This window comes from Coriobacteriaceae bacterium (genome assembly GCA_025993015.1).
In the GTDB taxonomy this organism is placed as follows: domain Bacteria; phylum Actinomycetota; class Coriobacteriia; order Coriobacteriales; family Coriobacteriaceae; genus Collinsella.
Window position 1 is genome coordinate 57,672 of the sequence record DAJPFV010000001.1, and the last position, 57,671, is coordinate 115,342.

The 57,671-nt window shown below is 61.5% G+C and carries 46 protein-coding genes and 2 tRNA genes (2 of these 48 cut by a window edge); 9 read left to right on the forward strand and 39 right to left on the reverse strand.

Annotated elements, in window-relative coordinates:
• From OIL77_00260 to OIL77_00300, 9 genes are all read right to left on the reverse strand, one after another.
• On the reverse strand, positions 1-652 hold the 5' portion of the coding sequence (locus tag OIL77_00260; protein HJI43862.1) for a glycosyltransferase. 278 nt of this gene lie to the left of the window's left edge; 652 of the gene's 930 nt are visible here — the first part of the coding sequence; its start codon is at positions 650-652; its stop codon lies off the left edge, out of view.
• Between the two features lie 32 nt (positions 653-684).
• Positions 685-1,902, reverse strand: coding sequence for a glycosyltransferase family 4 protein (locus tag OIL77_00265; protein HJI43863.1), 1,218 nt, complete (start codon positions 1,900-1,902; stop codon positions 685-687).
• Entirely contained in the window at positions 1,895-3,100 is a 1,206-nt protein-coding gene (locus tag OIL77_00270) for a Coenzyme F420 hydrogenase/dehydrogenase, beta subunit C-terminal domain (protein HJI43864.1), read from the reverse strand. Before OIL77_00270 ends, OIL77_00265 begins: the two co-directional genes overlap by 8 nt.
• Positions 3,101-3,113: 13 nt before the next feature.
• On the reverse strand, positions 3,114-4,232 hold the full coding sequence (locus OIL77_00275) for a polysaccharide pyruvyl transferase family protein (GenBank protein HJI43865.1): 1,119 nt from the start codon (positions 4,230-4,232) through the stop codon (positions 3,114-3,116).
• Positions 4,232-5,341, reverse strand: a complete 1,110-nt coding sequence (locus tag OIL77_00280) for a glycosyltransferase family 1 protein (protein ID HJI43866.1) — start codon at positions 5,339-5,341, stop codon at positions 4,232-4,234. The genes OIL77_00275 and OIL77_00280 overlap by 1 nt, the downstream gene beginning before the upstream one ends.
• Positions 5,342-5,980: a sugar transferase gene (locus OIL77_00285; protein HJI43867.1), complete on the reverse strand. Its 639-nt coding sequence runs from the start codon at positions 5,978-5,980 to the stop codon at positions 5,342-5,344.
• A gap of 193 nt (positions 5,981-6,173) precedes the next feature.
• On the reverse strand, positions 6,174-6,764 hold the full coding sequence (locus OIL77_00290; GenBank protein ID HJI43868.1) for a hypothetical protein: 591 nt from the start codon (positions 6,762-6,764) through the stop codon (positions 6,174-6,176).
• A gap of 325 nt (positions 6,765-7,089) precedes the next feature.
• A complete protein-coding gene (gene thrS / locus OIL77_00295; protein ID HJI43869.1) occupies positions 7,090-8,853 on the reverse strand; it encodes a threonine--tRNA ligase in 1,764 nt (587 codons plus the stop codon).
• Between the two features lie 238 nt (positions 8,854-9,091).
• Entirely contained in the window at positions 9,092-9,523 is a 432-nt protein-coding gene (locus OIL77_00300) for a zinc ribbon domain-containing protein (GenBank protein HJI43870.1), read from the reverse strand.
• Between the two features lie 968 nt (positions 9,524-10,491).
• Here OIL77_00300 and OIL77_00305 point away from each other — a divergent pair.
• The 6 genes from OIL77_00305 (at position 10,492) to OIL77_00330 (ending at position 18,430) form a co-directional block, all read left to right on the forward strand.
• A complete protein-coding gene (locus OIL77_00305; protein HJI43871.1) occupies positions 10,492-11,946 on the forward strand; it encodes an FAD-dependent oxidoreductase in 1,455 nt (484 codons plus the stop codon).
• Between the two features lies 1 nt (position 11,947).
• On the forward strand, positions 11,948-13,333 hold the full coding sequence (locus tag OIL77_00310; GenBank protein HJI43872.1) for an NAD(P)/FAD-dependent oxidoreductase: 1,386 nt from the start codon (positions 11,948-11,950) through the stop codon (positions 13,331-13,333).
• Positions 13,334-13,337: 4 nt separating this feature from the next.
• The gene (locus tag OIL77_00315) at positions 13,338-13,736 is read left to right on the forward strand and encodes a DUF1667 domain-containing protein (GenBank protein HJI43873.1); all 399 of its coding nucleotides are present in this window, start codon (positions 13,338-13,340) and stop codon (positions 13,734-13,736) included.
• 558 nt (positions 13,737-14,294) lie between these two features.
• Positions 14,295-15,533: an IS110 family transposase gene (locus tag OIL77_00320; GenBank protein HJI43874.1), complete on the forward strand. Its 1,239-nt coding sequence runs from the start codon at positions 14,295-14,297 to the stop codon at positions 15,531-15,533.
• 309 nt (positions 15,534-15,842) lie between these two features.
• Complete coding sequence (locus OIL77_00325; protein ID HJI43875.1) at positions 15,843-16,955, forward strand: IS110 family transposase; 1,113 nt, start codon at positions 15,843-15,845, stop codon at positions 16,953-16,955.
• 386 nt (positions 16,956-17,341) lie between these two features.
• Positions 17,342-18,430, forward strand: a complete 1,089-nt coding sequence (locus OIL77_00330; GenBank protein ID HJI43876.1) for an aminopeptidase P family protein — start codon at positions 17,342-17,344, stop codon at positions 18,428-18,430.
• A 75-nt stretch (positions 18,431-18,505) separates the two neighbouring features.
• Here the strand turns inward: OIL77_00330 and OIL77_00335 are convergent, their stop codons facing one another.
• From OIL77_00335 to OIL77_00480, 30 genes are all read right to left on the reverse strand, one after another.
• Positions 18,506-18,760 (reverse strand): hypothetical protein, encoded by a 255-nt coding sequence (locus OIL77_00335; protein HJI43877.1) that lies wholly within the window; start codon positions 18,758-18,760, stop codon positions 18,506-18,508.
• Between the two features lie 21 nt (positions 18,761-18,781).
• Entirely contained in the window at positions 18,782-20,125 is a 1,344-nt protein-coding gene (locus tag OIL77_00340) for a Mur ligase family protein (protein ID HJI43878.1), read from the reverse strand.
• 280 nt (positions 20,126-20,405) lie between these two features.
• A complete protein-coding gene (locus OIL77_00345; GenBank protein ID HJI43879.1) occupies positions 20,406-23,102 on the reverse strand; it encodes a valine--tRNA ligase in 2,697 nt (898 codons plus the stop codon).
• 211 nt (positions 23,103-23,313) lie between these two features.
• Positions 23,314-24,726: an ATP-dependent Clp protease ATP-binding subunit ClpX gene (gene clpX, locus OIL77_00350; protein ID HJI43880.1), complete on the reverse strand. Its 1,413-nt coding sequence runs from the start codon at positions 24,724-24,726 to the stop codon at positions 23,314-23,316.
• A 1-nt stretch (position 24,727) separates the two neighbouring features.
• Positions 24,728-25,348 carry an ATP-dependent Clp protease proteolytic subunit gene (locus OIL77_00355; protein HJI43881.1) on the reverse strand — a complete coding sequence of 207 codons (621 nt, stop codon included), beginning with the start codon at positions 25,346-25,348 and terminating at the stop codon, positions 24,728-24,730.
• A gap of 163 nt (positions 25,349-25,511) precedes the next feature.
• Positions 25,512-26,813, reverse strand: coding sequence for a trigger factor (gene tig, locus OIL77_00360; protein ID HJI43882.1), 1,302 nt, complete (start codon positions 26,811-26,813; stop codon positions 25,512-25,514).
• A gap of 88 nt (positions 26,814-26,901) precedes the next feature.
• Positions 26,902-26,985, reverse strand: a tRNA-Leu gene (locus OIL77_00365).
• Between the two features lie 140 nt (positions 26,986-27,125).
• On the reverse strand, positions 27,126-29,957 hold the full coding sequence (locus OIL77_00370; GenBank protein ID HJI43883.1) for a molybdopterin-dependent oxidoreductase: 2,832 nt from the start codon (positions 29,955-29,957) through the stop codon (positions 27,126-27,128).
• Positions 29,957-30,871, reverse strand: coding sequence for an FAD binding domain-containing protein (locus OIL77_00375; GenBank protein ID HJI43884.1), 915 nt, complete (start codon positions 30,869-30,871; stop codon positions 29,957-29,959). The genes OIL77_00370 and OIL77_00375 overlap by 1 nt, the downstream gene beginning before the upstream one ends.
• Before the next feature lie 268 nt (positions 30,872-31,139).
• A complete protein-coding gene (gene gdhA / locus OIL77_00380; GenBank protein ID HJI43885.1) occupies positions 31,140-32,495 on the reverse strand; it encodes an NADP-specific glutamate dehydrogenase in 1,356 nt (451 codons plus the stop codon).
• Positions 32,496-32,752: 257 nt separating this feature from the next.
• Positions 32,753-33,148: a DUF3343 domain-containing protein gene (locus tag OIL77_00385; GenBank protein HJI43886.1), complete on the reverse strand. Its 396-nt coding sequence runs from the start codon at positions 33,146-33,148 to the stop codon at positions 32,753-32,755.
• A gap of 15 nt (positions 33,149-33,163) precedes the next feature.
• Positions 33,164-33,796, reverse strand: coding sequence for a molybdenum cofactor guanylyltransferase (locus OIL77_00390; GenBank protein ID HJI43887.1), 633 nt, complete (start codon positions 33,794-33,796; stop codon positions 33,164-33,166).
• A 154-nt stretch (positions 33,797-33,950) separates the two neighbouring features.
• Positions 33,951-34,047: transfer RNA gene (locus tag OIL77_00395), tRNA-Sec, on the reverse strand.
• Between the two features lie 36 nt (positions 34,048-34,083).
• Entirely contained in the window at positions 34,084-36,051 is a 1,968-nt protein-coding gene (selB, locus tag OIL77_00400) for a selenocysteine-specific translation elongation factor (GenBank protein HJI43888.1), read from the reverse strand.
• The gene (gene selA, locus OIL77_00405; GenBank protein HJI43889.1) at positions 36,048-37,505 is read right to left on the reverse strand and encodes an L-seryl-tRNA(Sec) selenium transferase; all 1,458 of its coding nucleotides are present in this window, start codon (positions 37,503-37,505) and stop codon (positions 36,048-36,050) included. Before selA ends, selB begins: the two co-directional genes overlap by 4 nt.
• A 76-nt stretch (positions 37,506-37,581) precedes the next feature.
• Positions 37,582-39,699 (reverse strand): molybdopterin-dependent oxidoreductase, encoded by a 2,118-nt coding sequence (locus OIL77_00410; GenBank protein ID HJI43890.1) that lies wholly within the window; start codon positions 39,697-39,699, stop codon positions 37,582-37,584.
• Between the two features lie 122 nt (positions 39,700-39,821).
• Complete coding sequence (locus tag OIL77_00415) at positions 39,822-40,661, reverse strand: formate/nitrite transporter family protein (protein HJI43891.1); 840 nt, start codon at positions 40,659-40,661, stop codon at positions 39,822-39,824.
• 39 nt (positions 40,662-40,700) lie between these two features.
• On the reverse strand, positions 40,701-41,204 hold the full coding sequence (gene hycI, locus OIL77_00420) for a hydrogenase maturation peptidase HycI (protein HJI43892.1): 504 nt from the start codon (positions 41,202-41,204) through the stop codon (positions 40,701-40,703).
• Positions 41,204-41,785 carry a formate hydrogenlyase maturation HycH family protein gene (locus OIL77_00425; GenBank protein HJI43893.1) on the reverse strand — a complete coding sequence of 194 codons (582 nt, stop codon included), beginning with the start codon at positions 41,783-41,785 and terminating at the stop codon, positions 41,204-41,206. The genes hycI and OIL77_00425 overlap by 1 nt, the downstream gene beginning before the upstream one ends.
• Complete coding sequence (locus tag OIL77_00430; protein ID HJI43894.1) at positions 41,786-42,568, reverse strand: NADH-quinone oxidoreductase subunit B family protein; 783 nt, start codon at positions 42,566-42,568, stop codon at positions 41,786-41,788.
• 2 nt (positions 42,569-42,570) lie between these two features.
• On the reverse strand, positions 42,571-43,287 hold the full coding sequence (locus OIL77_00435; protein ID HJI43895.1) for a formate hydrogenlyase complex iron-sulfur subunit: 717 nt from the start codon (positions 43,285-43,287) through the stop codon (positions 42,571-42,573).
• A 1-nt stretch (position 43,288) separates the two neighbouring features.
• Positions 43,289-45,061, reverse strand: coding sequence for a hydrogenase large subunit (locus tag OIL77_00440; protein ID HJI43896.1), 1,773 nt, complete (start codon positions 45,059-45,061; stop codon positions 43,289-43,291).
• A 3-nt stretch (positions 45,062-45,064) separates the two neighbouring features.
• The gene (locus OIL77_00445) at positions 45,065-46,624 is read right to left on the reverse strand and encodes a hydrogenase 4 subunit F (GenBank protein HJI43897.1); all 1,560 of its coding nucleotides are present in this window, start codon (positions 46,622-46,624) and stop codon (positions 45,065-45,067) included.
• A 3-nt stretch (positions 46,625-46,627) separates the two neighbouring features.
• Complete coding sequence (gene hyfE, locus OIL77_00450; protein ID HJI43898.1) at positions 46,628-47,281, reverse strand: hydrogenase 4 membrane subunit; 654 nt, start codon at positions 47,279-47,281, stop codon at positions 46,628-46,630.
• A gap of 13 nt (positions 47,282-47,294) precedes the next feature.
• A complete protein-coding gene (locus OIL77_00455) occupies positions 47,295-48,752 on the reverse strand; it encodes a hydrogenase 4 subunit D (GenBank protein ID HJI43899.1) in 1,458 nt (485 codons plus the stop codon).
• A gap of 15 nt (positions 48,753-48,767) precedes the next feature.
• Positions 48,768-49,694 carry an NADH-quinone oxidoreductase subunit H gene (locus tag OIL77_00460; protein ID HJI43900.1) on the reverse strand — a complete coding sequence of 309 codons (927 nt, stop codon included), beginning with the start codon at positions 49,692-49,694 and terminating at the stop codon, positions 48,768-48,770.
• Positions 49,695-49,706: 12 nt separating this feature from the next.
• Entirely contained in the window at positions 49,707-51,725 is a 2,019-nt protein-coding gene (gene hyfB / locus OIL77_00465) for a hydrogenase 4 subunit B (GenBank protein ID HJI43901.1), read from the reverse strand.
• On the reverse strand, positions 51,718-52,254 hold the full coding sequence (locus tag OIL77_00470) for a 4Fe-4S dicluster domain-containing protein (GenBank protein HJI43902.1): 537 nt from the start codon (positions 52,252-52,254) through the stop codon (positions 51,718-51,720). The genes hyfB and OIL77_00470 overlap by 8 nt, the downstream gene beginning before the upstream one ends.
• Positions 52,255-52,412: 158 nt before the next feature.
• Positions 52,413-54,635: a formate dehydrogenase subunit alpha gene (gene fdhF / locus OIL77_00475; GenBank protein HJI43903.1), complete on the reverse strand. Its 2,223-nt coding sequence runs from the start codon at positions 54,633-54,635 to the stop codon at positions 52,413-52,415.
• A 76-nt stretch (positions 54,636-54,711) separates the two neighbouring features.
• The gene (locus OIL77_00480; protein ID HJI43904.1) at positions 54,712-55,230 is read right to left on the reverse strand and encodes a 4Fe-4S dicluster domain-containing protein; all 519 of its coding nucleotides are present in this window, start codon (positions 55,228-55,230) and stop codon (positions 54,712-54,714) included.
• A gap of 427 nt (positions 55,231-55,657) precedes the next feature.
• Between OIL77_00480 and OIL77_00485 the strand changes: the two genes are divergently transcribed.
• The 3 genes from OIL77_00485 to OIL77_00495 form a co-directional block, all read left to right on the forward strand.
• Positions 55,658-55,981: a type II toxin-antitoxin system RelB/DinJ family antitoxin gene (locus tag OIL77_00485; protein HJI43905.1), complete on the forward strand. Its 324-nt coding sequence runs from the start codon at positions 55,658-55,660 to the stop codon at positions 55,979-55,981.
• Positions 55,974-56,429, forward strand: coding sequence for a hypothetical protein (locus OIL77_00490; GenBank protein HJI43906.1), 456 nt, complete (start codon positions 55,974-55,976; stop codon positions 56,427-56,429). The genes OIL77_00485 and OIL77_00490 overlap by 8 nt, the downstream gene beginning before the upstream one ends.
• A 299-nt stretch (positions 56,430-56,728) precedes the next feature.
• Positions 56,729-57,671: the 5' portion of a hypothetical protein gene (locus OIL77_00495; protein HJI43907.1), read on the forward strand. The gene runs 53 nt beyond the window's last position; only the first 943 of its 996 coding nucleotides appear in the window; the start codon lies at positions 56,729-56,731; its stop codon lies beyond the right edge, outside the window.

The following is a 57,671-nucleotide window of genomic DNA, read 5'->3' on the forward strand; positions in this document are numbered from 1 at the left end:
GTCGCATCTCAGTTGCATTAGAGTCATGCCTACGGAACCGAATCAAGGGCTGATTTAGAAGTCTGAGGGTCCCCTTCAGTAATGAGAAGCGCCATAACATACCGTCATGAGCAAAATCATCCTGCCAATATGGCATGATTTCCCTTATAAAACTCGATTTTACGGCATACGAACATCCAGGGCGCCGTACCGACATAAACTTGCTATCGAAAACCGGGGCCTCCAAATCGTCCAGAGGTTTGGAATCATCGGCAGCACCATAGACTGTTACTTTTTTACCGCCGCTCTCATAAAACGGCTCGACGGCGCAGCTGAGAACGTCGATAGAGGGGTCCTTCTCGAGGATTGAGGACATCACAGCGATTTTATCGGGTTCCCAGATATCATCCTGGTCGCACGGGAAGACGATTCCATCGTCTATAGATGCAAGGTCGAGAAGCCGCTTAAAGCTCTTGCGCCAGCCGAAATTAGAGCGATTCTTGTTGATGGTCCAATTACCGAGTCCGTGTTCCTCGATATATTTGACAATGAGATCGAACGACCCGTCTGTCGAGCAATCATCCGCAATCAGCACTCGGTCCGGAGACACTGTCTGAAGTCTTAAGCTATCTAGCTGCTCAGTAAGATATCGCGTGCCGTTGTAAACTGACATCACAACCGTAACCATTAAAAACCTTCATCCAATTAAAGCTTAGCCATTAGCTGATCGTAAATACCGATAAGACGTTCTACATACGCGGTCTTTTCGAGGCAGCTGAAGTCCGCCTTCTCAACCGCCCCCCTGTAACGCGAGTAAACATCGGGATCGAGCATATTGACCATTGCGGCGGATAGCGACTCGGCATTGCCCGCGCTGAAGACCTCGCCGAGACCTTTCGACCTCACAAAGGAGGCAGCGTCGCCGACATCAGAGACGATGCACGGCAGACCGGCAGCGATCATGGCCTCATAGGCGACAAGCCCGAACGTCTCTCGACAAACCGAGGGCATAACGATTGCACGTGACCGCGTCATGACGGAAAGCACCTTGTCATGGGGCAGCGCGCCCATGAATTTGATATCCGGATAACTGTCCGACAGCCTCTTCAATTCGGTACCGTCACCGATGACGATAGCGTCCACACCGGCCCTACTGGCGGCTTCGCAAAATAAATCGCAGCCCTTTTCAGGGCTCAGGCGACCAACGAATAGGTAAGCCTCGCAATCTGCATCAAACCCATGCTGGAATTTGTCCGCATCGACGTAATTTAAACAGTCGAATCGCTCGGCATCCCATGTTAGATAGGGCTCAATCAACCGACGACTGGAATCTGAAACGAAGGCGACAGCCGGGCGCAGCGCTCTCAAAACATATCCCTGCACGGAAAAGCGAACGGATCGATACAGTTTTTGGATATATGAGCGCTTGTCACAGTTGTGCAGCAGGCACTTCGGAGAACCGGGGGCAATTCCGCAGTTGCAATGATTAACATAATCGTAGAGTCCACCGTTGGAACAAACGAGGAAGTACTCATGGGCTGTGATCAGGCACTTGAACCCCCGTCGCCCTATGGCCGTGAATATCGAGGGAGAAAGGGAGTGCGTCCAAGAGTGAACGTGGACGACCGTCGTCTTCGGATCGAGCTGCTTCAGTAGATCATCCAGCGCCGTTTCCGAGCGCCTGTTCCAGATACCCTGAGCAGCGCCGGAGACGCCCCCGTTCAGGACGTCGTTCTGCCCGCAATTGAAACAAACAACGCCCGATTCGATTAAGGAGGGATCGGGGTCACCCAACGCTGAAAAGAAATAGCTGTTGACACCTATCCTCGCCAGAGCAGCTGCTGTTTCGATTGCGATTTTTGAAGCTCCGCCCCCGATATGGGGACGGTCGCAAATCGTTATCACTGTGGTGAAGTTACTCATGCACGGTCCTAGGTTTAATAGATCGGACAAACCGCTTTACACGCAGGCGCATCGACGGGGGGAGCAGCATTTTCAGACGGTCGAAAAGAGTCGCATTCGGCGCCAGGACGGAATCAAAGACTTGTAATCCTGTAGCCTCGAACTGCTCGATAACGGCATCGCGCCTCTCCACAAGATCAGAGCGCTTATTAGGATCTTCATGCAGCAGCACATCATCCGGAGCAAGGCCGTTGTTAGAGTAGGCGACGTAATCGCCTATTTCATCGATCAATTTTGCCCCGCGCTCGGTCTTCACGATAACGGCCGAAACACCCTTCTCGGGATGTCCGCAGTCTTGGACAGACTCAGAACGCCAGGAATCACCGAGGATGATGTCGGCAGGACTGTCGCACCCTCTGAAAGGACAGCCGTAGCAAGACGATCTGCTGATCAGGCCTTTGATGTAGGAACCATAAAAGGGATCGAATGCAGCGGGCCTCTTTATAATCCTGCCGTCGGATAACTCGATTTTTATGTTATGGCCCCATCCGAATTTCGATTTATCTCTAAAAGTCAGTGCGGTGACATCGGACTTCTCCCGAAGCTCGAGCCAGCCAACATAGGAACGAAACATGGAAGAGCTTGGTACACCGTGGCAAACAACGCTGACGGTTGTCAGCCCATCCATCGGTTTACCCAAATAGAGACGCAGCGCGGAAACCTGACAAGGAGTACCGCTGAAGAGGACTCGCTTGCCGGATTTGAGATCGCTGAGCACTTCGGGATACGATTCGCTAGCATCGCTCTGGACATATTTGGACTTTTGCAGGAGCGCGATTTCGGCAACCTCGGATATACCGATATGCCTGACGTGATCGACGCCATCCCAGGCGGCGCCGTAAACGCGCCCGCCGTCCGATAGTATACGTTTCGCAAGAAGGGAGAAGACGCCGCCGGACGAACTTTGCGCGAGCTCGTCCGGGTCATCGCTCTGCAAGACAGCGGCGCGAATGGCCTCCGAGTCCGCGTCGACTTGGTTTTCCGCCGGACAGGTACGCAGGCAAAGACCGCAGGAGGTGCATCTCGCTGCGTCCACCACGGGATATTCGAAACCGTCGGGCGAGGTACGCATAGTAATAGCGGAAAAAGGGCATTTGGCCGCGCAAGCTCCGCAACCAAAGCAGGCCCGGTGAGAAACTGTGTCGATGTTCTTGCTCAAGCTAACTTTCCCCCTATTGCTCAAGAGCATCCAAGAGCCATTTTTTCGAAAACGTGATGAGCGACTCCACGTCGGACAGTCGCTTCTCATAGCCCTCGATTTCCGTAGCGTTCATGTGACTGTCATAGCCATCTAGCAGACGATCCTCGGTATTCGAAAGCCTCGAGAGGCTCTCGACTCGAGAGTTTTGAGAGCGCTTGTCGGTCTCCTCAAATCTCTTGAAGCAGTAATAGTCTTTGCGGAAAATTTGAGAAAACAGCGTACCGTGCAGCGAATCGGTTAACACGAACCGCGCGCTCGCCAGATAAGCGAGCCATTCATCGGGACCAAGCCCGTAACGCGGATTGAGCTGCTCGTCGACAGCATTTTTACCTGAACCGACAAGCGTCACGACCTCGCAGCCGAGCTCTTTTGAAATCGAATCGACAGCTTTCCTGTAAAACGGCCTATTCCCAAGGAAATAGCAGACGATTTTCCCGGGCTCAGGACATTTACCGTTGATGAGCGGGGCCCAGTCCTCTTTCGACAGGAGCAGGACAGGGTCCACAACCTGTGAAGGGCGCTCGAGACCGAGGGATTCGACAAAATCCGCGCCCGCATCTTCACGAACAGACACAGAGCTGAACGTTTTAATCAGATCGGTAATGATCTTTTTCTTCCTCTGCGTGGTGCTCGTGACACCGAAGCTGGGTGCATACGCGATTCTCTTATCGCTGTCGCTTAGAAAGGAGAGATAGAAATTCCTATTCAAAAGATAAGGGGACCAGATTTGATCAGATCCGCAGACGTATGCATCGTATTTTCCCCGTAAATCGACCAGTCCGTCTGTATCGACAATCCGATCAGTGGTCTCGATGTTCTGGCTCAAAAAGCGATTGAATACGTCAGCCGTCGAGGAACCGAAGTCATCATGTTCCTTCTTGCGATTGAATAGCTCGCGTGCTTTGCCAGCAAATAAATCGAAGGAGTTCCGGTTGATTGCCCAGTTCAGTAGCTTTTCTTTAACGCAGGGAAGATAGTCGGCGTCGACAACGTCATGCCCTTCTGCCTTCAAAAACTGCTGTAGGGCATAAGCCTGAAGCAACGTACCGAAATTTTGATTATGGAGCCACGTTAAAATACAAATTTTCATTAATTCACCGTTTCAAATAACTTCAGATAGTACTCTTCGAGCTTGGGCGCTGCCCTAAAGATGTCATAAGATTCAAGCCCCAGAGATGCTTGGGGATCGGAACGATTAACGACATCTGTGCGTGTGGTAAGGATCGCATTGGACCAGCCCTCAATGCCCGCACTCAACGGAACGAAGCTGCACCGACCGGATAGCGCGACCTCGTTGGGGACCCTCTCAGAGCAGATGCACGGGAGACCGGAGACCTGGGCCTCAATCGCGACCATTCCGAGGCCCTCGTACAGACTAGGGAGAACGAATAAATCAAGCGCCTGATAGACGTCCTGTACATTGGAAATCTGACCGAGAAAACGCACCGCTGACGCAATTCCCAGCGAGCGCGCCTTTTCCTCCGCCTGCGGTCTCAACTTCCCATCGCCGCAGATAACAAGGATGGAATCAGGATTCTGAGCATAAACCGCCTTGAAAACATCAAGCAAAAACAGCTGATTCTTCTGGGGGATGAACCTACCGATATTCCCCAATACCAGCGTATCGTCCTGCGCTCCAAGCCCAGCACGTTGCTCATCCCTAATCGATCGATTGAAAGAAAAACTGCTCAAATCGATAGCATTATTAAAGACGGTAAAATGGGATGAGCCGAACAGCCATTTACCGGCATACTCAGTACAGGCCGCCAAATCAGTTGGATACCTTGTCGAAAACAGTTTCAAAAAGCCTTTAAGGGCATTTTTTGCAAACTCGCCTTTGCCGCTCGTCGAGTGGCTGTGGGCGATACGCACGGGTACCCCTGCCTTCTTCGCGGCGCGAAGCGGAAAGACGGAAAGCGCGTTGATATGGCTGTGCACTATCTTCCAGCCCTCTTGCGTAAAGAGGCTTTGAAGCTCTCGCTGATATTCAATCGCATGCTGGTAGGGCGGAATCTCAAAGATTCGACCACCAAGCGATTCGATCTCTTCACGTGGCACGAGCGTCGAATCTGAATCGACAAGAAAATCGAACTGGACTTTACTTCGGTCAATATGGCGATAATAGTTCATGACAACGGCCTCGACGCCGCCGCCAACCATCTTGCCAACAATCTGGGCTACCCTAATCGGTTCAGTCATCTAGCAAGCACCGCCACCGGTAAAGACCTCAACGACTGTGAGGAGAACAATCTTTAAATCGGTGACCACGCCGCGTTTGGCGATGTACTCCAGGTCGCGGCGGACCATGCCGTCGAAGTCGGTATCGTTGCGGTCAGTCACCTGCCACCAGCCGGTAATACCTGGCTTCACTGCCAGGCGCTGCAGGTCGAATTCTGTGTACTCGGCCACCTCATTCGGCAACGGTGGGCGCGGGCCGACGACGGACATCTGGCCCAGGAACACGTTGAGGAACTGCGGGAACTCGTCGATAGAGTGTTTGCGGATGAACTTCCCGATCTTGGTAACGCGCGGATCGTTCTTCATCTTGAACATGGCGCCTGCGATCTCGTTCTGCTCCTTGAGCTCAGCGAGGCGCTCGTCGGCATCTCTGTACATGCTGCGGAACTTCCACATGCGAAAAGTGGTTAAACTACCGTCGGAACGGGTGCGGCCCACGCGGATCTGGCTATAGAAGGGGCTCCCCTCGCTCTCCAGGCGGATGGCAGCGGCGAGTACGAGGCCGGGGATCGCGATGAGGACGAGCGCGGCACCGCTGAACACGATGTCGAACGTGCGCTTCACAGCCCTATAGACAAGGCGCGAGCGATCCCAGTCCATGATGGATTGCATGGCCTTGTAGCGGCCGACGCCCTCACGCCGGTCCATCGCCTGAGCAATCAGCGCCGCCCCCACGGGCGCATTGCTCTCTGTTACTTCTTTATCAGTCACAGTCAAACTTACGTCCCCGTTCCCCAGGGATCCCCCAATCGATGAATTCAAAAAGCGGATGAATTGCCGGCGAAACGTCCCCTTACGTTTTGCTGGGCACGTCCAGCGGAAGCAGTTCCCTAATTGCGGAATCACCCTCGCCCACGTCTACCAGGCACCAGCGCTTATGACGGTCGATCTTCTTTACGCGGGCCTCTTGCCCCACCAAAGGCCCTTGTTCTATATGCAGCACGCCGTCTTCTATGCGCGCAACGCTGTTGCGCACCACGCCGTCGTCGTCCAGAACGCTGCGGTACCAATCCTGCGCATCGTCCGGCATGGGCGCATAGGCCCGCTCCCTGCTGCCGGCAATGCGGCAGCCAAAGCTCAACTGGGCCAAAGCCTTGTCGAGCTGGGCGGCATCGCGCGTGGCGACGAAGAAGTATTCCTTGTACATGGGTTTGGTTTGGAGCGACCAGGCGCCGTCCCGCTTAAACCAGAACTCCTTTTGCATCACAAAAGCGTCCTGCATCAGCTCGTGCGGGATAATGCGGCGGACCTTTTCGCAGGTCTCGCGCTCTTTACCGTTGGGGGTGTGGACCAGATACCAGCGGACTCGGCCGCGCTGGCTGTTAGTGATGGCGCCGTTAAAAGCACCGGGCAGCTGCTCTTGGCGCCGCATCGTCTGTTCCATCTCTCGCCCCCTTAAATTGAATCCGCGACGCACGCGGATGCAGGGGCGTTAAGAACAGGCTTCTCGCTCGCAGCTAGGCGCAGTCGCAAAAGTACAGGTTTTTGTCTCTTTCGTCGAAGCTCATTATACAAGCAAACTGTTCGCGTTTTCCCAGATTGCACAAAATGCGCCGCGAATGGGTGCATCTCCATACGCCTCTATAAAAACCTGTACCTTTTTGCACAACAAAAAAGCCGCTCTAACCAGCGGCTTTTCTTCTATAGACAACAAAAAAGGCGACCGCCCGCGAGGACGATCGCCTTTGTTAATTCTTGTATTGTTTGTGCTAGGCGCGAGTCTTAATCTCCTCGAGTACCTTGGCCACAAACTCGTCAACGGTCATCTGAACGGTCTCGTTGGAGCGATCGCGGACGGAGATGTTGCCGGCCTCGACCTCCTTCTCGCCCAGGATGAGCATGTAGGGCACGCGATCGATGCTGCGGGCCTCGCGGATCTTGTAGCCGATCTTCTCGTCGCGGTCGTCGCAGACCACGCGAATGCCGGCCTCCTCCAGCTTGGCGCACACCTCGTGAGCGTAGTCGCGGCTCTTCTCGGAGACGGGAAGCGCCTTGACCTGCACGGGAGCCAGCCAGGTGGGGAACTTGCCCGCAAAGTGCTCAATCAGAATACCGATGAAGCGCTCGATGGAGCCAAAGCATACGCGGTGCAGCATGATGGGGCGCTTCTTGGTGCCGTCGGCGTCCACGTACTCCAGATCAAAGTTGAGCGGCATCTGGAAGTCGAGCTGGACAGTGCCGCACTGCCAGGTACGGCCGAGCGAGTCCTCCAGGTGGAAGTCGATCTTGGGGCCGTAGAAGGCGCCGTCGCCCTCGTTGACCTCGTAGTCCATGCCCAGCTTCTCCAGAGCGGTGCGCAGGCCCTCCTCGGCGCGAGCCCAGTCCTCGTCCGAACCCATGGAGTCCTCGGGGCGGGTGGAAAGCTCAACGTGATACTTAAAGCCAAACTTTTGGTACACGGAGTCGATGAGGTTGACCACGCCCACGATCTCGTCGGTCAGCTGGTCGGGGCGCACAAACAGGTGGGCGTCGTCCTGGTTAAAGCAGCGCACGCGGAACAAGCCGTGCAGGGCGCCGCGCAGCTCGTGGCGGTGCACCAGGCCAATCTCGCCGGCGCGAATGGGCAGCTCGCGATAGGAGTGCGGCTTGGAGGCGTACACCAGCACGCCGCCCGGGCAGTTCATGGGCTTAATGCAGTACTCTTCGTCGTCAATGACGGTGGAGTACATGTTGTCCTTGTAGTGGTCCCAGTGGCCCGAGGTCTTCCACAGCTGCTTGTTCATGATGAGCGGCGTGGAGATCTCCACGTAGCCGGCCTTGCGGTGAATCTCGCGCCAATAGTCCAGCAGCGTGTTCTTAAGGATCATGCCGTTGGGCAGGAAGAACGGGAAACCGGGGGCCTCGTCACGCATCATAAAGAGGTCCATCTCGCGGCCGATCTTGCGGTGGTCGCGCTTCTTGGCCTCCTCCAGCATGTGCATGTGCTCGTCGAGCTCTTCCTTGGTGGCAAAGGCGACGCCGTTGATGCGGGTGAGCATCTTGTTGTCCTTGTCGCCCTTCCAGTAGGCGCCCGAGACGCCGGTGAGCTTAAAGGCCTTGAGGGCCTTGGTGTAGCAGATGTGGGGGCCGACGCACATGTCGATGTAGTCGCCCTGCTGGTAGAAGGTGATGCGGGCGTCGTCGTCCAGGTCGCCGATGTGCTCGACCTTGTACTTCTCGCCGCGCTCCTCCATAAGGGCGATGGCCTCGGCGCGGGGCTTCTCGTACACGGTGAACTTGAGGTTCTCTTTGACGATCTTTTTCATCTCGGCCTCGATCGCGGGGAAGTCGTCCTCGCTGATCTTGACGCCCTCGGGTAGGTCGACGTCGTAGTAAAAACCGTTGTCGGTCGCGGGGCCGTAGGCAAAATCGGCCTCGGGATAGAGACGCTTGATGGCCTGCGCCATGATGTGCGCAGCAGAGTGGCGGATGACGTGCGTGACCTCGTCCTGCGGGAGCTCGGCCACCGAACCGTCATTGTAGAGTGCCTTCATGGGTATGTTTTCTCCTCTCGGATGCCTGATGCAAGTGTGTGCGATGCGCTCGGCGTTTTTGACTTGCATCATTATAGGCAGGTTGCCTTGGTATACAAGCGCCCGCCGCACCTTAATGGCACGGCGGGCGATTTTCTACGCATGCTTCATCGTGTGGGGGCGGGGCTGCGGGGCGCGCGTGCGGCTTGCGCGGGACGCGCGGTGCCCGTGGCCTGCGGCCGGCCCGGCGATGGATGCGTTACTGGATGCGAGTTCGGCAGTAGGGGCAGACCTTCCAGTGCGCATCGAGCGGGCGATGGCAGCTGGGGCACACGTTGCGAACCTGGGTATCGCACACGGGGCAGACCACAAAGTCCCTCTCGATGGGCGCGCCGCACTGCGGGCAGGTGCCGTACTGGGCAAGCTGGCGCTCGCGCAGGGCCATGTCCAGCTCCTGCTCCTCGCGGTCGGCCGCGTAGGAATGCGGACGCAGGACCAGATAGGCGATGAGGCCCACAAACGGGATGAGGGCGATGATGCCCCATGCCACGTAGGCGCTGGCGCCGCGGCGGCGAGCGTCGATGAACACATAAACGACCGACAGCACGTACAGGGCGATGATAAAGCCAACAAAGGCATAGATGACGCCCATAAGCTGCGGCGACATGAGCTCGGAGATGTACTTGGACATTGGGGTGTACCTTTCGGAATATTTACAGTCCGGTCAAGTTTACCACGGGGTTTGTTTATATGGGACTACGGTTGGGTACGGGACTGGTGCAGACACAAACATCTCAATCTGTAACAGATACTCGGCAAATAAGGGTCTAGTTGTTACAGATCGAGACGAACGGAAGGGCCGCCGAGCAAACGTCTCGATCTATAACTAATGGGACCAAATTTCCCATCTTGCTGTTACAGATTGAGACACAGGGCCCCTCCCCGACTTAAATCTCGATCTGTAACATCTTGGGCCCCAAAACCCCTCTTACTGTTACAGAACGAGACATTCAAAATCCGTCGGAAGGTTTGTCTCGATCTGTAACATCTGCAACCCAAATCATCGGCTAACTGTTACAGATTGAGACAAAAGAAAACGTCCAGGCCGAATGTCTCAATCTGTAACAGTTACTCGGCAAAGACAGTCCCAGATGTTACAGATTTAGACAAACTATTCTTTCCCCAACTTAAATCTCGATCTGTAACAACAACTCGGCAAAAACAGGTCTAACCGTTACAGATTTAGACATTCGAAACCGACTGATAGGTTCATCTAAATCTGTAACATCTAGACCCCAAAATGGTCCCTAGATGTTACAGATCAAGACAGAAGAATCTTTCCCTGACTTTACATCTCAATCTGTAACACATAGGACCGATTTCCCCCTCTTACTGTTACAAATCAAGACAAACGGAGGGTCTGTCTGGCAAACGTCTCGATCTGTAACATCTGGAACCCAGTTCTTCTGCTTGCTGTTGCAGAACGAGACAAACCTCTGACACCAGGGGCGGCAGACGAGGTCACCGATGGTCCCGAGTCTCCCCCCGCCTGCCGTTGGCGGATGCAGCGGGGCTGTTCGCCGCATTGCCGCTGCACTGGGGGTGTGCAGACCGTAGGATAGTCCTATTGACAGCCTGTCAACTTGTCTGGGAGGCACCGTGGCAGAAACGTTTGATATCGCAATTGTGGGCGCGGGCATTACCGGGTGCGCCATCGCGCGGCAACTCGCGCGTTTTGACATATCCATTTGTGTGGTCGAGGCGGCCAACGATATCGCGCTGGGCGCGTCGAAGGCCAACGGCGGCCTGGTGCACGCAGGCTACGATCCGGCTCCAGGCACGGTAAAGGCGCAGGTCAACGCCCGCGGTTGCGAGCTATATGGCACGTGGGCCCAGGAGCTGGGATTTTTGTTTTGCCGCACCGGTTCGATGGTGCTGGGTTTCAACGACGAAGACCGCACGCACCTGGAGAAGCTGCGCCAGAATGGCCTGGCCAACGGCGTGCCCGAGCTGTCGATTATCGGCCCCGAGCGCCTCCACGAGCTGGAGCCGCGTGCCAGCGCCGACGCAACGAGCGCGCTGTGGTGCCCTTCGACCGGTTACGTCGACCCGTTTGAAGTGGCCATCGCCGCGCTGGAGAACGCGGTCGCCAACGGCGTGACGTTTATGCACTCCGCACCGGTGGAGGCGATTGAGGTTGCTAGCTCGGGCGACGATGCGCGCTTTACGCTGGTGACGCCTGCCGGCGATGTGCGCTGCCGCTATCTGATCAACGCCGCGGGCAACGGTGCCGCGGACATCTCGCATATGGCCGGCGCCGAAGAGTTTCAGATGGTCTGGCGCCAGGGAAACATCGTGGTGCTGGACAAGGAGCCGCGCGCGCTCATGCCGCTCTACCCCGTGCCCACGCCGGTGTCCAAGGGCGTTATCGTCACAGGTACAGTGCACGGCAACACCGTGATCACCGCGACCGCTGCCGTGCGCGAGCCGGGCGACACGCAGACCTATGCAGGCGATGTGAACGCGCTGCTGACGGGAGCGCGTAAGCTGGTTCCCGATCTGGACACGCGCCGCGTGGTGCGCGCGTTTGCCGGCGGACGTCCGGTCATCAAGGGAACAAACGACTTCTTTATTGGGCAGTCGGCCGTGGTGCCGGGGCTGTTTCAGGCGGCGGGCATTCAGTCGCCAGGCGTGGCGAGCGCACCGGCCATTGCTGAGCGCATGGAGCACGTGATGCGCGAAGCGGGCGTTGCTTTGCGCGAGCGGGCCGACTGGGATCAGATTCGCCGCGCACCGGACGACTTTGACCTCGCACCGCTTGCGCGCAAGGAGGAGCTCATTGAGTCCGACCCTGCATGGAGGCAGATCGTCTGCCGCTGTGAGACAGTGCCCGAGGCCGAGATTGTTGCCGCGATCCGACGCCGCCCGGGTGCGGTTTCGGTCGAGGGCGTCAAACGCCGCTGCCGCGCGGGTATGGGCCGCTGCCAAAGTGGCTTTTGCCAGAGCCGCGTGGTGGCGATTCTGGCCCGTGAGCTGGGGTGTTACCCCAGCGAGGTGCTGCTGGAGGACACTGGCTCGTGGCTCGTTGAGGGACCTTTGAAGGTGGTGCGCTAAGATGGCGAGCTTTGAAGTGAATGCCACAATCGCGGCGGACGGCGCCGACGAGGCAGTGCCAACGCAGGCGTTCGACGTGGTCGTTATCGGCGGTGGACCCGCTGGCATGGCTGCCGCGCTTGCCGCGCATAAGGCCGGCACGCGCGTGGCCATCGTGGAGCGCGAACAGCACCTGGGCGGCATCCTCCGCCAGTGCATCCACCCCGGTTTTGGCCTTTCGCACTTTAAGCAGGAGCTCACCGGACCCGAGTACGCGCAGCGCTTTATCGACCAGGTACACGCAACCGACATTGCGCTGTTCCTGAACAGCATGGTGATTGGGATTGATTCGAGCGAGGGCGAGGCTGTGGGCACGCTGGATACGGACAAGACCGCAGGAGCCGCCGCGGTCCATACCGTCACGCTCATGAGCCCTGCCGGCATGCTGCAGCTCACCGGGCGCGCGATCGTCCTTGCCATGGGCTGCCGCGAGCGCACGCGCAGCGAGATCAAGATTCCCGGCAGTCGTCCCGCCGGCGTGTTTACGGCGGGCCTGGCGCAGCGATACATCAATATCGAGAACCTCAAACCCGGCTCGTGCGCCGTCATTTTGGGTTCGGGCGATATCGGGCTGATCATGGCACGTCGCTGCACGCTCGAGGGGATTTCGGTCGAGGGCGTGTACGAGCTCATGCCGTACGCCAACGGCCTGCGCCGCAACGTCAAGAACTGCCTGGAAGATTTTGGAATTCCGCTGCACCTGTCCACCACCGTCACACGTGTGATTGGGCGCGACCGAGTTGAGGCCGTCGAGGTAAGCCAGGTCGACGAGCACCTGGCGCCCATTCCGGGGACCGAGCGCATTGTTCCGTGCGACACGCTGCTGCTTTCGGTGGGCTTGATTCCCGAGAACGAGCTTTCGGTTGCCGCAGGCGTTGAGCTTGACCCGCGCACGCGCGGCGCCGTGGTGGACCAGAGCCTGCAAACGGGCGTACCGGGCATCTTTGCCTGCGGCAACGTGCTGCACGTACACGACCTGGCCGACAACGTGACGACCGAGTCCGAGAGGGCTGGCACAGCTGCAGCGGCGTGGGCGCTGGGGAACGGCGCGGGCACCGTTCCGGACTGCGAGCTCACCGTCTCCCCTGCCGGCATTGCGGGATACGCGCTGCCGGGACGCATTACGGCTGCGGCGCTCACCAAGCTGAACTTCCGCGTGCGCCGGCCAGTCAATGCCGCCCGCGTGAGGATCTTGGCCGACGGCGAGGAACTGTTCGCTGGCAAGGTCCGTGCATTTAAGCCGAGCGTCATGGAAAGCTTCCCGCTGCCGGCGAAAATCATCCAACAAGCGCTCGATATGGACGCCAGCGAGCTCGTCCTGTCCGTCGACCCCGTTGAGGAGGCATAGAGCCATGAGCACGAACGCGATCGAAACGCTGCAGTTCAACTGCACCACCTGCCCCTCCGAGTGCCTCCTGACCGTGGAGGTGAAGCGCGATGCCAACGGCACCATGGCAGAGGTGCACTCCGTAACCGGCAACAACTGCCCACGCGGCGACAAGTTCGCACACCAGGAACTCACCTGCCCCATGCGCGTACTCACGACGACCGTGGCCGTCTCCGGCGGCGGCGAAGCCCTGCTCCCCGTGCGCACCGCCGAAGCCATCCCGCTAGAACTCCACGCCCAAGCCATGGCCCTCATCCGCGGACTAGTGGTCAAAGCCCCCATCCGCATGGGCGACGTCGTGCTAGAGAACCTCCTAGACACCAACATCAACCTAATCGCCAGCATGGACATCGACCCCGCCTAAGCAGCCAATTTGGGACGAGCCTCTTTTAGCTACCCCGCCATCCACCCCGCCCTCCTCAATTGCGGTGAAATAGTTCCTGATTTCCGCCAAAACCCCGGCATCCAGGAACTATTCCACCGCAACTATCCTTGGAGTTGGTATTTAGCTTGTGCCTACTTTAGTGCCATTTCAAAACTATGCCGGATTACGGGACTGATTCGGAGACCCCCATCCATACCGGCAATTTTCGATTTTTGATAAGCCGTCTACCTGCACTGATAATTGTCCTTGGGGGAAGCGGGCACTGCGGGGGCGCGTCAACAGCGCGCGATTTCCGCGTCGCAGCGCTACCCTGATGCTGAACGCCGGGACGATGACCCACTGACCTGCTGACGCCTCTTCGGCCGTCCTCAAATCCGACCTGTCTCGCCCCGGCATCCGCGTCCCGGAGTCCTGCCATGACCTAATAGGAGCATGAGCGCGGACAATCGGACAAGCCAATTGGATTGTAGCGCTCCCGTCAGTGCAATGTCTGGGAGACCCGGGCGCGGGGCAGGCGGCAGACCGAGGGGAGCGAAAATGGAAGGCGAAACGGTCATCGCGGGCGTCGACACGCACAAGGACGTGCATGTCCTGTGCCTGCTCGACGGCCTCGGGAGGAAGATCTGGAGCGGGAGCTTCGGGGCCGACCCCGAGGGCTACGACAGGCTGGCGGAGGCGATAGGCGACCCGGGGAGCTGCATGGTCGTCGGCGTCGAGGGCACGGCATCGTACGGGGCCGGGCTGACGAGGAGGCTCGTGGAGCTCGGGTACAACGTCGTCGAGGTGCTCAGGCCCAAGAGGGACAAGGCGAGGCCCGGCGAGGGGAAGAGCGACCCGCTGGACGCCGAGCGCGCGGCGCGCAAGGCGGCGTCCGGGAGGGGCTGCTCCGTGCCGAAGTCGCAGGACGGCTGGGTCGAGGCGGTGCGCCAGCTCTACGTCGCGCGCAGGCTGGCCGTCGCGACGTCCACGTCCTGCGTGGCCTGCGCGAAGTCGATGCTCACGACGGCCCCGGGCGCCCTGAGGGAGCGGTTCAGGGGCCGCGAGCGGCCGAAGGACCTCATGCCGCTGCTCGCGCGCGGGAGGAAGGCGGGCGACGCGCTCGAGGAGAGCGTGCTGGCCTCGCTGCGGTCCGTCGCGGCGGTCTGGAAGGAGGCCCGCAGCCAGGTCGAGTCCCTCAACGAGCGCATCCGCGCGCTGCTGGAGGCGAACGCGCCCGCGCTGCTCGGCATCGAGGGCTGCGGCACGACGACCGCCGCCGCCCTGGTCGTGGCCGCCGGCGACAACCCCGGCAGGCTGAAGGGCGAGGCGGCGTTCTCGATGCTGTGCGGCGTCTCCCCGATCCCCGCGTCGAGCGGGAAGACGGAGCGGCACAGGCTCAACCGCGGCGGCAACCGGCAGGCGAACTGGGCGCTCTACGAGATCGCGATCAAGCGCATGACGTACGACGAGAGGACGAGGAGGTACGTGGCGAGGCGGACCTCCGAGGGGAAGTCCCGGCGGGAGGCGGTCCGCTGCCTGAAGCGCTACATAGCGCGGGAGGTGTACCGCGTGCTCATGGACCCGAATCCCGACGGCGCCGCGCCGGAGGGCCCCGAGCTCGCGAAGATGCGCAAGGCGATGCGGGTGACTCAGAAGAAAGCCGCCGCGGAGCTCGGCCTGTCCGCAGCCACACTCGGGCACTTGGAACGGGGGAAACGGCGGTCGACGAAACTGGAGAGGAGGTATTACGAGCTCCTGTGCGAATTGAAGGGAGCGCTCCCGCAAACTGTCTATTGACAACTTATAGGAGCGTCGGTTTTAATTTCGCGATTTTTCCCATGGTCAAGTAATACCGGTCCAGCCCCGTAATCCGCCATACTTTTGAAACCAGCCCATTTGGGACGGGCCTCTTATGACTCCTTTTTTCCCGCACGCTTGCCAGGGTGGCCATGCTAAGGAGTGTCCCGAAGTGCCGGCATAGACGATATGAGCAGGACATAAAAACATTGAGAGCCCCTGCTGCATGAAAGACCGCGGATTAGGCCGACAATGGTGAGTGTCTAATTCAGCCGCGGCGGCCACGCCGCATTCATGGAAGGGGCTCCCATGCTCGATACTACCACCTTCGTCGGCCTCGACGTCCACGCCCGCTCGATAAAGGCAGTCTCCCTCGACGTCATGACCGGGGAGGTGCGCTGCGCGACCTTCGGCTACGACGCCGGGGCAGTCGCGGGGTGGGTGCGGTCCGCGGACCCAAAGGCCAGGTGCGTGTACGAGTCCGGGGTCACGGGGTTCGACCTGCAGAAGAGGCTCTCCGGCCTCGGGGTCGACTGCGTGGTCGGCGCCGTCTCGAAGATGATCAAGCCCAGCGCGGACAGGCGCAGGAAGAACGACCGCAACGACGCCGAGTTCCTCGCCCGCATGCTGTCGGTCGGCAACGTCGTCGAGGTGTGGGTCCCCGACGACGAGTGCGAGGCCGCCCGCGACCTGACCAGGGCGCTCGAGGACGCGAGGGACGACCTCTCGCGCGCGAAGCAGCGGCTCTCCAAGTTCCTGCTCAGGCACGGGCTCGCCTTCGACGAGAGGACGCCCACCGGCCGCAGGAAGGGCAACTGGACCCGGGCGCACTGGTCCTGGATCGAGTCGATTAGGTTCGCGGAGGGGGCCGACAACGACGTGCTCGCCTACTACGTCGACGCGGTCAGGCGGGCGGCGGAGGAGAAGGCGAGGCTCGAGGGGCTCGTCGAGGCCGAGGCCCGCAAGCCCAGGTGGAGGAGGAGGGTCGACTCCCTGCGCTGCCTCAAGGGCGTCGACACCGCGACGGCCGCCGACCTCGTGTTCGAGGCCGGCGAGTTCTCGAGGTTCAGGAACGCCCGGTCGTTCGCCGCATGGGTCGGCCTGACGCCCTCCGAGCACTCCAGCGGGGAGAGCGACCGCAGGGGCGCGATCACCAAGGCGGGCAACAAGCACCTGAGGAAGGCGCTGGTCGAGGCCGCGTGGCACTACCTGACGTGCTCGGGGCGGCCGAAGGACCTCGCCAAGGGCCAGGCCCCGGACCGGGTCGCCCGCAGGCATGCCGCCAAGGGCGTGCGGAGGCTGGCCGAGAGGCGGGAGGCGCTGCTCGCGCGCGGGGTCCACGGCAACAAGGCGAACGTGGCCACGGCGCGCGAGCTCGCCTGCTGGGTGTGGGCGGTCGGCCTCATGGCCGAGGAGGCGTAGGGGGGGGCGGTCCCCCGCACATAAGCCAGTCACCCCGGAAGCGGTTCGATCCGAAGCCGTTGAGGCGAACCTCAGGTCCCTTTTCTGCGAGCGCCCAGGGCGCCACACGCGTGCACAGACTGTCGGTTCGACGAAGAAGCCTCAGCCGTAGCAACGGATTGCCCAGCGAGAGATCGCCACGGGCGGATATTAAACTGCAAAGACGAGCGTCGGGAAGACACGCCGAGGTCGCCGCGGACGGGTTGATATAGGGAGAGGGCCTGACCCCATATCGTTGGGGCCAGGCCCGATTTTGCCTCTTGACAATGTCCTGCTCATATTAAAAGGAACATCCCTATCTTTCAGGCATGGGATACCATGATGGCAACCTAGCGAAAGGATATTTCATGGCACATGTCGATGACCAGCGTGTGACGCGCGTGCTCGATGCGCTCGAGGCTCAGCACCCCGGCGCGCAGCTGCTCGTAAACGACCCGTGGTCGATCTACTACCTGACCGGCTTTTATGCCGACATGTTCGAGCGTTTTTGCGGCGTGCTGCTCGCGCGCGACGCCGAGCCGGTGATCCTGGTCAACGCGCTGCACCAACTACCCGAGCACGACAACGCGCGCGTTGCCTACCACACCGATACTGACATCGTGGCCGATGCCATCGCGCGCGAGATCGATCCGACCAAGCCCCTTGGCATCGACACCGTCATGCGCTCGGGCTTTTTGATGCCCCTTCTGGAGCGCCATGCCGCGAGCGAGTTCTTCCTGGGCGACTTCGCCGTGACAGCTGCCCGCACGTACAAGGACGCTGCCGAGCAGGAGCTCATGCGCGTGTCCTCGGCCGCCAACGACGCCGTGATGGCCGACGCGATCAAGCTCGTCCACGGGGGCGTGACGGAGCGCGAGATTGCCGACCAGATGCTCGGCCTGTATCGCAAGCACGGCTGCGAGGGCTTTAGCTTCCCGCCCATCGTGAGCTTTGGTGCCAACGCCGGCGACCCGCATCACGAGCCAGACGACACCGTGCTCAAGCGCGGCGATGCAGTGCTGTTCGACATTGGCGGGCGCCATCGCAACTACTGCTCGGACATGACGCGCACGTTCTTTTGGGGCGAACCGGATAAGGAGACGGCACGCATCTACGACATCGTGCGTCGCGCCAACGAGGCTGCCGAGGCGCTCATCGCGCCGGGCGTGCGCATGTGCGATCTGGACCGCGCCGCACGCGACGTGATTGAGGACGCTGGCTACGGCAAGTTCTTTACGCACCGCCTGGGCCACTCAATCGGCCTGCAGGACCACGAGCCAGGCGATGTTTCGCTCGCCAACGAGCAGGTTATCGAGCCGGGTATGACGTTCTCCATCGAGCCGGGTATCTACCTCCCCGGCCGCACCGGCGTCCGCATCGAGGACCTGGCCCTAGTCACCGAGACGGGCGTCGAGATCCTCAACAACTACCCCCACGATCCAGTCCGCCTGGACTAGCCAATGTGACAAAGGGACTGCCCCTTTGTCACATCCCACTAACGCCGCGCCACAAAAACGGCCTATCTACTACATTTAACCCGCATGGGTCGACCATGCGGGTCTTTTTTGAAAATCGGCAAGCTCTCTACCTGCGGTTTTGATTTCACAATTTCCCGTGTGGTCGAGGGTAGTCGGCAAAACGTAGTAGATAAGCCCATTTCGTGGCAAGCGAGTCAACTCGGGGCACAGGGCAGCTAAAAAAGCCTCATCCCAAATTGACTGCTTTTGAGTTGCGGTGAGATACGGACTATTTAAGGCTTCTAGCCAAGAAAACAGTCCGTATTTCACCGCAACTGATGAGGGGATAGGTTAGCGCAGCAGGCCGGCTACTTCGCCGGCTAGGGTGATGGTGCCGGCTGCTACGAAGGACTCGCCCGCGGCATCGAAGGCAGCGAGGGCCTCGGACACACTCGGATATACGCCCGTGAGCTTATCGGCGTCCACAAGGGCGGCGAGCTCCTCTGCCGGCAGGGCGCGATCGGAATCGGTCTGGCTCACGACCACCCGGGGGAACGCCGGAACCAGAACGTCGACGATACCCGCCACGTCCTTATCGGCCAGCGCGGCACACAGCAGCGTGGGGCGGTTCTCCACGCACGGATCGATCTCGTCCAGTGCGCTCACAAAGTTCTCGCAGCTCTGGGGGTTATGGCAGGCGTCGATCAGCTTGAGCGGATCGGTTCCCAGCACATCAAAGCGACCCGGCGTGGGACAGCCCATAAGCGACGCATCGAGCTTGTCATGGTCGAGTTCGCGACCCAGATACCCCTCGCACAGCATAATCGCGCACGCGGCATTCTGCGGCTGATAGGCCGGCTTGACCATGCTCGAGGTATAGATCGCGCGCGGCGTGGTGCAGCTAAACTCCACCGTATCGCCCACATGCGCCGACAACTTGGTCGTGGCATGGTTCACCACGAGCGGCACAACGCCGCACTCGCGACAACGCGTATCCATCACACACTGAACACTCGCCTCATGCGTACCCTCGCCCAAAACAACCAGGCGCCCAGGCTTAATAACCGCAGCCTTCTCCCCCGCAATAGCCTCGAGCGTATCGCCCAGGATGCGCGTGTGGTCGAGCCCGATGCCGGTGATGGCAACGGCGACGGGATCGGTCGCACTCGTGGCGTCCCAACGGCCGCCCATACCGACCTCGAGCACGGCAACGTCCACCGCAGCCTCGGCAAACACCACCAGTGCGGCAGCCGTCAGCAGGTCAAACGGTGTGATGGTATAGGCGCGCTCCCCCGCCGCCACACGACGAGCATTCACGAGATGCCCCGCCTCGACGGCGGCAGAAACGCCACGGGCAAACGCCTCATCGCTCACGACGCGCCCATCGACCTCCATGCGCTCGGGATAGCGCACCAACTGCGGCGACGTATACAGTGCGGTCTTTAACCCCTCACCACGAAGGATGGCAGCCGAAAAACGCGAGGTCGAAGTCTTGCCATTGGTACCGGCAACCTGAATGCAATCGAAATACTCGTCCGGACGTCCCAGCTCATCAAGCATATCGACAACCGTCTCAAGCAGAGGCCCAGCATCCCCAGAAATCCGCCCCGTATCAGCAGCAAGCCCCACAGCCTCATCAAACGAAAGCAAATCAAACGAGAACGGCACAGAATACGACCCAGAACGCTTAGCCATAACCCAAAGTCTCCAATTACAGAAAAAGAGGCCCATCAAATAGAATGATCCCCTCGCGTTGACAATATCAGCCTTTACCCGCTTGCAGCAAGATCAAGGCCACAACCCAGTGGCCCTTTCACGCCAGATGCAAACAACAACGTAACCGCACTAGGAGCGGCCCGATGCTTTGCTCGCCGCAAGTTCCGCACGCAAAGGACAGCACTTAATGTGCTGTCCGTCTTGCGCAGGACTGTCCGCAGCGGAGAGCAAAGCATCGGGACGCGCCCCCAAGTAAACCTTACGAGAAGTCAGCAACCTGAGCAGTCAGCGCCGCCAGGATCTCCTTGAGCTCAGCTGCACGGTCCCTCTTCTTCTGGACCACCGCGGGAGCGGCCTTAGCCACAAAGCCCTCGTTGGCCAGTGTCTTCTCGCAGCCGGCGAGCTCCTTCTGAGCCGCGGCAATCTCCTTCTCCAGGCGTGCCTTCTCGGCCGAAAGGTCGACCTTGCCCTCGAGCACCACAAAGACCTCGACGCCGCTGTCGACCACGGCGATGCTCGCAGCCGGCTTCTCAACGTCGGTGCCCATGACCAGCGAGGCAGTGTTCGCCAGCGGCTCGATGGTCGAGCGCAGGCTCTCGAGCTTCTCGATGTCCTCGGCACCGGCGCGCACGACCACGTCGAGCTCGGCCTTGGGGCTCAAGCGATAACGCGAACGCGTGGCGCGGGCGGCGGACACGACGGCGCGGCACAGCTCAAACGCGCGCTCGGCGTCCTCGTCAACATATTTGGCGTAGTCGGCGGGCTCGGGCCACTTGGCGATCATGAGCGCCTCAGCGCGGTTCACGTTGCCCTCGGCATCCAGGTCGAGCACACTCGCCGGCATGTTGTCCCAGATCTCCTCGGTGACAAACGGCATGAGCGGGTGCATCAGGCGAATGGAGGTGTCGAGCACAAAGATCAGGTTGCGCTGCGCCTGCAGACGGCCCTCGCCCTTCAGGCGGGCCTTGGTGACCTCGACGTACCAGTCGCAGACCTCGTTCCAGAAGAACTGCTGCACGCCGCGAGCCATATCGCCAAAGGTGTAGTTCTCGATACCCTCGGTGACCATCTTGACGGCCTTGGCCAGGCGGCTGAACATCCAGGCGTCGGCCGGCGTCTCCACGACGGGCTCGCCGGGCGTGTAGCCTTCCATGTTCATAAGCAGGAAGCGACTGGCGTTCCAGATCTTGGTCACAAACGACTTGGCCTGCTCGGTGCGCGGGCTGTCGATGAGCTTCTTGGTCTTCTTGTCGATGTTCGCGTCGAACTTGACGTCCTGGTTGTTGGTGCAGAGCGTCAGCAGGTTGAAGCGCATGGCGTCGGCGCCGTACATGCCAATAAGGTCCATGGGGTCAACGCCGTTGCCCTTGGACTTGGACATGCGGCTGCCGTCCTTGGCAAGAATCGTCGGGTAGATGACGACGTCCTTAAACGGCACCTCGTCCAGGAAGTACAGCGAGCTCATGACCATGCGGGCAACCCACAGCGCGATGATGTCGCGTGCGGTGACGAGCGCCGTCGTGGGGTGATGCCCCTCGAGCAGTTCCGGCTTTTGCGGCCAGCCCTGCGTGGCAAAGGTCCACAGCTGCGAGCTGAACCAGGTGTCAAGCACATTCTCGTCCTGATGCACGTGATGGCCGCCGCACTTGGGGCACACGTCGGTGTCCTCGGTAAGGGCGTCCTCCCAGCCGCAGTCCTCGCAGTAGAACACGGGGATGCGGTGGCCCCACCACAGCTGGCGCGAAATGCACCAGTCCTTGAGGTTCTCCATCCAGGTGGTGTAGGTCTGCGTCCAGCGCGCGGGGTGGAAGGTGACCTTGCCGGAGTTGACGGCGTCGAGCGCCGGCCCCTTGAGCTTGTCGACTGCCACGAACCACTGCTCGGAAAGCCACGGCTCCAGCGCGGAGTCGCAACGGTAGCAGTGCATGACGGAGTGATCGAGTTCGTCGACGTGATCGAGCAGGTCGTGCTCCTCGAACCACTTGATGACGGCCTCGCGGCACTCGTCGCGGTTCATGCCGGTAAACTCGCCGTAACCCTCGACGACCACCGCATGCTCATCGAAGATATTGATCTGCGGCAGGTCGTGGGCCTGACCCATGGCGTAGTCGTTGGGATCGTGGGCCGGGGTGACCTTAACGAAGCCGGAGCCAAAGTTGGCGTCGACATGCCAATCCTCAAAGATGGGGATCTCGCGGTCGACGATGGGGAGCTTGACGGTCTTACCCACAAAGGCGGCCTTCTCGGGGTCCTTCGGGGAGACGGCGACGCCCGTGTCGCCGAGCATGGTCTCGGGGCGCGTGGTGGCGACGACGATGTAGTCCTGGCCGTTGACCGGCTCGGTCAGCGGGTAGCGCAGGTGCCACAGATGGCCCTTCTCGTCCTTGTACTCGGCCTCGTCGTCCGAGATGGCGGTAGTGCAGTTGGGACACCAGTTGACGATGCGCTTGCCGCGATAGATCAGGCCGTCGTGGTACCAGTCGCAGAACACCTTGCGCACGGCCTGGGCGTAGTCCTCGTCCATGGTGAAGCGCTCGTTATCAAAGTCGACGGAGCAGCCCATACGCTTGATCTGCTCGACGATGATGCCGCCGTACTCGTGGGTCCAATCCCAGCAGGCGTCGACAAACTTGTCGCGACCGATCTCCAGGCGGCTAATGCCCTCGCTCTTGAGCTTCTTGTCGACCTTGGTCTGCGTAGCGATACCAGCATGATCGGTACCGAGCACCCAGCGCGTAGACTTGCCGCGCATGCGGGCCATACGGATGATGGCGTCCTGGATGGAGTCGTCGGTGGCGTGACCCATGTGGAGCTTGCCGGTCACGTTGGGAGGCGGAATGGTTACGGTGCAGTCGCCCACGCCCTCGCGGCGCTTGTAGTAGCCGCCGTCGAGCCACTTCTGCAGGATCGCCGGCTCGTTGGTCGACGGATCGTAGTTCTTGGGCATTTCTTCCATATATCTCTCCCTTGCCCGTCGGGGAGGAATGTAGGCCCGCTAGGGTCTGCATTCCTCCCTTTAGGTATCGATTACTTCAGTCTGATATGACTTCGCTGAGGCTTAAACAAACACACAGAATAACACAGGTAGTTGGGGTTATTGCGTATCTATAAAATAGCCTCCGACCGCGGGTGGTCGGAGGCTATTTGCAAACACGTTTTAGGCTGGTTTAACCGTAGATGCGCTGGGGTTGTTCTTCGCCCTTTACGGAGGCTTCGGTTACGATGACCTTGGCTACGCCTTCCTCGCTGGGGAGGTCGAACATCGTCTGCTGCAGTACGTCCTCGCAGATGGCGCGCAGGCCGCGGGCGCCGGTCTTGCGGGCGAGCGCCATGCGGGCGATCTCGTGCAGGGCTGCGTCCTCAAACTCAAGCTCAACATCCTCGAGCTGGAACATCTTGCGGTACTGGCGCACCACGGCGTTCTTGGGCTCGGTCAGGATCGACACCAAGTCGTCCTCGTCGAGTGCCTGCGTCTGGGTGACGACGGGCGTACGGCCAACGAACTCGGGAATCATGCCAAAGGCGTTGAGGTCCTGCGGGAGCACCTGGCGCAGCAGATCGTTCTCGTCGACCGAGGTGGGGCCGGCGATCTCGGAGTTAAAGCCCACGCCCTTGTTGCCCACGCGGTCGGCGATGATCTTGTCCAGGCCCACAAAGGCACCGCCACAGATGAACAGGATATTGGTCGTGTCGATCTGCAGCAGCTCCTGCTGGGGATGCTTGCGGCCGCCGGTGGGCGGAACGCTTGCCACCGTGCCCTCAAGAATCTTAAGCAGCGCCTGCTGAACGCCCTCGCCCGAAACATCGCGGGTAATGGAGAGGTTCTCGGCCTTGCGGGCGATCTTGTCGATCTCGTCCACGTAGATGATGCCCACCTGCGCGCGCTCAATATCGCCATCGGCGGCGTTGATGAGCTTGAGCAGGATGTTCTCCACGTCCTCGCCAACGTATCCGGCCTCGGTAAGCGCGGTGGCATCGGCAATAGCAAACGGCACCTCGAGGATGCGTGCGAGCGTCTGGGCCAGCAGCGTCTTACCAGTACCGGTGGGGCCGAGCAGCAAGATGTTGGACTTGGCGAGCTCCACCTCATCCATATCGTCATCAAACTGGGCGCCCATGCCCGATGCCTCGTCAAAGGCGGACACCGCGGCGCCGCCCTCGATCACGCGACGGTAGTGGTTGTACACGGCCACCGACATGGCGCGCTTGGCGTCCTCCTGGCCCATAACATAGGCCGAAAGCTCGTCATAGATCTCGTGCGGCGTCGGCACGTGCGTGATGACCTGACGGTCGTCCTCGAGCTCAAAGCCCTCGGCCTCGGGGTCAACGGCGGGCTGGGATGCAGCCTGGCCGTGGTCGTTGAGGAAACCCGGGAGATTGCCGTTGCGGGCGGCGTCCATAAAGTCCGAAGCCAGCGACTCCTCAAGGATCTCGGAGCAGGCGGCGACGCACTCGTCACAGATAAAGATGTTGGTCGGGCCCTTTACGAGACGACGGACCTGTCCCTGCTCTTTTCCGCAGAAGGAGCAGCGGATCGGGTTGCCGTTCTCGTCAAAGTTGTCCTGCATGTTACCTGCCATCCTAGGCGTCCTTCGCGGCGAGATCGCGCGAGGTGACGATACGGTCGATCAAACCGTAGTCGAGGGCCTCGGCAGCGGTCAGGTAGTTGTCGCGCTCGGTGTCGGCCTGGACCTTCTCGATGGGCTGGCCCGAGGCGTCGGACAGGATCTGGTTGAGCTCGCGACGAGTCTTCTTGATCTCCTCGGCAACGATCTCAATCTCGGTCTGCTGACCCTGGGCACCGCCGCTGGGCTGGTGAATCATAACCTTGGAGTGCGGCAGGCAGAAGCGCTTGCCCTTGGCGCCGGCCGAAAGCAGCACGGCGGCCATAGACGCGGCCATACCGACGCAGATGGTGGAGACCTGCGGCTTAATGAAGTTCATGGTGTCCAGAATAGCCAGGCCGGAGTAGACCTCGCCACCGGGCGAATTGATGTAGAGCGAGATATCCTTCTCGGCATCCTGGCTCTCAAGATGCAGCAGCTGGGCAACGACCAGGTTGGCACTGACGGAGTTGATCTCCTCGCCCAAAAAGATGATGCGGTCGTTGAGCAGGCGCGAATAGATATCGTAGCTGCGCTCGCCGCGCGGCGTCTGCTCGATAACGTATGGCACGAGGGCGGAATCGAACTTGGCGATCATACGCATCTCCATTTCTCTCTTGCGGACCAAATTGGTTCTAGATAAACGTACGGTGCCCGCATGCTATGCATTGGCTGGCACCGTACGAAGCAACCGGATAACCGGTGTATAACTTTACCCCATCACGGGCGCACGCATGCGCTCGCGGGCAAGGTGGCGAGAATTACTCGGCGTCCTTGGCGGTCTCGTCGACCTCGGTCACCTTGGCGTTCTCGACCAGGTGGTCGACGGCCTTGGAGCGACGGATGGACTCGCGGACGGCAGGCATGCGGCCATCGGCGATGAACTCGGCCTTGGAAGCCTCGACGTCCTTGACGCCGGCCTTCTCGAACTCGGCGTTGATGTCATCCTCGGTGACCTCGATCTTGAGCTCGCGGGCGAGGGCGTCCAGAGCCAGGGACTCACGGGCAACGTCGTTGGCCTGCTTGTGCAGGTCGCCGATGAACTGCTCCATGGTCAGACCGGAAGCGGGCAGCCAGGTGTCCAGCGTCATGCCACGAGCAGCGAGGTTGGACAGGAAGTTCTGGCCGAGCTCCTCAAAGACGGACTGCTCGTAGTCGGCGTCCATCTCGTCGAGCTGCAGACGCTCGGCGAGAGCGGAGACGCAACGGTTCTCCTTCTCGGCCGGCAGGCGGGAAGCCTTGTCCTGCTCGATCTCGATCTTGATGGCGTCGCGCATAGCGTCGATGCTGTCAAAGCCAAAGTCGGACTTGACGAGCTCGTCGGTGAGCTCGGGGGTGTTGCGAACCTTGATGCCCTTGACGGTGACCTCGACGGTGTGGGTCTCGGCCTCCTCGCCCTCCTCGACCTCGTCGGTCCAGGTGACGGTCTTGACGTCGTCAACGTTAGAGCCGATCAGGGCCTCGTTGAACTCCTTAGGGTTGCTGTCGCTACCGGCGATGAGCATGCGACCCTCGGCGGCAAAGTTGTCGGCGTTCTCGACGGCCTTGAGGTCGACGGTGACGTAGTCCTCGGCCTCGACGGCGCGACCCTCGACGTCCTCGAAGGTGGCACGGTAGTTGAGAAGCATCTCGACCTGGTTGTTGATCTCGGACTCGGTGACCTCCGCAGGGGGCATCTCGATCTCGACGGCGTCGAAGGAGGAGAGCTCAGCGGCGGGACGCAGGGAGAACTCGACGGTGTAGGTGTAGTCCTCGTGATCCTTGGCGAGGTCGAGCTCCTTGTAGTCACCGCTCTTGGTGGGGACGATGTCCAGCTCGTTGAGGACGGCGGGCTCGTTGGCGGCGATCAGGTCGTTGGTAGCCTGAGCAAGGGTAGCCTCGGCGCCAAGAGCGGAGTCGATGACCGGACGGGGAGCCTTGCCAGCGCGGAAGCCCGGGAAGCGATACTTCTTGGCGGTGTCCTTGTAGGCCTTCTTGATCGCGGCGTCGACGTCGGCGGCCGGGATGGTGACCGTAGCGGTGAGCTTGGCGTCCTTGACGTCAGAAGCGGTGATGTTCAACACGTTCCTCCTCATACTGCCCAGCTTATCTGAGGTGCTGGTACCTTTATGCAACAAAGTGTCGCGACGGCCAGGGCCGACGCAAGTGCGATGGTGCGGGCGAAAGGACTCGAACCTTCACGGGAATCCCACCAGAACCTAAATCTGGCGCGTCTACCAATTCCGCCACGCCCGCATGAGCGCACAGACTAGGAATGATAGCAGATACGAACGGCAAGCGCACGCACACCTTTTACAGGCTCACGACCTCACCACGAGTGCAAAAGGCGGGACGAGTTGCCCCGCCCCGCCCATTACGACTTGTTTGCTGACCCGCTACTCCCCCAGCAGCGCCTTCTCGGGCGTGATGGGCAGCGAGCGAACCTGATGTCCGGTGGCGTGCGCCACGGCCGAGGCAACGGCGGCGAGCGGCGTGTTGATGACGACCTCGCCGATCGACTTGGCGCCAAACGGGCCCGTCGGCTCGTAGCTCGGCTCAAAGGCCACGCGAATGCTGCCGATATCCAGACGCGTGGGCAGCTTGTAGCTCATAAAGTTGCCGGTGCGCAGGCGACCGCGGTCGTCATGCTCGACAATCTCGTAGAGCGCGTGACCGATACCCTGGGCAATGCCGCCCTCGGCCTGGACGCGCGCGAGCGCCTCGTTGATCACGGTGCCGCAGTCCACAGCCGCCGCGTAGTCCACCACGGTCACCTTGCCGGTGGCCTTGTCGACCTCGACCTCGGCAATGCCGGCCATAAACGGCGGAGGCGAAACGGGCAGGCAGGCAGAGGCATGTGAGGTCAGCGCGTCGCCGCCCGCGATGTTCTTGACGCACAGGTTGGCAAAGTCACGCAGCGTGAGGTAGCGGTTCTGCTCGCGAGCGGCACGCTCGTCGGACAGACGCACGTACTGGCCATCGAAGACCACGTCGGCGGCGTCCACGTCCCACATCTGGGCTGCCTTGGCGCAAATCTTCTCACGCAGCTCGGTCGCGGCGTTCTTGGCGGCAAGGCCCGTCACGTACGTACCCGAGCTCGCATACGAGCCAGCGTCAAACGGCGACACATCGGTGTCCACGCCGCGCACCACAATGAGCGAGCTCTCCACGCCCAGCTCCTCGGCGGCAATCTGCGCCAGGATCGTGTCGACGCCCATGCCGTTATCGGTGGCGCCGGTGCCGATGGTAATGAAGCCGTCCTCTTCCAGGCGCATGTCGATGCCGGCGATATCCACATTGGAGATACCCGAGCCCTGCATAGTGAGCGCGCAGCCCAGGGCGCGCACGCGGTCGCCCAGGTCCACGGCCAGCGGCTTGTCGCGCCAACCGATCATGTCCATCGCGCGCAGCAGGCAGCGGTCGAGCGCGCAGGCATTGAGCTTCTCGTTGTAGTACTGCGGCATGATCTCGCCCTCGCGCACGATGTTCTTAAGGCGCAGCTCGGCGGGGTCCATGTGCAGCATGTCGGCGAGCTCGTTGACGGCGCTCTCCACGGCAAACTGGCCCTGGGTGGCACCGTAGCCGCGATACGCGCCGCCGCGGTTGGTGTTGGTGTAGACGGCGTCCCAGCTAAAGCGGCTCGCCTTCACATGGTTGTAGATCGGCAGGCTCTTGTGGCCCGAAAGGCCAATCGTCGTGGTGGCGTGCTCGCCGTACGCACCGGCGTTGGACAGCGTGTGCAGGTCGATGGCCGTGATGGTGCCGTCGTTCATGGCGCCCAGCTTGACGGTCATCTGCATCTGGTGGCGCGAGTTGCCCGCAGTGATGGTCTCCTCGCGGGTGTAGCAGCAATAGCTCGGACGGCCGGTCTGCTGGGTAACAAATGCCACGAAGATCTCGCAGCAGCCCGTCTGCTTGGAGCCAAAGCCGCCGCCGATGCGCGGCTTAATAACCTGCACCTGCGACTGCGGAATGTCGAGCGACTGCGCGACCATGCGGCGCACGTGGAAGGGCACCTGCGTAGAGGTGGTCACCGAGATGCGGCCGAACGCGTCGGTCGTCGCGAAAGCACGGAAGGTCTCCATGGGCGCGGTCTGGGTGGCCTGGCTGGTGTAGGTGCGGGTGAAGACGATGTCGCTCTGGGCGAATGCCTCGTCCAAATCGCCAAAGTCGCTCGTGCCGCTGCATACCAAGTTGCGCGAGACATCCCCGCCCTGCGGGAACATAAAGGTCACGTCGCCCTCGGGGTGAACCACGATGTCATTATCGAGCGCCTTGGTAAAGTCAAGCAGCGGCTCGAGCACCTCATAGTCGACCTTAATGAGCTTGAGTGCCTTGTCGGCGGCCTCCTCGGTCTCGGCGGCGACGATCGCCACCTCTTCGTTTTGGTAACGGACGAGGTTCTCGAGAATCAGGCGGTCGTAGGGACTCGGCTGCGGATAGCTCTGGCCGGCGATGGTAAAGCGGCGCTGGGGCACGTCCTCGTAGGTGTAGACGCCCACGACGCCGGGCACCTTCAGGGCGCGCGACGTATCGATGGAGCGGATCTTGGCGCGGGCATACGGGCTGCGCTTGAGTTTGACGATGAGCGCGCCGGCGGGCACCATATCGCCCGTGTAGACGGGACGGCCCTCGAGCAGAGCCTTCGAGTCCTTCTTGGGCTGCTTGTGGGTGATTTGCTTGTACGAGACGCCATCGCAGCTGGTGTCGTTGACCGGTAGCTCGGGCATCTCAAAGCCAACCTGCACGCCAGACTCGTTGAGGAAGCGCACGATGGCGCGCAGCTGGCTCTCGTAGCCGCTGCAACGGCAGAGGTTGCCGGCAAGCTGGCGCGAGAGCTCCTCGCGCGTGGCGACGAGGCTCGGGTCCTCCTTGGCGGCGCGGGCGAGCGCCAGCACGTTCATGATGAGGCCGGGGGCGCAAAAACCGCACTGCTCGGCACCTTCGGCAGCCATAGCGCGGGCAAGCGCCTCGGACTCGGCCTTAAGGCCCTCAAGTGTGGTGATGGAGCGGCCCTCAACACGGGCGGCGGGAACCGAGCAGCTCAGCACCGGGTCGCCGTCGAGCCACACCGTGCACAGGCCGCAGTTGGTGGTTTCGCAGGCACAGCGCACCGACGCGCAACCCTGCTCGCGCAGCAGCGCGAAGAGCATGGTGTCGGGGGCAATCTGAACCTTGACCTTGCGGCCGTTGAGCGTAAAGGAAAGATCGATGAGTTTGGCAGCCATTAGCGCACCTCGCTAGAATCGACGCCGGGCACGCGGCGGCAGGAATACTCGTCCGTGGCGAACTTGGGGATCTGCACGGTCTCGAGCTCGCGGGCAAGCGCGGCCGAAAGCTCGATGCCGGCGGCGCGGCGAACGGCCTGCACGGCAAGCGGCGCCGAGATGCGGCGGCGGTAGTCGGCCGAGCCCCACATATTGGTGCCGTAGCTCAGCGCGCACACGGATGCTGCCAGGGCGCGAAGCTCGTCCTCGGAAGGCTGCTCGCCCATAAGGCCGCACGCCTCGCCCTGCAGCAGGGTCGCGCGCAGCGGGCGGGCGCCCACGGTGACATGCCAGCTGTTGTCCCACCAGGCGGCGGTGACGTTTAAGGAGGGGAAGTCGGTCGCGGCCTTGCGCACGGCCTCATAGCTCGCGCGGTAATCGTGCTTGACGACCACGACATGCTCGATCACGTCGCGCACGTAGCCCATGTCCACGAACTCGGCGAGCGGCACGCGGCCGGCGCTCGTCAGCTCAACATAGGAATCGAGCGCCAGGAAAGCCGAGAGCACGTCCGAGAAGCCAAAGCGGCCGTAGATGCTGCCGCCCACCGTGGCGGTATTGCGCAGCTGCACACCCACGATATCGTGAACGGCGAACTCGAAGACATTGTTGACAAGCGCGTTGAGCTCGGCATGGCGCTCGAGCTGGCGCAGGGTGCACATGGCACCGATGCGAAACTCGGTCTCGGTCTCCTCGATCTGATCGAGTCCGCAGGCCGAAAGGTCAATCGCCGTCGCCACACGACGCGAACCCAGGCGCATCCAGATGCCGCCGCCCACAATCTTGTTGTTGCGGTTCTTCTGCAAGAGCTCATAGGCTTCGGCCGCGTTTCCAACACGGACGTAGGTACCGAACTTGAGCACGTTCTCCCCCATCTCTTCACTTGTCCAGTACTTTTAAGTGTACCAAACGAGGGGCCGCAACCTTCCACAGCACAAAAACCTCCCTCCCATCCATAACTTGCGGTGAAATACGGACTGTTTGTCGGGCTTAGGGCGCCCAACAGTCCGTATTTCACCGCAACTTAAGGGGCGGCCGGCAGAGGGCCGAGGGAAATGATCCGTTTTCCTCCGTCGCATGCGGATCAAAAAAGGCTCCCGGCGTTGAGCTGAGAGCCTCATTACATGCTATGTCAGGCAGGGTTTAGCAGACGCCCTGGGCGAGCATGGCGTCGGCAACCTTCAGGAAGCCGGCGATGTTGGCGCCCATGACGAAGTTGCCCTCCTCGCCGTACTCCTTGGCGGTGTCGTCCACGTTGTGGAACATGCCGCGCATGAGCTGCTCGAGCTTGCCGTCGACCTCCTCGAAGGTCCAGGACAGGTGCTCGGCGTTCTGGCTCATCTCCAGGCCGGACACGAGCACGCCGCCGGCGTTCGCAGCCTTGCCGGGCATAAAGGCGACGCCGTTCTCCTGGAAGTAGGTCGTGGCCTCGATGGTTGTGGGCATGTTCGCGCCCTCGCCGACCACCTTGCAGCCGTTGGCGACGAGCGCCTGGGCGTCCTCGAGCAGCAGCGTGTTCTCGCGAGCGCAGGGCAGCGCGATGTCGCAGGGCAGCTGCCACACGCCACGGCCGTCGCCCTCGTGCCACACGGCGTTGGGCTTCTCGTCGACGTACATAGCGAGCGTGACGCCCTTGTCGTGGCCGGAGCGCTTCTTGTTGTAGACATGCTCGAGCACGGTGTAGTCGATGCCGTCGGGATCCTCGACCCAGCCGTGGGTGTCGGAGCAGGCCAGGACTTTGCCGCCGAGCTGGGCGACCTTCTGGACCGCGTAGATGGCGACGTTACCGGAGCCGTGAACGACGACGTTCTTGCCCTCGAAGGACTCGCCGCGGCTCTTGAGGTACTCGTCCACAAAGTAGACCAGACCGTAGCCGGTGGCCTCGGTACGGGCGAGCGAGCCGCCAAAGGAGAGGCCCTTGCCGGTAAGGACGCCGGTCCACTCGTTGGTCAGGCGCTTGTACTGACCGAACAGGTAGGCAACCTCGCGGCCGCCAACGCCCAGGTCGCCGGCAGGAACGTCGGTGTTGGGGCCGATGTGGCGATAGAGCTCGGTCATGAAGGACTGGCAGAAGTGCATGATCTCGTTGTTGGACTTGCCCTTGGGGTCAAAGTCGGAACCGCCCTTGCCGCCGCCCATGGGAAGGGTGGTCAGGCTGTTCTTGAGGATCTGCTCCAGGCCCAGGAACTTGAGCATGCCCAGGGTGACCGTCGGGTTAAAGCGTAGGCCGCCCTTGTAGGGCCCAATGGCAGAGTTGAACTCGACGCGGTAGCCGCGGTTGACCTGGACCTTGCCCTGGTCGTCGACCCAGGGGACACGGAACATAACGATGCGCTCGGGCTCGACGAGGCGCTCAAGCAGGGCGGCCTCCTCGTACTCGGGGTGGGCGTCGAGCGCCGGCTGGATGGTACCGAGGATCTCGGTCGCGGCCTGGATGAACTCAGGCTGCTCGGGATAGCGGGCCTTGAGCTCGTCGAGAACTTTCTGCGTGTAGCTCATGCTTCCTCCAATGATGGGAAACGAAAAGTGTCGGTCGCGGCACCCTGTGCGCCGCGAACTTTATCGTGTATGGATAATATCGCACTGTTGCGGGAAAGTTTCGCATAAGCAGACGAGCAGATGTTTCGTTTTGATTACGATGCAGGTAGAGGCGTTTTTGAGTGCCTGACGTGCAAAACCCGTGTTTCAAACCTGTTTCGTCCACGTGTTCCAAACCACCACATTGAGGACAGGCGCCTTTGTGGTGGTGTTGACGACTAGAGGATGAGCTGATGATAGTCGGCGGGGGTTATGCGGCCTTCGGTGGCAGCACGGAAGGCGGCGAGCGCATCGCCCGAGAACGGCATGGCCCAGCACAGGCCGCAGCCGGCGGTGATGGAGCCGGGCAGCGGCATGATGCGCCCGGGCACACCGGCATCCAGGCACAGCTGCTCGCATTCCATCACATCGAAGGTGCTGTCAAACGACACGATAATCTTGCGCTCATGGTCGAGGGCATCACCGGACGGGCCGCCGCGGTGTGCCTCACGATACGCCGCGGCGGCCGCTTCCTCTTCCGCGGTATGCCCGCAGCCTCCGCAGCCGCAGGTACAGGGTTCGGACCCGTCGCAAGTGCAAGGCTCTCCCGTGTCGGGGCAAATATCGTGAGACATGGCATCTCCCATCGTCTAGGCGAGCAGCTCGGCTGCCGCAAACTCTTCGGGTGTATTGACGTTTTCGAAGCAGAGCGTGGAGCCCGCGGCCTTAACGATCTGCGACTCATCCATATAACCGGCCTGAACGCGATTGATCAGGCAGCGAATGCGCTGGCGGTCGCAGGCGAGCAGCTCTTGGGCAACCGGCGCGCACGCGTCACGGCGCCAGACGGCGCAAAGCGGCTCAATTCCCCGCTCCTCGCGCGGCACGCACACGTCAAGCGCCTCGGCATCAACATGATCGGCAAGCGCGTCGATGAGTTCCGACGAGACAAACGGCATGTCGCAGGCGACGATAGCCACGAGCGGCAATCGGGCCGCGGCCAACGAGCTCGCGATGCCGCGCATGGCGCCGGCGGGACCGTCGACGTCCATGACTACGCGAGGGAACAGGCCATCAAACGTGCATCTCTCAAGGTAGACCAGCTCGCTGGGGCGCGAAGTCGTCACGACCAACTCGCCGGCAACTGGCGCCAGCCGGCCCAGCACGCGCTCGATGAGCGGCTCACCGCAAAACGCCATGCGCGCCTTATCGCAGCCCATGCGCGAGGACAGCCCACCCGCCTGGACGACACAAGAAAGATCGGCACGTCTTACGGTAGTCATACGGCAAAACACCTCCATCGGCACGTTCAAAACCCGGCGCACGAAGCTAAATACCGCCGCCGAAATAGCGGCGCTACGAAAAGCTCGTGCAAAAACAAAACAGCGCCTTTGCGGCACGCAGCAAGACCGCGAGCACAAAAGCGCTGGTAGCGTATGGCGGGAACGTATGTGAATCGAACACATCCAAGACGTTTTGCACGCCTCGCAACGGTTTTGAGGACCGCGGAGCCCACCGGAGCCCATCCGTTCCCAAGTGCGGCGGTATTTTACCAAACCGAGCGGGCTAGCTAGCGTAGGGACCTCAGGCCGCCGGCTTCCTTGTCGAGCACTGTAAAGCGCACGGCATCCAGGTGCTCCAAGATGCTGATAGCACGTTTGCGGGACACACCGAGGGCCTCGCGCAGGGCGCTCGTGGTGGCAGCGCCCCCGGCAGCCTCGATAGCAGCGGCGACAAGCTCGCGTGCATTCGACTCCACGGTGGCGGACAAGGCAACGTCGCGCTCGACCTTAACGATGGAACGGTTGAGCGAAAGCTCGCGCAGGGCACGCGTCATGGTGTCGCGATCGAGCTGCAGTTGCTCGCCCACCTCGGGCAACGTCGGTGCATCGAGTCCGGCCTCGTCAAGCAGCGCGACGATCCGCTCGCAAGCCTCTCGCACCACGCGTGCCGCCGCGGCGGCCGAATGCGGATCGAACACCTCGGCGCCCTCGGCGGCGCACACGCCACGCGAGCAGCCCTCGGCAATCAGAGCCGCGGCAACGCCTTCATCAGCGGCAGACCACGCAGCATGGGCAACGGCGCCGGGCGTAAAGCCTGTCTCCTTGGGAGCCGCCGCGTGCATGGCTGACAGGGTCGCCGCCAGTGCATCCATCGCGGCGTCGAGCACCACGGCGTCCGCCAAGAGGCCCGCATCACCCACGGCAAGCTTGCGAACGGAGCCCTGCGCCACCAACCCGCGCAGTGCGGCATCGACCTCGCCGACACCAAGATCCAAAGCCTCAGCAACATCAACCGCCGTAACCGGCAGCATCTGCAGCGCCAGCCAAGCGCCCACACCGCCCGCGATATCGCCGGACTCGAGCGCCGCGTACAGCACGCGTTCCCCCTCAGTAAGTTCGCGCGAACGGCGGCATCGCGACAACAGCACGCGCCCTCCACCAATAAGCATGACCGGCGAATAGGACAGCACCACGGCATGGTCGCCGGCGCGCAGCGGAAGCGGTTCCTCCAAGCGTACCTGTACGGTACGGGTCTCGCCCACCGCCATGGGGGCCTCGCCCTCCATGAACATGATGCGACCGACAACCTCGGCCGTACCCGCCATCACGTGCACACGCGCACCCGACTCGAGCACACGCGGCTTGGCTCCCTCGCGGCCCAAATACGTAAACGTCATCATAAAGCGCATCGTCTGGCCAAAGCGGCCCGCCACGCCCAGCATCTCGCCACGGTCAAGCGCCGCGACACCGTCACCAACCAGGTTGAGCGCCACACGCTGACCAGGCAGCGCGCGCGGCGTATCGTCATGCACCTGAATCCCGCGCACACGACAGACCGTACGCGACGGTAACGCCATCAGCTCGTCACCCACCGCAACCGGCGCATCGTGCAGCGTTCCCGTCACGACGGTGCCGACGCCCTTGATCGTAAAGCAGCGGTCGATAGGCAGACGCGGTGCGGCATCGGTGAGCTCGGCACGGGCACGGCAAGCATCCCAGCAAGTGGCTACCTGCTCGTCAAGCGCAGCCAGTAGGCCATCGATCCCCTCGCCTGTCTTGGACGACACAGGCACGATCGGCGCGCCCGCAAACACGGTACCCGACAAAAAGTCATCGACATCGAGCTCAGCAAGCTCGGTCATCTCGACATCGGCCAGGTCACACATCGTCAGCGCGACCACCATATGCGTAACGCCCAGCAGCTCCAGCACATGCACGTGCTCGCGGGTCTGCGGCATCACGCCCTCGACGGCAGAGACCACCAACACGGCAACATCAATGCCCGTGGCACCCTGCACCATGGCGCGCAAGTAATGCGCGTGGCCCGGCACGTCGACCAGGCCGACGATCTTGCCGCTCGGCAGCGCCAGCTCGCCAAAGCCCAGCTCCACGGTCATACCGCGACGGCGCTCAACTTCCAGACGGTCGGGATTCTTGCCGGTCAGCGCCTCGATCAGTGCCGACTTACCGTGGTCGACGTGACCCGCCGTGCCAACGATAACGGGACACTCTAGCAGCGCCTGAACCTCACTCATCGAACAATCGCCTTCTTAACGCACGCGACGAGCGTCGATGCCGCCGTCTCGATATCGCGGTCACCCACGAGCGTGCGCACGTCGAACAGGACGCGATCGTGCGAGGCGCGCGTGACGACCGGCGTGTCGAAATCCTGGACAAGCGAGCGCTTGAGCGCGTCGACGGACAGGCGCCCGTCGACCGGGCAGACGGCAACGCACATGGTGGGCAGTTCGACGGTAGGCAGCGAACCGCCACCGGGGGTCGACGATTCCTCGACGATCTCCACCTGCACGGCGCACGGGCAACCAGCCTTATCGAGCCCGGCGACCATACGATCGCGCAGCTTGCGGGCACGTCGCTCCAAATGAGCCTGCGGCAGCGTAAGCATGCTGAGCACCGGAATATCGCGATGGGCCACATCGGCGCCGTCCATGTAGATGCGAAGCGTAGCCTCGAGCGCCGTGAGCGCCAACTTGCCCGGGCGCAGGGCGCGCATAAGCGGATGCGACCCACAGGCCTGGACCAGGTCGCGACGGCCCATGATAATGCCTGCCTGCGCGGCACCGAGCAGCTTATCGCCCGAGCACGACACCAGATCGAGCCCTGCAGCGACCGAAGCCGGCGTGGTTTCCTCGCCGCCGCGCGCCAAGATGTCGTCGGGTAACAGCGCCCCCGAACCCTGGTCTTCATAGAACAGCAGGCCGTGCTTATGGGCCAGCGCGGCGAGCTCCCTTGAGCTCACTTCCTCGTGAAAACCCTCGATGCGATAGTTGGAAGGATGGACCTTAAGGATCATCGCCGTATCGGACGTGACGGCGCGCTCGTAGTCGCCCAAATGCGTGCGGTTGGTGGCGCCGACCTCGACGAGCTTGGCGCCCGAAGCCTCCATTACATCGGGGATGCGGAAGCTGCCGCCGATCTCGACAAGCTCGCCGCGGCTGACGATGACCTCCTTGCCTGCGGCATGGGTCGCCAGCACCAGCAGCACGGCGGCGGCGTTATTGTTAACGACCAGTGCGTCCTCGGCACCAGTAAGCGAGCGGATGAGCTGCGCGGCGTGCTCCTTGCGCGACCCGCGCGAGCAGGTGTCCACACTGTACTCGAGCGTGCTGTAGCCGCGCGCGACCTCGTCCACGGCCTTTGCCGCCGACTCCGCGAGCGGGGCGCGGCCCAAGTTGGTATGGATGACCACACCCGTGGCGTTGACGGCAGGGCGCAGGCTCGGCAGTGCGGAGCGATGCGCACGCCACTCGATGGCCGAAGCCAGCTCGCGCTTGGAGCGCGGATCGGCGCCGGCACGAATCGCGGCGCGCTCCTCGTCGAGCTCAGCCGTCACGGCGGCATGTACCACCGCGTCGCAGGTCTCCCCCGCCGCCTTCACCACCGGCCACTCGGCAAGCAGCTCGTTGACGGAGGGAATGGCGCGCAGGCGGGCGCGCACCTCATCGGATATATTCTGGCTATCGCTCATGTGCGGCCTTTCAAAACCAAAGGTGAATCAATCGTTCGAACGTCAAACTATCAGCCAATTCGATCGGCTGAGTCAATCAATCGCTATTATCCTCGCGCGCCGCGATCTTTTCCACGCGAACGGCGTTTTCCTGGGTGAGCGCGGCGCCCGTCAACGGGTCCCAACGCAACGGTGTATGGTCGAGTGGGCCGACGCCCAAGGCTTGAACGCCGCCGGCATCAGCGCCAAACGAACGCCCACCGGGGGCGGCCGACGTAAAGATGCACGCCGGATGCAGATACGGCGTCGTCTCCACGCGCACGCGGTCGCGGCCCATATCGCTCACGAGTTCGACGATCTCGCCGTCGGCAATACCCATGCGCGCAGCGGCATCGGCATTCATCTGCACGGCATCCAGGTCCGATCCAGCCTCGGCGGCACCTTGGGCCGCAAGCCTTCGCGAAGTGTGCGACTCAAAGGGACGGTTGCCGCTAATGAGACGAAACATCCCCGGGCCGGGCTCCACCATGGGTGCGATCCAGTTGGGCACACGACCCAGGCCGGCTCGTTCCCATACGTCGCTTGCCAGCGCAATTTTGCCGCCATCCAAGGGAATCGCCGGCTCGCCCGTACGCGACGGCAACGCAACACCCGTGTCGGCCCAGCCGCGCTCCTTGAGCTCGTCCAGATTGATTCCAAAAGGCGCCACCTGGGCAGCCGCCAGATCGTCAGACGTAAACTGGAAGTACTCGCCCACACCACACGCCTGTGCCAGACCGGCAAAAATCTCCCGACCGGGACGCGTGTCGTCATGCTGCACGGGCAGCACGGCGTTGCGGTAGAACACCCGCGAATCGTTGACGCCCACGACCGTGCCCACGCCGCGGTCGGCCTCGAGATACGTCACGTCGGGCAGCACGAAGTCAGAAGCACGCGCCGTCTCGGACCAGCGAATATCAATCGTCACGAGCAAGTCGAGCTTCTGCAAAATACCCAGCCAAGCCTGTGCATTGCCATAGCCCGCACCGGGGTTACTGGCATAGACGATGAGCCCGCGCAAATCGCCGGCAAGAATCGACTGGCCGATGGTCGTGCACAGGCCGCGCACCGGATCGACCAGTGGATAGCGCTCGGACCCCAGCTTGGGCCCGCGAGGCACCGGCGGCGTCGCAAAGCGTGCGGGATCGAGATCGCCCAACACAAGCGGCGTGGATGGGTTGAGCGCGCCGCCCGCATGTCCAATACAGCCCAGCAGCAAATCAACCATGCAGATAGCTCGCGCCGTCTGCGTACTGTTGGCATACGCGATACCGATACCACCATGAAAGCCAGCGTCAACCACCGCAGCAGGCGCCGCGGCAGCCAAATCACGCGCAGTCGCACGGATATCGTCCGCCGGCACGTCGCACATCGACTCGGCCCACTCAGGCGTCCAAACAGCGGCCGCCTGCGCCAGCTCGTCAAAACCCGTGGTATAGCGGGTCACGAACTCGTGGTCATACAGATCCTCGGCAATCAAGACATGGGCAATACCCAACAGCAGCGCCAAGTCGCAGCCCGGGCGCACGCGCAACCAGCGGTCGGCAAGCGCGGCGGAGCCGCTGCGCCGGGGGTCGACCACGATAATCTTCGCCCCGCGCCGGCGCGCATCGTTGAGCGCATCGACGGCCCCCATCGTCGATGAATCGACGATGGAACGCCCCAGGTACATGATGCAGTCGGTATGTGCCAGGTCGGAGGCGGGGCTATAGCCCAGGCTGTGCTCCCAACCGGTAAGTCGGCTTACCTCGCAGGCGCCATCGGCACCGTACACGTTGGGCGAGCCCAACGCATGCATAAAGCGATACGCCCAGTAGCGGTCGAACGAGGGAACGCCGAGCGTCATGCCCAGCGCGCGCGGACCATGCCCGTCAACAATCCCCAAAAGGCGCTCGGCAATCTGAGCAAACGCCTCGTCCCAGGTAATCGCATCGAACCCCGAGCCATCCCGGCGGCGTCGCATGGGGTGCACAATGCGGTCGCGCTCGTCAAACGGCATTGCCAGGCGATGGCGCCCGCGGGCGCACAGGGCACGCGCCGCGCACGGATGCCCCACAACCGGCAACTCAGCCACCACACGACCGTCCTCAACGCGTGCCGCAAAGGCGCAATCGGCATAGCATCCCCCGCATGTGGTCACCACGGCGCGACCGTCACGCTTCACAGCAGATGCCATCTCGATTACCCCTTTCATCAGCCAAACACAACAGGCCAACAGCCCGACAACGAGCCCCAGACCCAAATAGCCTCCCGCACGGCAACGCCCCGCGGGAGGCCCAACGTCAAACAGACGGTACCTTACGCCTCGGACTTCTTAGCGTAGATAAACCAGTAGCCGAGCGCGATCAGAACCGCGCCGCCCACGATGTTGCCCAGCGTGGCGGCGGACAAGTTAAACGCAATGCCCGCAGCGTTGAGTGCATCGGCGCCGGCGACGTCGGCACCATAGCCGAACGCGTGCATCACGGCACCCATGGGCAAAAAGTACATGTTGGCGACGCAGTGCTCAAAACCGCAGGCCACAAAAGCGGCGATGGGCAGCAGAATGCCCACAACCTTATCGACCACGGTCTTGCCGGCGGTACCGATCCACACGGCCAGGCACACAAAGATGTTGCACAGGATGCCACGGAAGAAGATCGTCACCCAGTCGATCGTCACCTTGCCGGCGGCGACGCTCACCATGGAATTGGCGACCGCCTCGCCGTTGAGCTTGTAAATGCCGGCCATATACACCAAAAAGACGATGAACAGGGCACCGACAAAATTGCCGACCCACACGACGACCCATGCCTTGAGCATCTGAGCCAGGGTGATCTTTTTGCTCTTGAGCGCGCAGACCATAAGCGAATTACCGGTAAACAGCTCGGCGCCGCACACCAGTACCAGCACCAGGCCCAGGCAAAAGCACAGACCGCCCACGACGCGCTGGGCACCCCAGCCCAGCGTGCTGTCGCTCAAGAACACGGTAAAGAACAGGCCACCGAAGGCAATAAACGCACCGGCGAACATTGCCAACAGAAAGGCCTTTGCGACCGGCAGGTTGGCCTTGGTCACGCCGGCGACCTCGGTCTTGGCCTCGATCGCGGCGGGCGCCAGGCAATCGGGAGCGGGATATTCTGCCTTGGAATCTGCCATGTCAATCACTTCTTTCCTAATCAGCAGGGACAAGCGCACCTATTGCTCTTGTCCCAAGCGGACAAAGTGGGAAAAGTCGTTGGCGGCCACGGCGTCGTACACGGCGTCGACGGCGTCAAAGACTTCCGGGGACATGGGGTTGTAGAACTCCGTGTCGCCCGGCTGAATCCCTATGAAGACGATATCTTCGCACGATTGCTCAATCTCTTCGATCAGAATCGACAAGGGAAGCGAATGCGTGGTGAACATCGACTTGCGCGCGACGTCGGTCTTATCGAGCAGGCGGATGGCACCGACGGGCAGCGCCATGTCGGCGGCATCGACCAACACTAGGCGCGGCGGACGCTCGCGCTTGACCTCGATGATGTCGTCCTCGGGCGTCTGACCACCGTCGATGGTGTACCAACCGGCGATGGGCGTGTCCTCCATCTTTTTGGAGAGCACGGGGCCAGCGGCATCGTCGGCGCGCAGCACGCTTCCCGCCGTGAGCACAATGCCCGCAAACGGGGCGTCGTTCACACGGCCATCCACAACGCGACCCATTACTGCAACCTCCCCGTCAGATACACGCCCGACACATCGCGCACGCGCTCAACCAGATCGCGAAACTTCATTAAGAACGCAACCTGCTGGGCATGCAGGCCAAAGTCGTCATCGAACACCGAGATGCCGGCCTTGGCCGAACCGCGAAAACCGCGATCGTCGAGCAGCGTGTCACAGGCCTCGAGCAGCGACGGCACCGCCGCCTTGTCGAGCTGGCACTCGCCAAAGGAGCGGATGGCCTCGAACTTGGTCTTGGCCTCCCCCTCCGGCAGCGCGTCGATAAGCGTATAGAACACGTTCACCGGCACCGACAGGCGCGGCTCAAAGCAGTCGAGCACGCCGGTGTGGTGGCCCACGGCGAGCGTGTAGTACAGCACGTCGCAGGCCTCCTGGGGAACGTCTTCCTCGGTCTCCACAAACTTACGCGTGAGCTCATAGAAGACCACCTGGTCGGGCGTATGGCCCAGGCAGGGGTCGGCGACGCCCTCGGCGGCCTCGTCGCTTGCGCGCGAGGCATCGCCAAAAGAGCCGCCGAGCATGCCGGGGCCCGCAAAGTAACCAGAGCGGTCCGTGAGCTCCATCTAGCGACCTCCGGCCAGTACCAGATCCTGTAACGCCGAGTACACCTCAACGCGGCGAGGATCATCCTGCTTGTCGATGAGCAGCGCCATGGCACCGCGGATATCGCCCTTGGGCGCGCCCTCGAGCGTATCCATAAACTCGTTGGCCAAGTCGCGGCCGTAACGGTAGCCGCTCATGGCGCGAGCCTCGCGCTCGATGGCAACGCGCAGCTTGTACGGCACGCCGGGGTGCAGGATATCGGCCTGCTCGCCGGCGGCCTCCACCGTGGTCTCGGCATGGAGCTTTTGGTCCAGCAGGCCAAGTGCCATGGCAAAGCCGTAGATGGTCTGCGCGGGGCTGGGCGGGCAGCCGGGGATATAGACATCGACCGGCAAGATCTTGTCCGTGCCACCCCAGACGCAGTAGTTGTCGTAGAAGATGCCGCCGGTGCAGCCGCACGCGCCATAGGACACCACGATCTTGGGATCGGGTGCGGCCTCAAAGGCGCGCAGGGCCGGCATGCGCATGGCACGCGTTACGGCGCCGGTGTACAGCAGCACATCGGCGTGACGGGGCGAGGGCACGACCTTGATGCCAAAGCGCTCGACGTCGAAGACGGGCGTGATGGAACCGAAGATCTCGATCTCGCAGCCGTTGCAGCCGCCGCAGTCAACACGGTAGACGTACACCGAGCGCTTGATCTTCTTAAGAAGGGTCGCCTTGGCCTTCTCGATGCTCTCGTCGAGCTCGATCTTGGTCGGGCGGTACTGGAGCCGCTCGGGCAAAAGCGTGGGTTCGGCCATGGTTACTCCTCCTTCGTTTCAAAATCCATGATGATGCCCTCGACCGGCGCCGGACCGGCGGGAATCTCGGGCGCATCGGGGTTGAGCTCGCGGTCGATATACTCCGGGTTCACGCCGTGGCCGCCCAGATACTCCATGCCGGGGCCCTGGGGCTCACCGGACGCAAGCGTCTCGTTGGCAGCCATGCCGGCAGCGTTGCCGGTCTTTACGGCCGAGGCGGCGCGCAGGGCGTCGAGCTCGCGCTTGCACTCCTGGCACATACCGACGGTACGGGCAGCCTGCTCGGCCTCCATGCCGCCGGCCTTTTGCAGCAGGCGCTTTGCGTAGTCGATCTCCTTGTGCGGGGCAAACGGCTTGCCGCAGCGCGAGCAGTGCTCGAGCGTATAGACGCTCTTGCTGGTGAGGTCGTCCTTGCTCATGACGGCAAGCTCAAACTCCTCGGTGAGCTTGATGGCCTCCATGGGGCAGGCTTCCTCGCAGCGGCCGCAAAAGATGCAGCGGCCGTAGTCGATCGACCAGGTAATGGTATCGGCCGCAAGGTCGGTGTCCATGCGAATGGCATCGGCCGGGCACGCCACGCCGCAGGCACCGCAGGCGATGCAGAGCTCGGCATTGTGCTCGGGCTTGCCGCGCATGTCCTTATTGGTGGGGAACGGCGCAAACGGGTACTTGACCGTCGCGTCGCCGGCCTTGGCGTTAACCTTCCAAAGCTTCAGCATATTAGAGCGCCTCCTCATCGAGCGGAGCGGCCAAGGTGCCCTCGCCCGCAAGCGGCGACTTGTCGCGCCAGACGTTCTCGAACTGCTCCTTGTCGAGCACGTGGTCGCGCTTGGCGGCGACATCGGTCACCGTCACGCGATCGGTGCAGGAGTAGCACGGGTCGAGCGAGCCGACGATCAGCGCCGCGTCGCCCACGGTGTTGCCGCGGAACATGTAGCGCAGGACCGGCCAGTTGCTGTACGTGGCGGCCTTGGCGCGCCAGCGGTAGCACTTCTGGTTATTGCCGAGCATGGCCCAGTGCACGTCCTCGCCGCGCGGCGCCTCGGTGGCGCCGATGGCGTACTTGTGCGGGGTGTACTCCCAATCCGTGGTGAGGATGGGGCCCGACGGGCAGTTCTCGAGCATGGTCTCGATCATGTCGATCGAATCGTAGACCTCCTGGATGCGGACGGCGGTACGGCCGAAGGCGTCGCAGGTGTCGGCCGTGGCGGCGTGCATCTTTTGGACGTCCGGATCGGCGTAGCCGTCGAAGGGATGGTCAAAGCGCACGTCGCGGGCATAGCCCGAGCCACGCATGAGCGGGCCGACCGGCGAGAAGTCGCGTGCAATCTTGCGGTCCAAGATGCCGATACCGCTCGTACGCTCAATAAAGTTGGGCGTGGAGAGCAGCACGTCGACGAGCTCCTGAACCTCGGAGCGCAGCTGGTGGATGGTCGTGAGCGTGGAGAGCTTCTGCTCAGCCAAAATGTCGCGACGCACGCCGCCAATCACGTTGAGGCCGTAGGTCTTGCGGTGACCGGAGAGCTTCTCGGCCAGGTCCATGGACTTCTCGCGGACGCGGAAGAACTGCTGGAAGCCGGAGTCGAAGCCCGTGTAGTGCGACGCCAGGCCAATGTTGAGCAGATGCGAGTGCAGGCGCTCAACCTCGAGCATGATGGCGCGGATGTACTGGGCGCGCGGCGGGACATGAATGCCCTGGGCGCGCTCGACGGCCTCGGCATAGGCCGCCGAGTGGGCGCAGCCGCAGATGCCGCAGATGCGGTCGGCGAGGAACGTGACGGCGTCATAGTTCAGGCGCGTCTCGGCGACCTTCTCCATGCCGCGGTGCACGTAGAACAGACGGTAGTCGGCATCGACGATCGTCTCGCCCTCGACAAACAGGCGGAAGTGGCCGGGCTCGTCGGAGGTAATGTGCAGCGGGCCCATGGGGACGAGCGTGGTCTCCTTGCCCTTGGTGTCGGCCAAGAACTCATAGTTTTCCATGTCGCTCGCGGGAGCGGGACGGAAGCGGTAGTCCATGGAGTCCTTGCGCAGCGGGTACAGGCCACTGGGCCAGTCATCGGGAAGCACCAGGCGGCGACGGTCGGGCAAACCCTCGGGAATCAGGCCGAACATATCGCGCAGCTCGCGCTCGCCCCACACGCAGGCGGGGACGAACGGCGTCACGGACGGGAACGTCATCTTAGCGGGGTCGACCTCGGCACGCACGGTAACCCAGCCGGGGTCCTCCCCCTCCATGGAGATGACGTAGTACACGGCGTAACGGCCGCACAGGGAGCGCTCGTCGTTGCCGACAATCACGGGAATCCAGCCGTAGCGCTCGTAGTACAGGTAGTGGACGGCCTCGGGCAGCTTGTCCTGCTTGACGGTGATCGTCAGCTGGTCCTCGCACTGCCACTCAACCTTCTCGATGCAGCCCGGAACGGCGCGGCGCAGGGCCTCGACATGGCTCTCGCAGCGACGGGCATACACCTTGTTCTCAGTTTCAATCATTCGTTACTCCACCTCGCTCTGAGCGGTCTCGGTACCGAACACAGCGCGGTACATCGGCGTCGCGTGAAGTTCCTCGGTGCTCTGCTCGAGCACGATGCCGGTAGCGGTCTCCACACCGTGCACGAGGGGCAGCGGGGTGGCAATGCCAAACCACAAGATCATGACAGCCAGGATGATTTCGGGGATAAGCATGAGCGCCGGGGCCTCATGCTTGCCCATGCCCTGGGGCGCATGGCCGAATACCGACTTGAGTGCGATACGGGTGAGCGCGGAGATGGCCACGGTAAGACCGAGGGCGACCACGACGACCAGCCACATGGGACCGGCGGTAACACCGGCGACAAAAGTCAGGAACTCAGAGATGAACATGCCAAAGGGCGGGAAGGCGGCAAGGCCGAGCAGCGCCAGGATGGCGAGCGCGGCGGTTGCGGGCGCAACCTCGACGACGCCCTGGATCTTGGCCAGGCTACGCGTGCCAAAGGCGTGCTGGATGTTGCCGGACACGCAGAAGGCAAGCGTCTTGGTAAAGCCGTGGAACACGCAGTGCAGCAGGGCCGCGGCGATACCCAGCGGGCCACCGATACCCAGGCACAGGGCGATAACGCCCACGTTCTCCACAGACGAGTACGCAAAGCGGCGCTTGAGGTCGTCCTGGCGAAACATCGAGAGTGCCGCCACCAAAATGGACAGCGTGCCGACGATCAACAGCAGAAGTTGCGGATACTCGGCACCCACGGCCTGGATGGTAAAGCCGTAGAAGCGCATGATCACAAGCATGGCACACTTAAGCAGAACACCCGAGAGCAGGGCCGAGACAGGACTCGGAGCCTGAGAGTGGGCATCGGGCAGCCAAGTGTGCATGGGGAACAGGCCAGCCTTGGTGCCAAAGCCGATCACGATAAACGCAAAGGCGAGGCGCATGAGCGTCGGGTCGAACTGGTCGGCATACGGCAGCACGCACGACAGGAATGCGGCCTCGTGGGCGTTGGGAATCACGTCGGCGGCGTTGGCGTAGATCAGCAGCGTACCGAACAGGCCAAATGCCACGCCGGCGGTACAGACCATCGCATACTTCCAAGAAGCCTCGAGGGCCGTCTTGTTCTTGTAGATACCCACCAGGAACACAGTGGAAAGCGTGGTTGCCTCCACGGCGGCCCACGTGAGGATCATGTTGTTGGACAGGCACGCGAGCAGCATGGTGAACACAAACAGGCTAAACAGCGCAAAATACTGCTTGGCGCGCTCGGCGGGCATGGAGCCCTCCTCGATATCGGCCTTTACATAGGGCAGCGAGAACAGCCCCGTAAGAAAACCGATAAAGCCGATGAGCAGCACAAAGATGGCGCCCAGCGAATCGAGGTGGAACCACAGGCCAAGAGCGCTCGCGGTTTCGCCGCTCATAAGGACGTCGCCGGCCGTCATAATCGACAGCACCAGGACGGCTGCGACGGAGACCAGGTTGAGACCGGCAAACACGTTATAGGACGTGTTCTTGGGCAAAAACGCCATGACCAGCGAGAACACCAAAGGAGTCGCGAGCAGGGCGAGAATCAACGTTTCCATGGACTACCCCCTCAGCTCGGACAGGTCGCGCGCATCGAGCGAGTGGGAGTCGTCCCAAATGCGACGCACGACGATGGACATGATGATGACGGCAAAGATGGCGTCGGTGGCGATACCGATCTCGATGATCTCGGGAGCGGTGGGGGCCAAAAGCGCGAGCGTCACGTGGCTGCCGTTTTCCATAAGGCAGTATCCAAAGATCTGCTTCATGATGTTGCGCTGCGAGATGATGCAGGTGAGGCCCACGAAGAAGTGAGCGAAGCTAATAGCGAGCGCAGGCGTTGCGACCTCGGCCGTGGGCAGGCTGATCTGCGTCACAACGGCAAAGCAGATCGCGACCTCGACGGCGATGATGCAGATGGCCCACGCGGGCTTAAGGCCGGCCTTGAGCGATGCGTCGCTCGGCTCGCCCATCTTCTTGTATGCGCGGTTGAGGATGTAAGGGACCAGGACGACCTTAGTGATAAAGGCAGATCCGGCCCACATAAGCAGCTCCTGCGCACCGGTAGTAGCACCGAGCGTAGCGAGCAGTCCCACGAGCACCAGCGACTGCACCGCATACCAGCGAATGGCGTGCTTGATGTTCTTGGAGACGACCACCATGGTGGACGTGACGATCAGAAGGCCGCCAAGGATGTTGACGATCGAATAACCCATGTCGTTCTACCTCCTAACCGATCCAGCTGGCCGAAAGCGGGCCGCTGACGATGACCATGATGATGAGCACGATGAACACGAACGCCATCGCGCGGGGAAGCGGGGCTCCCGCAGCGACCTCGTCGCTCGGCTCGCCGGGCAGGCAATAGCCCATCCACTTGAGGAACCAGGCGAAGGTGGCGACGGTCTCGGCGACCATGATGCACACGAGCACCAGGATCGCGACGTTGCCGGCACCCACAGAGAAGCCGCCGGCGATAATCTGGAACTTCGAGAAGAACGTGTTCATGGGCGGCACGCCGGCAATAGCGAGCGCGGCGACACCGAAGCCCACGCCCGAGATCGGGTACTTCTTTACGATGCCGCGAAGCTTGGGCAGCATACGCGTGCCGAGCGTAAAGGAGAACGAACCGGCGATCAGGAAGAACAGCGTCTTGGCGAAAGCGTGGTTAAAGATGTGGCAGACGGCGCCATCGAAGGCCAGCTGGCTGCCAAAGACCGAAAGGCCCAGACCAAAGAACACATAGGAGAGCTGGGCGATCGTGGAAAAGGCCAGCAGACGCTTCATGTCCTTTTGCGGCAGGTACATAAGGAAGCCAAAGAGCATGGTGACCATGGCGTCGATAATGGCGACCCAACCCACGATCTCGGGGATCTCGCCGGCAGAGACGAGTGCACGCGCGAACACGCACACGCCGACCTTAACCATCGAGGCGCCATGCAGGTAGGCCGAAACAGGCGTCGGCGCCTCCATGGCCGAAGGCAGCCACATGTACATGGGAACCTGTGCGGACTTGGCCCAGGCCGCAAACAGCACGAGCAAAAGAACGATAGCCTTGAGCTTGGCGTCGAGGCCGGCAATCGCGGTAATGGCGAAGGTACCGGTATGGGCAAACACGATGGCGGCGCCCAGATACAGGCCAAGCGCACCGATATGCGTAATGATCAGAGCCTTCATGCCGGCCTTCTTGGCCGTAGGCGTCATGTAGTAGCTAATGAGGCCCCAAGAGCACGCACCCGTGATCTCAAAGAACACGAGCTGGCCCAAAAGGGTCGAGCTGTACACAAGACCGGCCATGGCGCCGATGAAGGTCGCGAGGTACGCGTAGAAGCGACGACGCGGTGCGTCGGGATGCTCACGGTTATTCTCGCTCATATAGGGAATCGAATAGATCACGACAAGCAGGCCGATACCCACAAAGGCGGGCGCGAGCAGCGTGCTCATGCGATCGAAGGTGAATCCCATGACGAGGGTCTGCCCAAACGAGATCAGGGGGACCTGCGTGTCGGGCATGCCGGCGCCAGCGAAATTCGCGGCGAGGGCGATGGTGCAGACCGTCGAGACGGCGGCACCCAAAACGCTGAACCACTTGGCGTACGGACGGGGGAACAGGGCGACGAGCACCGAGGCCACCATCGGGGCCGCGATAGCGACCAAGCCGAGAAGGGACAGACTGACTGCAAATGACATTGTTTCTCCCTTCTCCTACACGCCGACGACCACGAAGACAAACGCCAGAACGGCGATGCCCACGACGGCCCAGGTCTGATTGCCAAGCACCTTAAAACGCGAGCGCGAGCAGGAGTTCTCGATCACGCCGCATACGACAAAGTCGATCAGGCACTTAACAAGGAAGATGACCGCGCCCAGAACGGCCGCGATACCCACGGCCGCGGGCTCGCCCCAGGGGACGAAGATCGCGCAGAACCAGGCGACGACCAGGACCTGCTTCATGGACATGGCGAGCTTGGCCATCGCAAGCGACGGGCCGGAAAGCTCAGCGAGCGGACCTTCCTGGAGCTCCTGCTCGGCCTCGGCCTGATCAAACGGCAGCTTGCCGAGTTCCATGTAGCAGGCAATCGCAAAGGCGATGCCGGCGAGGATCACAGCGACCGGCGCGTCGATGGCGCCCGTCATGATGTGCTGGCCCATGGTGGCGATGTCGGTGGAGCCGCACACCAGGGCGGCGGCAAACAGCGCCAGCAGCATGGACGGCTCGATGAGCACGCTCATGAGCAGCTCGCGGACGCCGCCGATACCGGCGTAGGCGTTGGACGAATCCACACCGCAGAGGGCGAAGAAGAAGCGGGCGAGCGCCAGGCTATACATGATGGTGATGGCGTCACCAAAGACCGGGATGGGGCTTTGTGCCGTAAAGAGCGGCAGACCCATCGCGAGCATAAAGGCGACGGCGAAGAACAGCGGCGGCATGATGCGCAGCGCAAAGCTCGCATCCTCGCTCTGGGACTCGGGGCGCGCAAAGAGCTTGGCCAGGTCGCGGTAGTCCTGCATGATGCTGGGGCCGCGACGGTTGTGCATCTTGGCGCGGATCACGCGGCCGAGACCGGAGAAGAACGGCGCGACGGCCATAACGACCACGCCCTGCAGAACGGCAAGTACGATGTTGTTCATGCTCTCCCCTCCTTAACCCATTTGCACGGCGAGCACGAGGAACACCACGAGTGCCGCGACGATGTAGCAGATATAGATGCTGTAGTTGCCGCCCTCGAGCTTAGTCGCGAGGTCGGCGAGCTTCTCGACACCCTTATGCGGGGCATCGACGAGAACCTTGTCGGGTACGGGCTCCACAGCCTCGGCCACACCGGTGAGCTTCTGGAAGAAGTGCGCGATGGACCAGCAGACGGCCGTGCAGCGGTCGCGCAGCGTGTAGAGCGGCTGCATAAACCAGGACACCTCGGAGGCAAAGGTCGTGGCCACGACGGGCATATGCTCGTTGGGAGCATAGCCGCATGCCCACGGCTGGGACTTCTGCACCTTGCCGACGGTCTTGAGCTTGCGATAACCGCAGGCAAGGCCGACGAGCACCACGAGCGCAATAGCGATCGCGGGCGTGGAGGTGGCAGCGCCGGAGTACTGGTTCATGAGCTCCATGCCCTCGGCGGCAAACACGCCACCGTACGGATGCAGCACGGACGCAGCGACATCGACCAGCACGGGCGCGATCACGGGAGCGCCAATGCCCAGCACGACGCAGATGGCCGCGAGCAGGCCCTGCGCAAACACCATGGGGGCGGGAACCTCCTTGGCATTGGCCGCGGCCTCGGAGCGGGGCGCGGAGGCAAAGGAGACGCCATAGGCCTTGACGAAGCATGTGACAGCCAGCGCGCCGGTAATGGCAAGCGCGACGGCAGCGAACACGGCCACGATCATGACGGCCTTGTCGCCCTGCATGGCAGCGTTAAAGAGCGACTGGTAGGTAAACCACTCGGACACAAAGCCGTTGAAGGGCGGGATGGCCGAGATGGCAAGCGCGCCAATAAGGAAGCAGATGGCCGTAGCCGGCATACGACGGAACAGACCGCCCATCTTCTCCATATTGCGCGTACCCGTGGAGTACAGCAGCGCACCGGCGCCCAAGAACAGCTCGCCCTTAAACATCGCGTGGTTAAACGTGTGGTAGAGGGCGGCCATCAGAGCCAGGACGGCGATGCCGACCGAGTTGAGCGCCATAGCGGCCATGGAGGCGCCGACGCCGAGCAGAATGATGCCGATGTTCTCGACGGAGTGATAGGCCAGCAGGCGCTTGATGTCATGCTCCTGCAGGGCGAAGGCCACGCCGAGGATCGACGAGATCGCACCGAAGACCATGACCATAAGGCCCCACCAGACCTGAACGCCCGAGGCGGAGAGCAGGTCGAGGCCCACCTTGAGGATGCCGAAGATACCGATCTTGATCATGCCGCCGGACATGAGGGCCGACACGTTGGACGGCGCCTCGGGATGCGCCTTGGGCAGCCAGCCGTGCAGCGGGATGATACCGGCCTTGGCGCCAAAGCCAAAGAAGGCGAGCACAAAGCACACGGATGCGACCGCGGGGCTAAACTGCGTAGCGCGGAAATCCGCAAAGGCAAACGAGCCGCCGGCGAAGTTGGTCATGGTGAGGAAGCTCGCCATGATGAGCACAAAGCCCACGTGCGCGATCACAAAGTAGAGCCAACCGCCATGGATGGAGTTCTCGTTCTCCTCGATCACGACCAGGAAGTACGAGGTCAGCGACATGAGCTCAAAGGCGACCAGGAACCAAAACACGTTGTCGGCGGTGATGACGAGCATCATGGACGCCACAAAGGTGTTAAAGAAGAAGCCGGCGCGGCCCTTTTTGCCCGGGTACTCATCAAAGTAGTTGAGACCGTAGATCGAGCCGGCAAACGCGAGCACCGAGATGAGCGCCACGAACAGGCCGGACAGCTGGTTGAGCAGCAGCTGGAAATGGGCAAACGGGAAGAACACGATGGTGTCGACCGACGTGACATCGCCCAGCACGGCCTGGATACCGGCCACAAACGAAAGCACCGCGGCGACGGCGCCGATTAGGCAGCCGGCGGTCTTGGCGACGTTATCGGCCTTGATCAGCAGAACCGAGGCGAGCGCACCGATGCACGAGACGGCAAGCGATGCGATAAACAGCGTCATGCTATCCATTGTTTACGCTCCCTTCTGCTTTCTCGGACAGGCCCTGGGCCACAGCGGTAACGTCGACGACCGGACCGTTTTCGATCGAGCGCAGGCGCTTGGCCTCGTCGAGCTCGCGATCGGCCGCGCCACCCATGACGGTCAGCGCCTTGGTAGGGCACGCCGCCACACAATGCGGGCCGTCCGGATCGAATGCGCACAGGTCGCACTTGACAGCGCAGGTGTACTGACCAGGAGCCCACGTAAGCAGGCTGCTCAGGGACTTAGGATACGAAGGCGTCGGGTCGCACATGCCTGCGACACCGGCGATAGACGTGCCATCGGGATGGATGGCTCCGAAGGGGCACGCGATGGCGCACAGCCTGCACCCGATGCACTCCTGCTCCTTGACGTGGATGCGATCGCCATCGTGCTCGATGGCATTCACCGGGCAAACCTCGGCGCAGGGGGCACCCTCGCAATGGTGGCAGGCAAGGGCGGCCGAAATACCGCCGGTCTTCACGAGCGCCAAGCGCGGCGTATCCTGAAGACCCTGCATCCGGTGGGCGTCGGCACAGGCGGACTGGCATGTTCCGCAGCGATGCACCTCTCCGGGTTGATGTCGATGAAGCGGTTCATCCCCACTTCCTTTCAAAATAACGGGCCGGGCTCCCGAACGTACGGGACGCCCGGCCCAAAAAGCCAACGAGAACGGGACTACACGATTTGGTTCACGTGCGTCTCGTCATCGAACTTGGCGGCGCCGGGCTCAACGTCCTGGGGAGCGGCGGCGTCCACCAGAGCCTGCTTGAGCTCGGTGTACTGACGCTCCACCTCGCCCTCAGCCCAGACCTGGTCGGCGATAGCGTCGACCTGGCAGGCGGAGAACTTGTCCTCGGGCGTATGCGAGACCGGGTCGACCTTGTGAATGGTCAGCTCGTTGCACTTGCCGATCCACCACTGGTAGGTCATATAGACCGTGCCCTTGTTGATGCGGTCGCTCACGTCGGCGCGGCTGTATACCTGGCCACGGCGGCTGTGAATCGAGACGATGTCGCCGTTCTTGATGCCGCGCGCCTGGGCGTCCGCGGGATTCATGCGGACAAAGCCGGGCTCGTCGGCGAGCAGCGCCAGCGTCTTGCAGTTGCCAGTCATCGAGCGGCAGCTGTAGTGACCGACCTCGCGAACGGTGCACAGAATGAGCGGGTACTCATCGTCGGGAAGCTCGGAGGGCGCCTCCCAGTCGTGCGCCATCAGGTTGGCGCGGCCGTCCTTGGTGGTGAACTTGCCACCAGCGAACATGTCGGGCGTACCGTGGTCGTTCACATCGGTGCTCTTGACCGGCCACTGGGCGTAACCGCCCTCGGGAGCCATCTTCTCGTAGGTTGCGCCCACAAAGTTGGGGCACAGGCTGATGCACTCGTTCCAGATCTGCTCGGTGTTGTCGTAGTGCATGGGGTAACCCATACGCGTAGACAGGTCCGCGAAGATCTCCCAGTCGTGACGGCACTCGCCCTTGGGCGGAACGGCCGCGTCAAAGTGCTGGAAGCTACGGTCGGATGCGGTAAAGACACCCTCGTGCTCGCCCCAAGAGGTGGCAGGCAGGATGACGTCGGCGAGCATGGTCGTCTGCGTCATAAAGATGTCCTGGCAAATGAACAGATCCAGCTCGGAGAGCGTCTTGCGCATACCGGCCGAATCGGGCTCGGTCTGCACCGGGTCCTCGCCGTAGTTGTAGAAGCAGTGCACCTTGCCCTCGTCGACCAGGTGGCCCAGGTCGGTGAGCTTGTAGCCCTCCTCGAGCGGGAGCTTTTCCTCGGGCACGCCCCAAGCCTTGGCAAACTTGGCACGCACAGCCGGGTCGGTGACCTTCTGGTAGCCAGGGTACAGGTTGGGCAGCATGCCCATATCGCAGGAGCCCTGGACGTTGTTCTGACCACGCACGGGCGCGAGGCCGGAATTGGGTTTGCCGATCTGGCCGGCAACGCAGGCGATGGAGGCGATGGTGTGCACCGTCTTCAGGTTCTGCTTCTGCTGGCATACGCCCATGCCCCAGCCAATGATGGCAGAGGGCTTCGCCGTGGCGTACATCTCGGCAGCTTGGTGGATCAACGCGGGCTCGACACCCGTGATGTCCTGTACGGATTCGGGAGTGTAGTTCTTGATGGTCTCCCACCACTCGTCAAAGCCGTTCGTATGCTCGGCGACGAATTCCTTGTCGTAGAGGCCATCGTTGACCAAGCAGTTGGCAAAGGCGTTGAGGAACGCAACGTTGCAACCGTTCTTGATCGGAAGGTAGAGATCGGCGATACGCGCGGTTTCGATATGGCGCGGATCGGCGACGATGATCTTGCAACCCTTTTCTTTGGCTCGCACGATACGCCTTGCGACGATGGGGTGCGAATCGGCAGGGTTATAGCCGAAGAGGAAAATGCAGCCCGCATCCTCCATACCGGGGATGGAGCATGACATGCAACCTGAACCAACCGTGTCCATCAGACCGAGGACAGTAGGGCCGTGTCAAGTACGGGCGCAGTTGTCCACGCTGTGGGTGCCGATGCACGCACGCGTAAACTTCTGCATGACGTAGTTCGCCTCATTGCCGCCGCCTCGCGAAGAGCCGGTGGTCATGACAGCGTTAGGACCATATTCGTCAATTATGGCCTGCATCTTAGATGCGGTGAAATCCAGTGCCTCGTCCCAGCTTACGCGCTCAAGATCCGCGCCCTTAGTGCGGCGGATCATCGGGTGCAGTACGCGAGGAGTCAAGATCTTGGTGTCGTTGATGAAGTCGTAGCCGCTCATGCCCTTAAGGCACAGCTCGCTCTGGTTGGTGATGCCGTTGAGCGGTTCGGTGCCCACGACCTGGCCGTTTTGGACCAGGAGGTTAAACTGGCAACCGGCGCCGCAGTACGGGCAGATCACTTTATGCTTCTCCATGACACCCTCCTTCCTTTCTCTGCTACCGATTAATCGGTACGTATTTGACAATCGTTGGGCCTGTATGGCCGCCCGGCTACGCCTCGTTTTCGATGGTGGCGCGGGCACGCTCGGCAGTCAGTTCTGCCAGGCGCTCCTCGTCTACCAAGGTGAGGCCCTTGGTCGGGCACGCCTCGGCACACGCCGGACCGCCGGGACGGTCCACGCACAGGTCGCACTTGAGCACGAAGCTCTTGGTCTGCGAACCCACGCGCACGTCGCCCATCAAGACGGGGACCTGCGTGGTCGCCACACTCACGGCGCCAAAGGGGCAGGCCATGACGCAGCTCTTGCAGCCGATGCAGTTGTCCTCGTTGACGCCGATGCGATGGTTCTTTGGATCAAAGAACAAGGCACCCGTGGGGCAGGCCTTGGCGCACGGAGCGTCCTCGCAGTGGTGACATGCCACCGGCGCGGAAATCTCGTAGGTGCGCGTTACGCGCAAGCGAGGTGCGGCGATGTTGCCGGGAATATCGTGTGCCTCGATGCACGCCGCCATACAGGTTTGGCACCCAATGCAGCGTGAAGAATCAGCCACGACTCGTTTATTGCCCATGTTGTTCACTCCCTCCTGAATCCCATGCCGGAGAGACCCTGCCGACGTTGCCCCGGACCGCCCGTGGTCCGGCATCGGCGTATCGAGTGCATGCGGCGAAACAGGCACTTCGATAGAATTCCTCCAACGATATACAGGTTAAATATACGCAGTTGCAGGGGGCAAACTTGAGCATAGGCCCTGCAATACGGGTGTATTGCAGGGGTTTTGGCAGGTTGGAATTATTCTCTAGAAGCTATAAAGGTGAGTGTATTACATGCGTACGCCTCAGAGATTTTTACGCGCTCTCATTTTAGATGTACTACGCTTGTATTCAAGTTAATGGTTATTTACTTGAGCGAAATAAAGTAATCGTTATAAGATGCTCAAGTATCGGCACATGCCGCATTTGACCGACTATATTGCACGCTCATTAAGGGGGCCAGTGATGTCATCGACTCAAAAACGAGCCATCCTGCAGGTGCGCATTCGCGAGGAAGACAAGCAGCATGCCGAACATCTCTACGACGCCATGGGCACATCGCTCGCCAAGGCCGTCCGTCTATTTGTCGCGCAGAGCATTTTGATGCGCAAGCTCCCCTTTCAGCCGGTCGCCGTGCGCTCAAAGGACGGCACCGCCGCCTATGGATCGCTCAAAGCATACGGTGACCCCAATCGCCGCTCCGAGGAGCGCAATGCCTGGATTGAATACCTTGCCACAGAAAGCGACGATTCGATTTTGGGTCCCGAGGAAGTAGATATCCATGAGTAGCACCATCATCGACGAGACCGTCATCCTACGCTACCTGCTTGACGACGACGAAGTCCTGTCACCGCGCGCCGCCAAGGTCATCGCCACGCGCACCGCTCGTGTCTATCCCGAAATCATCACGCGCGTCGTGGTCACGCTGCGCGACGTCTATAAGGTTCCCCGCGTTGAGATTGCTGCGGCCATGAAAAGGCTGCTCGATGACGTCATGGTCGACGAGCCCACCGTTGTCGCCCTTGCCGTCAAGCTCTTTGGCAAGACCCATATGGACTTTACCGACTGCCTCCTCGCAGCCCGAACCGCCATCTACAACGATGATGTCGTGAGCTTTGGCAAGCCGGTTATCCAAGGCATGATCGACTACCGCAATCAGCGCCAAAAAGTCGCCGACGCCCGCAATCACGCCACCGACAGAACCATCGACAAACTCCGCCACCGCCCCCGCAGCTAATCGACAAACAGCGGCACCGCCCCGCCCCTCAACCCCATCCCCTCCTAAGTTGCGGTGAAATAGTTCCTATTTTTTGCCCTTCTGACGGCCATTTAGGAACTATTTCACCGCAACTTTTTGTAAGGGCAGATTTCAACACCGCTGAAAGGCCCCTGACAACCGTTTACCGATATCTTTTGGTCGGGTCTAACCTTCTGAGCTGCGGCGTCAAGCTTTTGGTCAGCTCATGGCAAGGTTCAGCGAAATCAATATGCGATAGCGTGGTATCGTTCGCTCATCCTCGAGACATGGGGTCGCTAATGGGTAAGGCCGATCACTGTTCCAAATCTCAGACAAGGCTTTTCTTCTCGGTATTCGGGGCCCATCATGACGGACGCTTGTTTATTGCCACCGAAAAATGGGACGAACGTTGTGCCTACTCGCTCATGCAAAAGCAAATGATCGTTCGACTCTATAACCACGTCTATGCCGACCCTGCATACTGGAATGACCTTGGTATAGAAGACCGCATTTTTCAGCTGGCATCCGCCATTGCGGTCGTTGAACCCGAAGCGGTATTTTGTGGGGCGACCGCGGCTCTGCTCTATGGTATCGGTTCGGCACACACACTTCTCGATAAGGTACAAGTTCTGTTGCCGCGAGCCACCAGGCGCGATACGTACGAATTCGTTGAGTATCGTCGCTGGCGGGCGGGCGAAGTGTGGCAGCTCGGTCCGTTTACGTTGACAGATCCGTACCGCACGGTGGTCGACATCGCCCGAACGAGCGCTTTCCGATATGCACTAGGCTATGTCGACGGGTTGGCTCGTGAGTACGGTGTCGAGCGTGAAGAATTGCGTGCATATGCACAAGCGAACTGCCGCGGACTGCATGGCATCGCACGCGCATTTGACGTTTTTGAACATATGGATGGCAGATCGGATAACGGTGGAGAATCCGAAGCACGGGCGGCAATGATTCTGGCGGGAGTTGCCACACCCGAACTTCAGGTTGAAATCACTCGACCGGGAAACGCCGGCTATTATTTGGCAGATTACGGCTGGCAGATGCCAAACGGCTCTTGGATGCTGGCTGAGCTGCATGGACTAGGCAAGTTCGAGGACGAGTCCCAAAATGATCCGGAACATACTGCGGCAAAAACCTATCGAGCTGCCCTCATGCGCGACGCGAACCTGCGCGCCATGGGCCACAACGTCATTCATTTCAAGCTCTCAGACACCTACGATGTCAAAGCATTCGGCT

What these genes read in the sequence shown, in the direction of transcription:
- OIL77_00330 (HJI43876.1), top strand. Translation starts at nt 17,342, where the DNA reads ATGGCACATGTCGATGACCAGCGTGTGACGCGCGTGCTCGATGCGCTC.
- OIL77_00285 (HJI43867.1), bottom strand. Translation starts at nt 5,980, where the DNA reads ATGGACTGGGATCGCTCGCGCCTTGTCTATAGGGCTGTGAAGCGCACG.
- OIL77_00355 (HJI43881.1), bottom strand. Translation starts at nt 25,348, where the DNA reads ATGATCGCCAAGTTCGATTCCGCCCTCGTGCCATACGTTATCGAGCAG.
- OIL77_00340 (HJI43878.1), bottom strand. Translation starts at nt 20,125, where the DNA reads ATGGCTAAGCGTTCTGGGTCGTATTCTGTGCCGTTCTCGTTTGATTTG.
- OIL77_00490 (HJI43906.1), top strand. Translation starts at nt 55,974, where the DNA reads ATGAGTAGCACCATCATCGACGAGACCGTCATCCTACGCTACCTGCTT.
- OIL77_00320 (HJI43874.1), top strand. Translation starts at nt 14,295, where the DNA reads ATGGAAGGCGAAACGGTCATCGCGGGCGTCGACACGCACAAGGACGTG.
- OIL77_00425 (HJI43893.1), bottom strand. Translation starts at nt 41,785, where the DNA reads ATGGAGCTCACGGACCGCTCTGGTTACTTTGCGGGCCCCGGCATGCTC.
- OIL77_00385 (HJI43886.1), bottom strand. Translation starts at nt 33,148, where the DNA reads ATGTCTCACGATATTTGCCCCGACACGGGAGAGCCTTGCACTTGCGAC.
- OIL77_00315 (HJI43873.1), top strand. Translation starts at nt 13,338, where the DNA reads ATGAGCACGAACGCGATCGAAACGCTGCAGTTCAACTGCACCACCTGC.
- OIL77_00485 (HJI43905.1), top strand. Translation starts at nt 55,658, where the DNA reads ATGTCATCGACTCAAAAACGAGCCATCCTGCAGGTGCGCATTCGCGAG.
- selA (HJI43889.1), bottom strand. Translation starts at nt 37,505, where the DNA reads ATGAGCGATAGCCAGAATATATCCGATGAGGTGCGCGCCCGCCTGCGC.
- OIL77_00290 (HJI43868.1), bottom strand. Translation starts at nt 6,764, where the DNA reads ATGGAACAGACGATGCGGCGCCAAGAGCAGCTGCCCGGTGCTTTTAAC.
- OIL77_00480 (HJI43904.1), bottom strand. Translation starts at nt 55,230, where the DNA reads ATGGGCAATAAACGAGTCGTGGCTGATTCTTCACGCTGCATTGGGTGC.
- OIL77_00345 (HJI43879.1), bottom strand. Translation starts at nt 23,102, where the DNA reads ATGGAAGAAATGCCCAAGAACTACGATCCGTCGACCAACGAGCCGGCG.
- OIL77_00265 (HJI43863.1), bottom strand. Translation starts at nt 1,902, where the DNA reads ATGAGTAACTTCACCACAGTGATAACGATTTGCGACCGTCCCCATATC.
- hyfB (HJI43901.1), bottom strand. Translation starts at nt 51,725, where the DNA reads ATGGATAGCATGACGCTGTTTATCGCATCGCTTGCCGTCTCGTGCATC.
- OIL77_00440 (HJI43896.1), bottom strand. Translation starts at nt 45,061, where the DNA reads ATGATTGAAACTGAGAACAAGGTGTATGCCCGTCGCTGCGAGAGCCAT.
- thrS (HJI43869.1), bottom strand. Translation starts at nt 8,853, where the DNA reads ATGAAGGCACTCTACAATGACGGTTCGGTGGCCGAGCTCCCGCAGGAC.
- OIL77_00460 (HJI43900.1), bottom strand. Translation starts at nt 49,694, where the DNA reads ATGAACAACATCGTACTTGCCGTTCTGCAGGGCGTGGTCGTTATGGCC.
- OIL77_00390 (HJI43887.1), bottom strand. Translation starts at nt 33,796, where the DNA reads ATGACTACCGTAAGACGTGCCGATCTTTCTTGTGTCGTCCAGGCGGGT.
- OIL77_00415 (HJI43891.1), bottom strand. Translation starts at nt 40,661, where the DNA reads ATGGCAGATTCCAAGGCAGAATATCCCGCTCCCGATTGCCTGGCGCCC.
- hycI (HJI43892.1), bottom strand. Translation starts at nt 41,204, where the DNA reads ATGGGTCGCGTTGTGGATGGCCGTGTGAACGACGCCCCGTTTGCGGGC.
- OIL77_00410 (HJI43890.1), bottom strand. Translation starts at nt 39,699, where the DNA reads ATGGCATCTGCTGTGAAGCGTGACGGTCGCGCCGTGGTGACCACATGC.
- clpX (HJI43880.1), bottom strand. Translation starts at nt 24,726, where the DNA reads ATGGCAGGTAACATGCAGGACAACTTTGACGAGAACGGCAACCCGATC.
- OIL77_00275 (HJI43865.1), bottom strand. Translation starts at nt 4,232, where the DNA reads ATGAAAATTTGTATTTTAACGTGGCTCCATAATCAAAATTTCGGTACG.
- OIL77_00470 (HJI43902.1), bottom strand. Translation starts at nt 52,254, where the DNA reads ATGCAGGGTCTTCAGGATACGCCGCGCTTGGCGCTCGTGAAGACCGGC.
- OIL77_00430 (HJI43894.1), bottom strand. Translation starts at nt 42,568, where the DNA reads ATGGCCGAACCCACGCTTTTGCCCGAGCGGCTCCAGTACCGCCCGACC.
- OIL77_00325 (HJI43875.1), top strand. Translation starts at nt 15,843, where the DNA reads ATGCTCGATACTACCACCTTCGTCGGCCTCGACGTCCACGCCCGCTCG.
- selB (HJI43888.1), bottom strand. Translation starts at nt 36,051, where the DNA reads ATGAGTGAGGTTCAGGCGCTGCTAGAGTGTCCCGTTATCGTTGGCACG.
- OIL77_00300 (HJI43870.1), bottom strand. Translation starts at nt 9,523, where the DNA reads ATGTCCAAGTACATCTCCGAGCTCATGTCGCCGCAGCTTATGGGCGTC.
- OIL77_00445 (HJI43897.1), bottom strand. Translation starts at nt 46,624, where the DNA reads ATGGAAACGTTGATTCTCGCCCTGCTCGCGACTCCTTTGGTGTTCTCG.
- OIL77_00435 (HJI43895.1), bottom strand. Translation starts at nt 43,287, where the DNA reads ATGCTGAAGCTTTGGAAGGTTAACGCCAAGGCCGGCGACGCGACGGTC.
- gdhA (HJI43885.1), bottom strand. Translation starts at nt 32,495, where the DNA reads ATGAGCTACACGCAGAAAGTTCTCGACGAGCTCAAGGCCCGCTATCCC.
- OIL77_00455 (HJI43899.1), bottom strand. Translation starts at nt 48,752, where the DNA reads ATGTCATTTGCAGTCAGTCTGTCCCTTCTCGGCTTGGTCGCTATCGCG.
- OIL77_00310 (HJI43872.1), top strand. Translation starts at nt 11,948, where the DNA reads ATGGCGAGCTTTGAAGTGAATGCCACAATCGCGGCGGACGGCGCCGAC.
- OIL77_00375 (HJI43884.1), bottom strand. Translation starts at nt 30,871, where the DNA reads ATGGGGGAGAACGTGCTCAAGTTCGGTACCTACGTCCGTGTTGGAAAC.
- hyfE (HJI43898.1), bottom strand. Translation starts at nt 47,281, where the DNA reads ATGGGTTATTCGATCGTCAACATCCTTGGCGGCCTTCTGATCGTCACG.
- OIL77_00280 (HJI43866.1), bottom strand. Translation starts at nt 5,341, where the DNA reads ATGACTGAACCGATTAGGGTAGCCCAGATTGTTGGCAAGATGGTTGGC.
- OIL77_00370 (HJI43883.1), bottom strand. Translation starts at nt 29,957, where the DNA reads ATGGCTGCCAAACTCATCGATCTTTCCTTTACGCTCAACGGCCGCAAG.